The 57671-nt window shown below is 44.5% G+C and carries 55 protein-coding genes (1 of these 55 running past the window's edge); 18 read left to right on the forward strand and 37 right to left on the reverse strand.

Translation table 11 applies throughout. The features are described from left to right. Nucleotides 1–474: 474 nt before the first annotated feature. Both RTJ53_RS10205 and RTJ53_RS10210 read right to left on the reverse strand, forming a co-directional pair. Entirely contained in the window at nucleotides 475–1542 is a 1068-nt protein-coding gene (locus tag RTJ53_RS10205) for a porin (RefSeq protein ID WP_312276863.1), read from the reverse strand. A gap of 240 nt (nucleotides 1543–1782) precedes the next feature. Then, nucleotides 1783–3960: a malate synthase G gene (locus RTJ53_RS10210; protein ID WP_312276864.1), complete on the reverse strand. Its 2178-nt coding sequence runs from the start codon at nucleotides 3958–3960 to the stop codon at nucleotides 1783–1785. Between the two features lie 268 nt (nucleotides 3961–4228). On the opposite strand from RTJ53_RS10210, the gene RTJ53_RS10215 reads away from it, so the two are divergent. Continuing rightward, the gene (locus RTJ53_RS10215) at nucleotides 4229–4876 is read left to right on the forward strand and encodes a MiaE family protein (protein WP_409418159.1); all 648 of its coding nucleotides are present in this window, start codon (nucleotides 4229–4231) and stop codon (nucleotides 4874–4876) included. Between the two features lie 93 nt (nucleotides 4877–4969). Here the strand turns inward: RTJ53_RS10215 and RTJ53_RS10220 are convergent, their stop codons facing one another. The 5 genes from RTJ53_RS10220 to mtgA all read right to left on the reverse strand — a co-directional run bounded on the left by RTJ53_RS10220 (nucleotide 4970) and on the right by mtgA (nucleotide 9338). Continuing rightward, complete coding sequence (locus RTJ53_RS10220) at nucleotides 4970–5224, reverse strand: hypothetical protein (protein WP_312276865.1); 255 nt, start codon at nucleotides 5222–5224, stop codon at nucleotides 4970–4972. 63 nt (nucleotides 5225–5287) lie between these two features. After that, the gene (locus RTJ53_RS10225) at nucleotides 5288–5638 is read right to left on the reverse strand and encodes a hypothetical protein (protein WP_312276866.1); all 351 of its coding nucleotides are present in this window, start codon (nucleotides 5636–5638) and stop codon (nucleotides 5288–5290) included. A 128-nt stretch (nucleotides 5639–5766) separates the two neighbouring features. Beyond that, a complete protein-coding gene (locus tag RTJ53_RS10230; RefSeq protein ID WP_312276867.1) occupies nucleotides 5767–5958 on the reverse strand; it encodes a hypothetical protein in 192 nt (63 codons plus the stop codon). Nucleotides 5959–6311: 353 nt separating this feature from the next. Then, nucleotides 6312–8510, reverse strand: coding sequence for a polyphosphate kinase 1 (ppk1, locus tag RTJ53_RS10235; RefSeq protein ID WP_312276868.1), 2199 nt, complete (start codon nucleotides 8508–8510; stop codon nucleotides 6312–6314). A gap of 87 nt (nucleotides 8511–8597) precedes the next feature. Then, complete coding sequence (gene mtgA, locus RTJ53_RS10240; protein WP_409418160.1) at nucleotides 8598–9338, reverse strand: monofunctional biosynthetic peptidoglycan transglycosylase; 741 nt, start codon at nucleotides 9336–9338, stop codon at nucleotides 8598–8600. A 135-nt stretch (nucleotides 9339–9473) separates the two neighbouring features. Here mtgA and RTJ53_RS10245 point away from each other — a divergent pair, with 135 nt between their 5' ends. Both RTJ53_RS10245 and RTJ53_RS10250 read left to right on the forward strand, forming a co-directional pair. Further along, nucleotides 9474–9761 (forward strand): glutaredoxin family protein, encoded by a 288-nt coding sequence (locus RTJ53_RS10245; RefSeq protein ID WP_312276870.1) that lies wholly within the window; start codon nucleotides 9474–9476, stop codon nucleotides 9759–9761. Nucleotides 9762–9949: 188 nt separating this feature from the next. After that, on the forward strand, nucleotides 9950–11167 hold the full coding sequence (locus RTJ53_RS10250; RefSeq protein ID WP_312276871.1) for an alpha-hydroxy acid oxidase: 1218 nt from the start codon (nucleotides 9950–9952) through the stop codon (nucleotides 11165–11167). A 94-nt stretch (nucleotides 11168–11261) separates the two neighbouring features. On the opposite strand, the gene RTJ53_RS10255 is transcribed toward RTJ53_RS10250, so the two are convergent. The 3 genes from RTJ53_RS10255 to RTJ53_RS10265 form a co-directional block, all read right to left on the reverse strand. Beyond that, nucleotides 11262–11627 (reverse strand): hypothetical protein, encoded by a 366-nt coding sequence (locus tag RTJ53_RS10255; protein ID WP_312276872.1) that lies wholly within the window; start codon nucleotides 11625–11627, stop codon nucleotides 11262–11264. Nucleotides 11628–11729: 102 nt separating this feature from the next. Then, nucleotides 11730–12383 (reverse strand): methyltransferase domain-containing protein, encoded by a 654-nt coding sequence (locus RTJ53_RS10260; RefSeq protein WP_312276873.1) that lies wholly within the window; start codon nucleotides 12381–12383, stop codon nucleotides 11730–11732. Nucleotides 12384–12405: 22 nt separating this feature from the next. Then, the gene (locus RTJ53_RS10265) at nucleotides 12406–13185 is read right to left on the reverse strand and encodes a thioesterase family protein (RefSeq protein ID WP_409418161.1); all 780 of its coding nucleotides are present in this window, start codon (nucleotides 13183–13185) and stop codon (nucleotides 12406–12408) included. 393 nt (nucleotides 13186–13578) lie between these two features. On the opposite strand from RTJ53_RS10265, the gene polA reads away from it, so the two are divergent. The 3 genes from polA (at nucleotide 13579) to RTJ53_RS10280 (ending at nucleotide 17176) form a co-directional block, all read left to right on the forward strand. Further along, nucleotides 13579–16437 (forward strand): DNA polymerase I, encoded by a 2859-nt coding sequence (gene polA / locus RTJ53_RS10270; RefSeq protein ID WP_312276875.1) that lies wholly within the window; start codon nucleotides 13579–13581, stop codon nucleotides 16435–16437. Between the two features lie 83 nt (nucleotides 16438–16520). Beyond that, a complete protein-coding gene (locus RTJ53_RS10275; RefSeq protein ID WP_312276876.1) occupies nucleotides 16521–16778 on the forward strand; it encodes a hypothetical protein in 258 nt (85 codons plus the stop codon). Continuing rightward, on the forward strand, nucleotides 16775–17176 hold the full coding sequence (locus RTJ53_RS10280; RefSeq protein ID WP_312276877.1) for a type II toxin-antitoxin system VapC family toxin: 402 nt from the start codon (nucleotides 16775–16777) through the stop codon (nucleotides 17174–17176). Before RTJ53_RS10275 ends, RTJ53_RS10280 begins: the two co-directional genes overlap by 4 nt. Nucleotides 17177–17402: 226 nt before the next feature. On the opposite strand, the gene RTJ53_RS10285 is transcribed toward RTJ53_RS10280, so the two are convergent. The 9 genes from RTJ53_RS10285 to RTJ53_RS10325 all read right to left on the reverse strand — a co-directional run bounded on the left by RTJ53_RS10285 (nucleotide 17403) and on the right by RTJ53_RS10325 (nucleotide 26516). After that, a complete protein-coding gene (locus RTJ53_RS10285; RefSeq protein ID WP_312276878.1) occupies nucleotides 17403–18224 on the reverse strand; it encodes a transporter substrate-binding domain-containing protein in 822 nt (273 codons plus the stop codon). A gap of 274 nt (nucleotides 18225–18498) precedes the next feature. Further along, nucleotides 18499–18636 carry a hypothetical protein gene (locus tag RTJ53_RS10290; RefSeq protein ID WP_312276879.1) on the reverse strand — a complete coding sequence of 46 codons (138 nt, stop codon included), beginning with the start codon at nucleotides 18634–18636 and terminating at the stop codon, nucleotides 18499–18501. Then, nucleotides 18636–19319: a hypothetical protein gene (locus RTJ53_RS10295; protein ID WP_312276880.1), complete on the reverse strand. Its 684-nt coding sequence runs from the start codon at nucleotides 19317–19319 to the stop codon at nucleotides 18636–18638. The genes RTJ53_RS10290 and RTJ53_RS10295 overlap by 1 nt, the downstream gene beginning before the upstream one ends. 60 nt (nucleotides 19320–19379) lie before the next feature. Further along, on the reverse strand, nucleotides 19380–22325 hold the full coding sequence (locus tag RTJ53_RS10300; RefSeq protein WP_312276881.1) for a valine--tRNA ligase: 2946 nt from the start codon (nucleotides 22323–22325) through the stop codon (nucleotides 19380–19382). A 145-nt stretch (nucleotides 22326–22470) separates the two neighbouring features. After that, nucleotides 22471–23103: an HD domain-containing protein gene (locus tag RTJ53_RS10305; protein ID WP_312276882.1), complete on the reverse strand. Its 633-nt coding sequence runs from the start codon at nucleotides 23101–23103 to the stop codon at nucleotides 22471–22473. A 9-nt stretch (nucleotides 23104–23112) separates the two neighbouring features. After that, nucleotides 23113–23667 (reverse strand): 5-(carboxyamino)imidazole ribonucleotide mutase, encoded by a 555-nt coding sequence (gene purE / locus RTJ53_RS10310; protein ID WP_312276883.1) that lies wholly within the window; start codon nucleotides 23665–23667, stop codon nucleotides 23113–23115. A 120-nt stretch (nucleotides 23668–23787) separates the two neighbouring features. Then, on the reverse strand, nucleotides 23788–24702 hold the full coding sequence (locus tag RTJ53_RS10315) for a bestrophin family protein (RefSeq protein WP_312276884.1): 915 nt from the start codon (nucleotides 24700–24702) through the stop codon (nucleotides 23788–23790). A 105-nt stretch (nucleotides 24703–24807) separates the two neighbouring features. Further along, complete coding sequence (locus RTJ53_RS10320; RefSeq protein WP_312276885.1) at nucleotides 24808–25743, reverse strand: metallophosphoesterase; 936 nt, start codon at nucleotides 25741–25743, stop codon at nucleotides 24808–24810. Between the two features lie 143 nt (nucleotides 25744–25886). Next, nucleotides 25887–26516 carry a rhomboid family intramembrane serine protease gene (locus tag RTJ53_RS10325; protein ID WP_312276886.1) on the reverse strand — a complete coding sequence of 210 codons (630 nt, stop codon included), beginning with the start codon at nucleotides 26514–26516 and terminating at the stop codon, nucleotides 25887–25889. A 517-nt stretch (nucleotides 26517–27033) separates the two neighbouring features. On the opposite strand from RTJ53_RS10325, the gene RTJ53_RS10330 reads away from it, so the two are divergent. Next, nucleotides 27034–28248 carry an OmpA family protein gene (locus tag RTJ53_RS10330; RefSeq protein WP_312276887.1) on the forward strand — a complete coding sequence of 405 codons (1215 nt, stop codon included), beginning with the start codon at nucleotides 27034–27036 and terminating at the stop codon, nucleotides 28246–28248. Between the two features lie 75 nt (nucleotides 28249–28323). Here RTJ53_RS10330 and RTJ53_RS10335 read toward each other — a convergent pair whose 3' ends face one another. Then, complete coding sequence (locus RTJ53_RS10335; RefSeq protein ID WP_312276888.1) at nucleotides 28324–29571, reverse strand: FAD-dependent monooxygenase; 1248 nt, start codon at nucleotides 29569–29571, stop codon at nucleotides 28324–28326. After that, on the reverse strand, nucleotides 29568–30839 hold the full coding sequence (locus tag RTJ53_RS10340) for an FAD-dependent monooxygenase (RefSeq protein ID WP_312276889.1): 1272 nt from the start codon (nucleotides 30837–30839) through the stop codon (nucleotides 29568–29570). Before RTJ53_RS10340 ends, RTJ53_RS10335 begins: the two co-directional genes overlap by 4 nt. A 134-nt stretch (nucleotides 30840–30973) precedes the next feature. Between RTJ53_RS10340 and RTJ53_RS10345 the strand changes: the two genes are divergently transcribed. The 7 genes from RTJ53_RS10345 to argG all read left to right on the forward strand — a co-directional run bounded on the left by RTJ53_RS10345 (nucleotide 30974) and on the right by argG (nucleotide 39200). Next, a complete protein-coding gene (locus tag RTJ53_RS10345) occupies nucleotides 30974–31207 on the forward strand; it encodes a hypothetical protein (protein ID WP_159768778.1) in 234 nt (77 codons plus the stop codon). Nucleotides 31208–31464: 257 nt separating this feature from the next. Beyond that, nucleotides 31465–32658, forward strand: a complete 1194-nt coding sequence (gene carA / locus RTJ53_RS10350) for a glutamine-hydrolyzing carbamoyl-phosphate synthase small subunit (protein ID WP_312276890.1) — start codon at nucleotides 31465–31467, stop codon at nucleotides 32656–32658. Further along, nucleotides 32659–32871 carry a hypothetical protein gene (locus RTJ53_RS10355; RefSeq protein ID WP_312276891.1) on the forward strand — a complete coding sequence of 71 codons (213 nt, stop codon included), beginning with the start codon at nucleotides 32659–32661 and terminating at the stop codon, nucleotides 32869–32871. Nucleotides 32872–32982: 111 nt separating this feature from the next. After that, a complete protein-coding gene (gene carB / locus RTJ53_RS10360; protein ID WP_312276892.1) occupies nucleotides 32983–36228 on the forward strand; it encodes a carbamoyl-phosphate synthase large subunit in 3246 nt (1081 codons plus the stop codon). Between the two features lie 154 nt (nucleotides 36229–36382). Next, nucleotides 36383–36934: a phosphatase PAP2 family protein gene (locus RTJ53_RS10365; RefSeq protein ID WP_312276893.1), complete on the forward strand. Its 552-nt coding sequence runs from the start codon at nucleotides 36383–36385 to the stop codon at nucleotides 36932–36934. Between the two features lie 262 nt (nucleotides 36935–37196). Continuing rightward, on the forward strand, nucleotides 37197–37673 hold the full coding sequence (gene greA / locus RTJ53_RS10370) for a transcription elongation factor GreA (RefSeq protein WP_007116148.1): 477 nt from the start codon (nucleotides 37197–37199) through the stop codon (nucleotides 37671–37673). 162 nt (nucleotides 37674–37835) lie between these two features. After that, a complete protein-coding gene (argG, locus tag RTJ53_RS10375; protein ID WP_159374191.1) occupies nucleotides 37836–39200 on the forward strand; it encodes an argininosuccinate synthase in 1365 nt (454 codons plus the stop codon). A gap of 56 nt (nucleotides 39201–39256) precedes the next feature. Here argG and RTJ53_RS10380 read toward each other — a convergent pair whose 3' ends face one another. From RTJ53_RS10380 to RTJ53_RS10390, 3 genes are all read right to left on the reverse strand, one after another. Then, entirely contained in the window at nucleotides 39257–39796 is a 540-nt protein-coding gene (locus tag RTJ53_RS10380) for a YecA/YgfB family protein (RefSeq protein ID WP_159374190.1), read from the reverse strand. Between the two features lie 81 nt (nucleotides 39797–39877). Continuing rightward, on the reverse strand, nucleotides 39878–40114 hold the full coding sequence (locus RTJ53_RS10385; protein WP_060995306.1) for a PA3496 family putative envelope integrity protein: 237 nt from the start codon (nucleotides 40112–40114) through the stop codon (nucleotides 39878–39880). A 109-nt stretch (nucleotides 40115–40223) separates the two neighbouring features. Further along, nucleotides 40224–41609, reverse strand: a complete 1386-nt coding sequence (locus RTJ53_RS10390; protein WP_312276894.1) for a hypothetical protein — start codon at nucleotides 41607–41609, stop codon at nucleotides 40224–40226. 81 nt (nucleotides 41610–41690) lie between these two features. On the opposite strand from RTJ53_RS10390, the gene serB reads away from it, so the two are divergent. Next, the gene (gene serB / locus RTJ53_RS10395; RefSeq protein ID WP_309596761.1) at nucleotides 41691–42686 is read left to right on the forward strand and encodes a phosphoserine phosphatase SerB; all 996 of its coding nucleotides are present in this window, start codon (nucleotides 41691–41693) and stop codon (nucleotides 42684–42686) included. Between the two features lie 254 nt (nucleotides 42687–42940). On the opposite strand, the gene purC is transcribed toward serB, so the two are convergent. The 4 genes from purC to RTJ53_RS10415 all read right to left on the reverse strand — a co-directional run bounded on the left by purC (nucleotide 42941) and on the right by RTJ53_RS10415 (nucleotide 46367). After that, entirely contained in the window at nucleotides 42941–43669 is a 729-nt protein-coding gene (purC, locus tag RTJ53_RS10400) for a phosphoribosylaminoimidazolesuccinocarboxamide synthase (protein ID WP_309596760.1), read from the reverse strand. Between the two features lie 134 nt (nucleotides 43670–43803). Then, entirely contained in the window at nucleotides 43804–44103 is a 300-nt protein-coding gene (locus RTJ53_RS10405) for a hypothetical protein (RefSeq protein ID WP_051499973.1), read from the reverse strand. After that, a complete protein-coding gene (gene dapA, locus RTJ53_RS10410; RefSeq protein ID WP_036594521.1) occupies nucleotides 44100–44993 on the reverse strand; it encodes a 4-hydroxy-tetrahydrodipicolinate synthase in 894 nt (297 codons plus the stop codon). Before dapA ends, RTJ53_RS10405 begins: the two co-directional genes overlap by 4 nt. A gap of 225 nt (nucleotides 44994–45218) precedes the next feature. Then, the gene (locus RTJ53_RS10415; protein ID WP_312276895.1) at nucleotides 45219–46367 is read right to left on the reverse strand and encodes a metallophosphoesterase; all 1149 of its coding nucleotides are present in this window, start codon (nucleotides 46365–46367) and stop codon (nucleotides 45219–45221) included. A 503-nt stretch (nucleotides 46368–46870) separates the two neighbouring features. Between RTJ53_RS10415 and nadB the strand changes: the two genes are divergently transcribed. Then, nucleotides 46871–48568 (forward strand): L-aspartate oxidase, encoded by a 1698-nt coding sequence (gene nadB / locus RTJ53_RS10420; RefSeq protein ID WP_312276896.1) that lies wholly within the window; start codon nucleotides 46871–46873, stop codon nucleotides 48566–48568. A gap of 27 nt (nucleotides 48569–48595) precedes the next feature. Here the strand turns inward: nadB and RTJ53_RS10425 are convergent, their stop codons facing one another. The 5 genes from RTJ53_RS10425 to RTJ53_RS10445 form a co-directional block, all read right to left on the reverse strand. Further along, nucleotides 48596–49702 carry an RNA-guided endonuclease InsQ/TnpB family protein gene (locus tag RTJ53_RS10425; protein WP_312276897.1) on the reverse strand — a complete coding sequence of 369 codons (1107 nt, stop codon included), beginning with the start codon at nucleotides 49700–49702 and terminating at the stop codon, nucleotides 48596–48598. Between the two features lie 180 nt (nucleotides 49703–49882). Then, complete coding sequence (gene tmk / locus RTJ53_RS10430; protein ID WP_312276898.1) at nucleotides 49883–50524, reverse strand: dTMP kinase; 642 nt, start codon at nucleotides 50522–50524, stop codon at nucleotides 49883–49885. Nucleotides 50525–50536: 12 nt separating this feature from the next. Then, nucleotides 50537–51853 (reverse strand): endolytic transglycosylase MltG, encoded by a 1317-nt coding sequence (mltG, locus tag RTJ53_RS10435; protein WP_312276899.1) that lies wholly within the window; start codon nucleotides 51851–51853, stop codon nucleotides 50537–50539. Between the two features lie 86 nt (nucleotides 51854–51939). Further along, nucleotides 51940–52881 (reverse strand): aminotransferase class IV, encoded by a 942-nt coding sequence (locus tag RTJ53_RS10440; protein WP_159374147.1) that lies wholly within the window; start codon nucleotides 52879–52881, stop codon nucleotides 51940–51942. Nucleotides 52882–52941: 60 nt separating this feature from the next. Beyond that, nucleotides 52942–53733 carry a hypothetical protein gene (locus RTJ53_RS10445; protein WP_159374146.1) on the reverse strand — a complete coding sequence of 264 codons (792 nt, stop codon included), beginning with the start codon at nucleotides 53731–53733 and terminating at the stop codon, nucleotides 52942–52944. 226 nt (nucleotides 53734–53959) lie between these two features. On the opposite strand from RTJ53_RS10445, the gene aroE reads away from it, so the two are divergent. Further along, nucleotides 53960–54778: a shikimate dehydrogenase gene (aroE, locus tag RTJ53_RS10450; RefSeq protein ID WP_159374145.1), complete on the forward strand. Its 819-nt coding sequence runs from the start codon at nucleotides 53960–53962 to the stop codon at nucleotides 54776–54778. A 26-nt stretch (nucleotides 54779–54804) separates the two neighbouring features. Next, a complete protein-coding gene (locus RTJ53_RS10455; RefSeq protein WP_312276900.1) occupies nucleotides 54805–55341 on the forward strand; it encodes a hypothetical protein in 537 nt (178 codons plus the stop codon). A 73-nt stretch (nucleotides 55342–55414) separates the two neighbouring features. Here RTJ53_RS10455 and RTJ53_RS10460 read toward each other — a convergent pair whose 3' ends face one another. From RTJ53_RS10460 to folP, 4 genes are all read right to left on the reverse strand, one after another. Next, nucleotides 55415–56146, reverse strand: a complete 732-nt coding sequence (locus tag RTJ53_RS10460) for a YidB family protein (RefSeq protein ID WP_159374144.1) — start codon at nucleotides 56144–56146, stop codon at nucleotides 55415–55417. 166 nt (nucleotides 56147–56312) lie between these two features. Continuing rightward, nucleotides 56313–56834: a hypothetical protein gene (locus tag RTJ53_RS10465; protein ID WP_312276901.1), complete on the reverse strand. Its 522-nt coding sequence runs from the start codon at nucleotides 56832–56834 to the stop codon at nucleotides 56313–56315. Nucleotides 56835–56843: 9 nt separating this feature from the next. Beyond that, nucleotides 56844–57110, reverse strand: a complete 267-nt coding sequence (locus RTJ53_RS10470; RefSeq protein ID WP_007116167.1) for an FAD assembly factor SdhE — start codon at nucleotides 57108–57110, stop codon at nucleotides 56844–56846. Nucleotides 57111–57157: 47 nt separating this feature from the next. Continuing rightward, a protein-coding gene (gene folP, locus RTJ53_RS10475) for a dihydropteroate synthase (RefSeq protein WP_312276902.1) crosses the window boundary here: on the reverse strand, nucleotides 57158–57671 show its 3' portion. 368 nt of this gene lie beyond the right edge of the window; 514 of the gene's 882 nt are visible here — the last part of the coding sequence; the start codon falls outside the window, past its right edge; it ends in the stop codon at nucleotides 57158–57160.

A 57671-nucleotide genomic window follows, 5' to 3' on the forward strand; every position in this document is an offset into this window, starting at 1 on the left:
TTACCGTAAACTGTTGGAGCAGCATGGGCAGCAGAAACTGAAAGTGCAGCGACGGCTGTGGCTAAAAGTAATTTTTTCATAGGACATCTCTATCAGGAAAAACAAATTTTAGATAACTGGTAGCTTGTCAGCACCACTACCTCTCTGAATAACCAAAGCAAGAAAACTATTACTTTGATTACTATTAATAGCGTCAACTATTAATTGTATAAATCTAGCAATAAAGTTTGAATATATTTACAATTTCTTCTTACTAATTACTAAAAACATACTTCTAACTACTAGGATAACAATTTTGAAATATTTTGCAATATTTTGCAATAGTTTTTACAATTTTTATATCATTTGTGATTTATTTTTAATCAAATTGATAATTGTTGATTTTTGTCAAGATAATAGCGAACGTCATTTTTCCAATAAAAAAGCTAACTAAAGAATTAGTTAGCTTTTACAGCAATCTAAAAGTTAGATATATTAGAATTTATACTCTAAGCCACCACCAACGATTGTTTTATCTGAAACATTATCAGTATCGATTTGTGCAGCGTATAAGTGACCTTTGGTAGCTTTATTGATAGTGTATTCAGCACCTAATGCAACTTCAGTAGCGTCACGGTCTTTAACCCCTAAGCGATCAGTAGTATTAATATATTGTGCTTTTACCGCCCAAGGTGTCTCACCAACTTTATACTTAGCGCTTAGCAACCAAGATTTTTCATTTTCAGGAGATTTAAAAATATTAGCGTCTTGATACAGTGCACCAAGCGTCAAACCTTGCACCATATTCATTTTACCCATATCTAAAGCGCCAACTAAACGCCATGCATTATCGACAAATGCAGCATTCTTTAATGGTGATGCTTCTTTATATTGTCCAGTATTTTTATCATAGCCTGCTGCTAAATAAACACCGTTTTGGTCGTATGCTAGAGATGCTGAATAAGCGTTATCTTTTTCTTTTGCTTCGTCTGTAGTTGTAGCTGTAGTGCCTAGTTGAACACTTTTATTAGCATCGTTATCATTCTCTGATAAACCTACAGCAGCCATAAATGTGACTGGCATACCTACAAGTGTTGGTGATTTATAAGCGATAACATTGTTAGCGCGTTGCTCGCCAACCATTAAGTTACCTAAGCCAACATTGTCGTAGTCGTTGAATACGTCAACACTGCCCTTAGCCAATTTGTAAGGTGTATCATGACGACCAGCCAATACAGTACCTAAAGTGTTATGTGCCAACCCAAGATATGTATTACGTGAGTAAAATTGACCCTTTCCATTATTATCGGCATCAAGATCAATACCATATTCCAACTGGTAAACTAATTTAGTCGTATCAGTAAGATCATCTTCACCTTTAAAACCAATACGTGAATAGTTAGAAACCAATTTTGTGGTACTAGTATCTTTATTTGCAGCGGTTTTATCATCAACATCTGTATATTCGCCAGTTAATAAGACTTTACCATATACAGTTGGCGCAGCATGGGCAGCAGTGATTGAAGCTAAAGCGATGGCTGAAGCGATTGCGATTTTTTTCATAAGGATTTCTCCACAGTATCCTAGGTGAAACTACACAGATGCGTAGCAATTCTTTTGTATAGATAGATTTTGCCAACAATTTGTTACAAAACAATGAAACAGTTAACAGAATCTAAATTTAATTGTGAAATTAGAGTAATTCACTCTGAAACATTTTGCAATATTTTTATGCCATAAAAAAACCACCAGTTACAAATCTGATGGTTTTTTGAATAATCGACATGTTTTAATAGCTAAAATCTAGTTAGCTTTGAGATTAAGACGGGCTTGATGCAACAATGGCTCAGTATATCCGCTGGGTTGTACTGTACCTTTGAAGATAAGATCGCGAGCCGCATTGTATGCCCAAGTATTGTAGTCATTTGCCATTGGGATATAGGCTGGATCGTCTTTGCTTTGCTCATCGACCATTTTTGCCATACGCTTTAACACATCATCGACTTGCTCAGGCGTGACAATACCGTGCTCTAACCAGTTGGCAACGTGCTGGCTAGAAATACGCAAGGTAGCGCGGTCTTCCATCAAGGCAACGTCATCAATATCTAGTACCTTAGAACAGCCAACGCCTTGGTCAACCCAGCGCGCTACATATCCTAAAATACCTTGAATGTTGTTTTCAAGCTCAGCAGTTTTTTGCTCATCTGTCCAGTTGGTATCCGTAGCAAGTGGCACGGTCAAAATGTCATCTAGCTTGGCAGGCTCGCGGTCTTTGATATTATCTAACACGTCCATGACGTTGGTTTCATGGTAGTGCATGGCGTGAAGCGTTGCGCCTGTTGGTGATGGTACCCAGGCACAAGTCGCGCCTGACTTTGGATGATTGGACTTGGTGGCAACCATTTCTTTCATGTTGTCAGGTTTTGCCCACATGCCTTTACCGATTTGCGCTTTACCAGGCAAGCCCAATTTGACGCCCATGTCTACGTTCCAACGCTCATAGGCATTGAGCCAATCGGTATTTTTCATGTCGTTTTTACGGACAAATGGACCCGCCTTCATACTGGTGTGCATCTCATCACCGGTACGATCCATAAAGCCTGTGTTAATAAAGATAACGCGGTTTTTAGCAACGCGGATACATTCTTTTAGGTTAACGGTAGTACGGCGCTCTTCGTCCATGATACCGACTTTTAAGGTATTCTCAGGTAGGTCTAACGCTTTTTCTACCGCGGAGAATAAATCTACCGTAAATTGCACTTCTTCTGGACCGTGCATTTTTGGTTTTACGATATACATTGAACCTGTGCGTGAATTACTTAAGCTGTTTTTACCCAAAATATCTGGCAGGCTACACAGGGGTGTGATTAGCGCATCCATGATACCTTCATAAATTTCTTCTTGTTTGCCTTCAAAATCGACTAAAATCGCGGGGTTGGTCATCAAGTGACCGACGTTACGAATCAGCATTACTGAACGGCCGTGCAAGGTAACTTTACCACCATCTGGCGCGGTGTATTCACGGTCAGGGTTCATGGTACGGGTGGTTTGTTTGCCATTTTTTTCAAAGCTGTCTTTCAGGTCGCCTTTCATCAAGCCAAACCAGTTGCGATATACTTCTACTTTCTCTTCAGCGTCAACGGCAGCGACTGAGTCTTCACAGTCTTGAATGGTGGTAACCGCAGCTTCCATCAAGACATCTTTGATGCCTGCAGGGTCATCTTTACCCACATGGCTTGATGGGTCAATTTGGATTTCGACATGTAAGCCATTATTTTTCAGTAAAATACCTGTTGGGTTGGCAGCGTCACCCACAAAACCCACGAATTTTTCTGGCTGGGCTAATGAGGTGGTTTTATCGCCTTGGAGTATCACTAATTTACCGTCTTCAACCTTAAAACCAGTGACGTCAGCATATTTACCTTCAGCTAAGGCAAAGTTGCTATCCAAGAAGTTTTTGGCGTATTTTACAACTTCGCCGCCACGAACAGGGTTGTAGCCTTTACCTTTTTCTGCGCCATTGGTCTCATCAATGACATCAGTACCGTATAGCGCATCATACAAGCTGCCCCAACGCGCATTTGCTGCGTTTAGCGCATAACGGGCATTGCGTACAGGTACCACTAACTGTGGGCCTGCAATATGGGCGATTTCGTCATCCACGTTTTGGGTCTCAACCAAAAAGTCATCGCCTTCTGGGACGATGTAGTTGATGTCTTTTAAAAATTGGGTATAGGCGGCTTTGTCGATTTGACCGTTGCTAGCGGGATTTTTGTCATGCCAGTCATCGATTTGGGTTTGAATCTCGTCACGTTTTGCCAACAATGCTTTATTACGTGGTTGGAATGCTTTGACAATTTTTTCAAATTCTTGCCAATATTTTTCGTTGTCGATGCCCACGACTGGCGTAACTTCATTGGCAATGAAGTTATAAAGCTGTGTATCAATCGCTAGACTACCCTTCTGAACGCGTTCTGACATAGCATTTTTCCTTATGTTTTGACCTAAAATAGCAAAATATCACATTTGATTATACGAATATCATTTATAAAAATAAAGAAATAAAAACTATTTATTTTTTAAATAATCGTTATATATAAATTTTTGTGCTAAGGGTTTTATCGCTGATTTTTGGTAAAATGTCACTTTATTAACGTGTCAATAAGTGAGTAATCCCTTGTCAAATTCCGCTCTTATCAATACCCCACTACAAACGGACGGCAGTTTTGATGAATTAGCCGTCATCGACTTGGATAACGATAACTCTGTCTATCAGCCAAAGCCCATTGATATCACCCCTGTTTTGGCGTTTTTGGGTTGTACGACGTCGGATAAATGGCTAAAAGCTGCGATGGCAGATTTGCCGACTATCATCCAAGATCATGCCAATTGTGAAAAAAAAGCCGCAGGCACCGCGATGAATTTGATTTTTCGCTATATGTCGCATACCGAGCTGCAATTAAAGCTTGCTCAGCTGATTCGAGAAGAAATGCTCCATTATGAGCAAGTGATGGGATTGATGGCAGAGCGTGGACAAGCATGGCAACATATTGCTGCAGGTCGTTACGCTGCAGGTATGCTCAAACATAAACGCACTTATGAGCCGCAAGCGATGATAGACACTTTAATTATTGGTGCTTTCATCGAAGCCCGATCGTGTGAACGTTTTTGGGCACTGTCACAAGTAATTGAGGATGAGCGTTTAGCAAAATATTATCGCTATTTGCTAAAATCAGAAAGTCGTCATTTTGAAGATTATTTAGCATTGGCACAAAGTATCAGTGACGAGCCGATTGATGTGCGGGTGGCGTTTTTTCGTCAAGCAGAGTCGCATCTCATCAATGAACCCGATGATGAATTACGCTTTCATAGTGGGGTACCCAGTTGGATTGCGTGAGGTTTTTGTAGACTGATAACGATAAAAAAAGCTAACCATCAAATGGGGTGGATGGTTAGCTATTACAAGTTTAATTCTCAGACTTACTTGCTATTATTCACTACCAACGCTTGGAATAGAGCCATCAGGATTTATAGTGCGTTTTTGGGCATTTTCTGGGGTACTATAAAGATTTTGCTCGTTAATAGTGTCACTCTTTAGCACTTCATTACCAACCGCGTCCCCGCCAATGGTATGTTCATTGACATTATCATCGAACGCTTGTCCCGGTTGGTTACGACGATCAACAAACTCGGCAGACTTATCGCCTAAATTAACGTGTTTGGTTTGTGCTTCTGGTGAATTCATGGTCATTCCTTTTTGAGTATCAACCCAATAAAATGCTTAAAATTAACTGAATGATATCGAAAATTAGTGATCTCGGTCGATATCTACGCTACCGTCTGATAACGTATGAAGTGAATTTTCTGCATTGACATTGGCTTGGGCAGTTTGCTGTAACTTCTGCGCCTCTTCCTCAGAAATACGTGCCACATTTTTATCCGATAATTCGCCATTCGCCACGTCTTCCGCGGATTGGACTTTTACCGCCGCTTGTGGAGTATTATCAAAAATATCGGGCGTTTCCATTGAGGGTGACATGCCTGTAGTGATACCATCCCCTGATTGGTGGGTGACACTGTCTTCTACTATGACGGCTTGTGGGGTCACAGCAACACCCGTTTTTGGATCTACAATTTCTACATTATTTTGATTTTGCATTTTTTTATTCCTTTGATTAATTGTTATCGCTCAATAAGTTATTATTTTTGTAGGTTGAGCTGTATAAATTAGTCAATCAAAATTGAATGACTAAAAGCTTGGTATTCAAAAGTTTAACAATTAAAATTCTAGTGGTTGTCGGTACGCAATGATTCGTCAATAAAAGGGGTGTTTTCACTTTTTTCTAAGTCTTGTGGCTCACCTTTCACGCTATTTTGTTTATCCAAATTTTCTGATAATTGACTGGGATCTACATTTTCTGTCGCTTTTTGAATCTCGGTTTGGTTGCTTGGTTGATTTTGTGCTTGATTCTGTGACATGGTAATTTTCCTTATGTTTTTTATTAGTATCAATTCAAGTCAAAGATTTTAATCAAAGACTTTTAAATAGAACGCAATTAAATTTTTATGTAAAAAAATAGCCAATTCAATCGCTTTCATACTTTTGCTTTTATAAGTTCGATAGTAGCAAATAAAGCCAGTTTATGATAAGTGTTCGCGTAACAAGCTGTTATCACTATGTGATAAGTGTTTAGCTGTGTGAAATTTTGGCAGATTTATTACTATTCGGTAAATTTCGGAAATTGGGTTTACGTCAGCGCAGCGCTCAACAAAAAAACCGCCATCTTCTATAGATAGCGGTGCAATTAACTCAAAACCTGTGACTAGCAAAATTAGCTTTTTCGGGTGATTTTGGTCAATAAATAATCTTGCGCCGAAAACGCTGTTTCACCTTCACGAGGGCTAATCGCTCGCCATGTGCCGTTGGCATCAAGCTCCCATGCATTGACATTGTCTTTGAGGTAATTGTGCAAGTCTTCCATAATGCGTTTGAAGACGACGGGGTCTTCAATGGGAAAAGCCACTTCAACACGGCTAAATAAATTGCGATCCATCCAGTCTGCACTGGCGCAATATAAACGGTGGTTGCGTTTGCCATTAGCATTGGGATTTTGATGCCCATTGGCAAAATAATACACGCGGGTATGCTCCAAAAAACGCCCGACGATAGAGCGCACGGTGATGTTGTCGGATATGCCAGGTAATTGCGGACGAATACAGCACATCGAACGGATAATCAGATTGACTTTAACGCCTGCTTGCGATGCTTCATATAGCTTGTCAATCAATAGTTTTTCGGTCATTGCATTGACCTTGATGATGATATGCGCCTCTTTGCCTGCTTTGGCATGGGCAATTTCGTTGTCAATAAAGCCCATGAGCCTGTCATGTAAGGTGAAAGGTGCATGCAGTAGTTTTTGCACTTTGGCTGGCTTGCCCATGCCTGTGAGTTCGTTAAAGATTTTATGCACATCTTCGGTGATTGCTTCATTGGCGGTAAATAGACCGTAGTCAGTATACGCTTTGGCATTGCCCGCATGGTAGTTGCCCGTGCCGACATGCACATAGCGGCGGATTTTATCTTCCTCACGGCGCACAATCATCATCAGCTTGGCGTGGGTCTTGTAGCCGACGATGCCATACACCACCACTGCCCCAGCCTGCTGCAGAAAGTTTGCTACTTCAATGTTGGATTTTTCATCAAAGCGCGCACGCAGCTCAATCACCGCAGTGACTTCTTTGCCTTTACGCGCAGCTTTGGCCAGCGCTTGGACAATTTCAGAATTCGTCCCCGAGCGATAAAGGGTTTGTTTGATGGCTAATACATGCGGGTCATTGGCGGCTTGGCGCAAAATGTTGACCACAGGTGAAAACGAATGAAACGGGTGATGCACCAATACGTCTTGCTTACGAATGGCATGGAACACATTTTCATTTTTATCCAAGCTATCACGGCGAAACGCTTTGGGAATGGCATGATTAAACGGCTGATAACGCAAATTTGGGATTTTAAAATCAAACAACAAACGGGTCAAATTGACAGGACCATTGACACGGTATAGCTGCTCTGGGCTTAAACCAAACTCTTCAAGCAGATAATCCACCATCGGCTGTGGGCAATAGGTGGTCACTTCTAAGCGCACTTTGGCACCAAATCGCCGGTTCTCTAACTCACCTTCCAACGCTTTCGCCAAGTCTTCGACATCATCGGATAAATCTAAATCGGCGTTACGGGTCAAACGAAATTGGTGGCAGCCAGTGACCGTCATGCCAGGGAATAAGTCTTCGATATGCCCGTGAATCACTGCGGTGAGCATGATGTGATGTTCTTTACCGCCTGTCAGTTCATTGGGTAAACGAATAACCCGCGGTAAGCTTCGAGGTGCAGGGACAATCGCCATGTTAATATCGCGACCAAAGCCATCTTTACCCTCCAAGCCCACCATAAAATTCAAGCTTTTATTCACCAATCTAGGAAAAGGATGGGCAGGGTCAATACTAATCGGCGTCAGCACGGGTGCGACTTGCTCGGCAAAGTATTTTTTTACCCATGCGGCTTGCTCTTGGGTCAATTCATCACGTTTTAGGTAGCGAATATCTTGCTCCGCCAGTGCAGGCAAAATTTCATCGTTTAAAATACGGTATTGCTCATCCACCGCATGATGGGCGATTTCAGAGATATATGACAAAACCTTACTGGGGCGCATACCATCGATACTGCTCACCACATCGCCCATTTGTACTTTTTGCATCAAGCCTGCGACACGGATTTCAAAGAATTCATCTAAATTGGATGAAAAAATGATCAAGAAAAACAGTCGTTCAAGCAGTGGGTGGCGGGGATTGGTGGCTTGGGCGAGTACCCGCTGATGAAACTGTAACAGTGACAATTCACGATTAAAATACAGCTCGCTATCGTCTTGTTGATATTCAAACACGTTTGGGTAGCAAATGCTGTTAAATCCTAGTATCGGATTAATTTCTGATACATGCTCTTCGCTAAGTTTATCTTGTTTGGCAGTGTTTGCCATAGCACAGTCCTTTTATGGTCAAGCATTTTTAACAGTGTAAAGTTAACAATGTAATGATAAGCGTGTAATGATACATGAGTTTCTTGACTATTCCGTGTCCGGCAAATCTGCCGCACCCATGCGCCGTAAAATAATTTGGGTTTTGTTAAGCAGGCGGCGGTCGTTACGGTTGTCTTCAAAATATTTGGGATTAGGTAGCATGGCAATCAAAGATGCGGCTTGTCGTTTGGTCAAATGCGCTGCCGACTTATGGTAGTAGTGCTGAGCGGCTGCTTCAATGCCATAAATGCCTTTGCCAAACTCTGCGACATTGAGATAAGCAAGCAAAATCCGCTCTTTGGTCCACAGATTTTCAATCATCAAGGTAATTAACGCTTCTTCGCCTTTGCGAAAATACGAGCGGTTGGGGTATAAAAATAAATTCTTGGCAAGCTGTTGGCTAATGGTTGAGCCGCCCGCGCTGATAGCTCCCGCTTTTTCATTTTTCTTAATCGCATTCTCAATGCCTTGCACATCAAAGCCAGCATGATTGACAAAGTTGGCATCTTCGCTGGCAATCGCCGCGCGTTTTACATTCACCGAAATTTGATTATCATCCACCCAGGTCTGACTGACAGGGGCAAAATTGCCCAAGCGATACAGTATCATGAACATACTGTTGTTGATAGGCTGGGTTTTCCAGACAACCAATAAGGCTGCAACTATTACATGAAACGCAACAAAACAGGCAATCACTATGAGCAAAATACGCTTAAACCAGCCGCCAAACCCGATACCGCGGTTGGTGGGTGGTAAAGCTGTGTTGACAGGTTTGGGCTTTAACGACATTTTGGTATCAGTGTTTTTGGTAGTTGGTTTGGATTTAGGCACGATGTATTCCTAGCGGCGGGGGCAAAAGCAGCGATGGCTTAATCTAAAAATATAACGTATTATGGCATTTTTGGCTATATGCTAAGGCAGAATATGTCCGACTTCGACGCGCAAAACATGACAAATCCGCACGATCACATTATGGTCGACCCAACTACTTGGCAATTATATGGCACACTGGGCTGTCATCTGTGTGAAATCGCTGAAAGCTTATTGCTGCAAGCACAAGCCGTTGCCGATATACGATGGCAGTCGATTGATATTGCCGAGTTACCAGAACAAGAGATGCTGGAATTTGCTGATAAAATACCTGTGCTAGTTACCGCTACCAAAACGTTATATTATCCTTTTTCCATCATGGATATTATGGCGTTAAGCTGAAAAGCCAATATAGATTATTGGCATAATATTAAAAATTTAATTCATTATGTCTTGGCAGATTTTTTTTATAATCAACTCCCTAACGCTTATTGCCAATTGTTCGCATCGCAACCTAATAAATCGCAACCTAATAACCCTTGTGCTTATTACTTCAATAGCATAGCTAGCCCCTTTGCAAAGGACACATCATGAAAGACTTATCCAAAATGACGCATATCGAAGACTTACGCCGCGTGGCAGAGCGTAAAGTGCCGCGTATGTTTTATGATTATGTAGACTCTGGGTCGTGGACGCAGACGACCTATTACAACAATGAAACCGATTTTGACCGTATCAAATTACGCCAAAAAGTGCTCCGCAACATGGATGGACGTAGCCTAGCCACCACTATGATTGGTCAACCTGTCACCATGCCGGTGGCCATTGCGCCCACAGGATTTACCGGAATGATGTGGGCAGATGGCGAGATTCATGCGGCGCGGGCAGCAGAAAAATTTGGTACTCCCTTTTCGCTATCCACCATGAGTATCTGCTCGATTGAAGATGTCGCCACCCATACTACGGCACCTTTTTGGTTTCAATTGTATGTGATGCGCGACCGTGAATTTATGAAAAATCTCATCGCCCGTGCCAAAGCAGCCCATTGCTCGGCATTGATTTTGACCGCAGATTTACAAGTGCTAGGACAACGACACAAAGACATTAAAAATGGATTGTCTGCCCCACCCAAGCCTACTATCACCAACCTACTAAACCTCATGACCAAGCCTGAATGGTGCTTGCATATGCTCGGCACCAGACGTCATACCTTTGGCAACATCGTCGGACATGTCAAAGGCGTGGAAAACATGTCATCGCTGGGTGCTTGGACGTCGCAGCAGTTTGACCCGACATTAAGCTGGGATGATGTGGCATGGATCAAAGACTTATGGGGTGGCAAGCTTATTATCAAAGGCATCCTTGACCCTGATGATGCTGTCATGGCGGTACGCAGTGGCGCCGATGCCATAGTGGTGTCAAATCACGGCGGACGTCAGCTTGATGGCGCGGCATCGAGTATCTCAATGCTGGCAGATATCGTACAAGCCGTACAAGCAGAAAGTGGCACCCATGCCACTAGCTGCGAGATTTTCTTAGACAGTGGCGTGCGCTCAGGTCAAGATGCACTCAAAGCCATTGCCCTTGGCGCAAAAGCCACCATGATTGGTCGGGCATTTTTGTATGGCTTGGGGGCGTATGGCGAGGACGGTGTGCGCCGCGCGCTTGAAATTATCTACAACGAGATGGACATCAGTATGGCATTTGGTGGCTATACCAATATCCAACAGGTGAGCAAAGATATCCTCATTAAAGGCACGTATGAAGATTTGCTGACTCGTCCCTTCATTGTGCGAGAACGTAGTTAATCGACCGTAGCAAAAAAAGGACGGATGTGAAGTGTTTACGCACTTTACCCGTCCTTTTGCTAACCTCTTTTAACAGCTTTTTTTAAAGCTGATTTTAAAGCTTAGGTAATTGTTTTTGAAGCAGGCTTGCATCCATTTCCCGCTCTTCAAAATCCTGCGCTTCTCTCCAGCCTGCTTCATCGCCAAAGTACAAGCGATTAAATTGTTCATCACGATAAAACCGCATTGGCTGACCATTGTCGCCCTGAATCACAAAATTCTGTACAACTTCGTGAAATTTAGCACGGATATTGGCTTCATTGTGGTCGCTCGCGAGCGTCGGGGTGATGATATAAGCCAAATCGCTGTAAAGCTCGGGACTTAACTGTTTAAACACCGCCTTGTTCTCAAGTAACTTGTGGACGATATGCTTCATATCCTCCAAACCAATCGTGCCTTCATGAAGTTTAAGAAACATCATTTTGATTGCCTCAATGTGTATCAGTGTGTATCGCCAAAAAAATGTTATTGTAACGATTAGTGGTTTAGCAATTAGTGGTTTAACGATTAGTAGTATAAACCCTTAGAGGACACGTGCGTTTTCTACCTTCTTTTGGCTGAGGATAAAAAATAATTCGCTACCCTGTCTGGGCTTAATTGAATTATAGCAAGGCGCCAGTGTATCAATGGTGAAAAACTGCTGAAATAATGTTTCATATTCTTGCTTGTCGCCACCAAACGGTGGACTGCTTTCAAAATGCTTATCTAGCAACAAGCCCACCAATTTACCTGTGGGTTTGAGAAGCTTTTGCATTTGCTTGGCATAATCGCTGCGTCTACTGGGGTCAATCGCGCAAAAAAACGTCTGCTCAATAATATAATCAAACTGATACTGCGCAGGGTCTAAGCCAAAAAAATCCGCTTGTAGCAGGTGCGCTTTGGGAAAACTGGGATAGCGCTTGGCAAAATTATCCAAAGGGAGCCTAGCAAAATCCACCACATAAACATGGCTAAAACCTTGTTCATGAAGATAGCCTGCTTCGTAGGCGTTGCCCGCACCTGGAATTAAAATCTGCACCGATTTACTCACGCCGTTGTCGAGTAAATGCTCGATATAGGCTTGTAGGGGTGGCGAAACTTGACCGATATCCCACCCAGTATAGCCATCATCATAGCGTTTTTGCCAAAATTCGGCATCGTTGACCGAGTGTTCAGTTAGCGTGTTGTTATCTTCCATGATTGCTGCTCCTGATAGTTTTTTAGGCTTTTCGAATGGTTAAAATTTGCTCGCTACGACCAAACGCGCCGTGTGCGTCATGCAGCACGCTACTGGTCAGACCCACGCCATCGCCCCCAAATTGTTGCACGGTCTCAAGTCCCAACCAACGCCCAACGGGCATACGGTGCAGATGGATTTGCAAATCTAAATTGGGAAAAAACCATTCAATGGTATTGGGTTGGTGAATACGCGGTACCACGCCATTGGCGGTATCGACCATGCCCATCAAATGCACAAAGTCGGATGTGGGCTGTACTTGACCGTTTTCTTCGACCATGTCGATATCGGTATTGATCCACACGATGCCGTCGCCTTGGCGGTTGTCGGGATCGGCTTTGAGATAAATACTGTCAATATAGCCACCGCCCCAATGCTTCATACCGTCCCAGTTCGGGTAGCTTTCTGGATGACCGATTCGCTCATCTTCAAGCCCAGCAATCTCTGATGTATCGCTGGTTTGCATCCGCCACGCGCGGGCAACGATACAGGTTTTGCCATTGGCTGCCATGGTAGTTTCGATCAGTTCGATAGTGCGGCCCGGGCGGATGATGTGGGTGGTCACGCTAAAATCGCCAAAATGAATCAGCCCAAAAATATCTAGACTAATGCGCCCGATACGCATGTCACTGCGCGGTTTGAATTGTTCAAGCTCGTAAGCCAACAGTCCTGTCGCTGCCGCCATGTGCTGTTCATTGTCATTCCATGCGCCTTGGCAGTGGATATTGCAGCGGTAGTTTGATGTGGTGATATCATCGGTCATGGTGCGGTCAAGCAGTGTGTAATAGGTATTGCCCATAAAGTTCCCTTTTATGACTAGAAATTGGTTATACATAGAAATTGGTTGTGCCTAAAAATTGGTAAAGCACCTAAAATTGCTAAAAAATTGTAGCACATTGGCTATCGACTATTGGTGGAATTTTTGCAAAGTTGCCGCCATGGCGACTAGCCAAACTTGGCACTTGCTTAGCATAAACCCGATTTGCATCCGCCAAAATCTATCTACCTTCTGCCAATGAATGAGTTTGAAATGCTTAACGATTAGCCGCAAAAAGCCAGTATAATACGCGGATAATATAAAATTTTTCTGTATTTTGACACTGTCTTATATTTTGATACTGTCCTATATTTTAACAACATAAAGATAAGTAATCCTATGACTGCAACTGCCCTACTTGATACTGATCACATCAACACCGACAAGCCGCCGTTTATCTTGGTGGACGGCTCGTATTATATGTTCCGCAATTTTCACGCCTTGCCTGTCACCATGCAAACCACCCAAGGCTTGCACACCAACTCCATCCGCGGCACGCTCAACGCCCTCAAAAAACTGATGGAAAAATACCGCCCGACACACATGGCGGTGGCGTTTGACACCAAAGCGCCCACCTTTCGCCACAAGCTTTCCCCCACTTATAAAGGCGACCGCCCAGAAATGCCCGCCGAACTTGCCGAGCAAATCCCTTACATTCACAAGATGATACAAGCGATGGGCATACCGCTACTCGCTATTGAAGGTGTAGAAGCTGATGACATCATCGGCACACTCGCCCACCGTGCTTGCCTAGAAAGTCATCATGTCATCATCTCCACAGGCGACAAAGATATGTGCCAACTGGTCAATCCTTGCGTCATCGTGGAAAACAGCTTTGATGACAAACGCTATGACATCGCAGGGGTCAAAGACAAATTTGGCGTCGAGCCGCGTCAAATCATCGACTATCTCACCCTCATGGGCGACGCGTCTGATGGTATCAAAGGTGTCGCAGGCATCGGCGCAAAAACCGCGCAAAAACTGCTTGAGCAATACGACAGCATTGACAATATCCTTGCCAATGTCGACCAGTTAAAAGGCAAGCAACAACAAACCTTTTTGCAAAGCACCGACAGCATTGCGCTGGATAAACGCTTGGCGACCATTATCACCGACCTTGATATCGTGCCTGATTGGGAGACTTTGCGGCTACCGACAGACCCAAGTTTTAACATAGAAGAAAAACGCGCAATTTTTACCGAACTGGAATTTAAAAGTGAAATAGCGTCGCTCAATCATCCGTTTCACCCGTCCAATAACGGCAATTTTAAAGCCGCTGAGTCTGCTCAAAATGCTGTCCACAACCCAATGGTCGAAGCGATTAAAACTAGCCAAGATAGCAAAAATACTCCCAACAAGCAGTGGCATACTGTCACCAGCCAAGCCGATTTTGATAAATTAATCCAACGCCTTGGCGCATCAAAGCATTTTGTCATTGATACCGAAACCACCGATGTGAATTGGCAACATGCCGAGCTTGTCGGCTTGTCATTTGCGCTGCAATCGCATGAAGCTTATTATGTGCCTGTTGCCCACGTTGATGAGATGGGCAATCGGATTGAACAACTTGCCCGCGAGGCTGTTTTAGCCCAGTTAAAACCGATTTTGCAAAATCCACAAATCGGCAAAATCGGTCAGCATTTAAAATACGACGCGCATATTTTGGCAAATTATGATATCGACTTAATCAACGAGCCAAGCAACTGGGCGATGGACACCATGCTTGCCAGCTATGTGATTAATGCTGTTGCCACCCGTCACGGTATGGACGATTTGGCGCGCCACTATCTACACACCCAAACCATCACCTTTGAAGATGTGGCAGGCAAAGGCGCCAAGCAAATCACCTTTGACAAAGTCCCTTTAACCGTGGCAAGTGACTACGCCTGCGAAGACGCCGATATCACCTATCAGCTATTTGAACTGTTTAGCGAAAAACTCAGAGCCGAACCGAACAATGCCAAGCTACTCCATGAACTAGAAATCCCCGTTGCCCAAATCCTGTGCCAAATGGAGCATGATGGGATTTTGCTCAATAAAGCGTTTTTAGGGGAACTATCCGCGCGCTTTGATGAAAAAATCCAAGCACTTGAAACAGTCGCCTTTGCGCAAGCGGGCGAAACCTTTAACCTTGCCAGTCCAAAGCAGTTGGGTGAAGTGCTGTTTGACCGCTTAGGCATTACAGGCGGTAAAAAAACCAAAACCGGGCAATACTCCACCAGTGAAGCGGTGCTTGCCACCATCGACCATCCGCTAATTGAAACTGTGCTTGAGCATCGCAGTCTGTCCAAGCTTAAAAGCACCTACACAGACGCGTTGGCAAACGTGGCAGACAGCAACGACCGTGTGCATACCAGTTATCATCAAGCGTTGACAACCACAGGACGGTTGTCATCGACTGAGCCGAATTTGCAAAATATCCCGATTCGTACCGATACTGGGCGGTTGATTCGTGGCGCGTTTATTGCCCCCAAAGGTCGCAAAGTGCTATCGGCGGACTATTCGCAAATCGAGCTTCGGCTGATGGCGCACTTTGCCAATGACCCTGTGCTCATCCGCGCGTTTCAGGAGGGGCATGACATTCACCGCGCCACCGCCGCTGAGATTTTGGGTAAGGCGTTCGATGATGTGACAAGCGAAGAGCGCCGCCAAGCCAAAGCAGTGAATTTTGGGCTACTCTATGGCATGAGTGAATTTGGGCTTGCCAAGCAGTTGGGCTTCACTCGCCAGCAAGCGCAAGACTATATCAAGCTGTACTTCGCCCGCTACCCGACAGTACGTGCCTATATGCAAGCCACGCGAAAAGCTGCCCATGAGTACGGCTATATCACCACGATTTTGGGTCGTAAGCTGTTCACTCCCGATATGCAGCACCCCAACCGCGGTGTGCGCCAAGCGGCAGAACGCGCGGCGATTAATGCGCCACTACAAGGCAGTGCTGCCGATATCATCAAACTTGCTATGATTGCGGTGAATGAGGTATTGCCCACAGAGCACGCTAAAATGCTACTACAGGTGCATGATGAGCTGGTGTTTGAAGCCGATGAGGATAAAGCCGAGGCGATTGCTGAGTTGATAAAGAACGCCATGCAAAATGTGCTATCTAAGACAGCCAAAGAGAAAGGCTGGGATGTGGATTTTGCGGTGCCGCTTGTGGTTGAAGTGGGCATTGGTGATAATTGGGATGAGGCGCATTAAGCTTTATTAGTAGTTGAGTAAACCGATTGGATCAATCCGAATTTGTCAGTTATACTTTGAGAAAAGCGAATAAGGAGAGAAACATGGCGCAAATTGTTTTAACCCTTGATGATGAGGTACTTGAACAAGTGCTGCATCAAGCCAAAGCGGAAAACTTGTCATCTACTAGTTGGCTTGATAAGTTAATCAAGCAACGTGTTGGTATGCTTAATCAGCCTAATAAAGTTAAGAATCAATGGTCGTCTGACGTGCATGAGTTGGCAGGAGCGTGGCAGGATTTTCCAACTTTGGAAGACATCCGTCACTCAATGAGCCAAGACGTGCCTAGAGAGCCGTTATGAAGTATTTACTGGACACCAACACTCTTATCTATTATTTCAAAGGCTTAGGCAACGTCAAGGAGCGATTATTGGCTTGTCAGCCAAGTGAGATTGTTTTGTCGAGTGTGGTTTATTATGAGTTGCAAGTTGGGATTTTAAAATCCACCAGTCCGCAAAAACGTATTGCCCAACTTGCTATTCTTAAAAACCAAGTAAGTTGGGTTGATTTTAATGAAAAATCTGCCGAAGCGACTGCCCAAATTCGAGTTGAGTTAGAGCGTATGGGCAAGCCGATTGGTTCTTATGATGTGCAGATTGCGGGGATGGCAATGGCTAATGATTTGATTTTGGTAACTCATAATATGGGTGAGTTTGGTAGGGTGAGTGGCTTAGGCTTAAAATTGGAAGATTGGTTTTAAAACAATAAGGTTGAAGATATTAGCAATTTGATAAAAAGCGCTATGCAAAATGTGCTATCTAAGACAGCCAAAGATAAAGGCTGGGATGTGGATTTTGCGGTGCCGCTCGTCGTTGAAGTCGGCGTTGGTGATAATTGGGATGAGGCGCATTGATTTTTGCCAAATATGTAACAGTTAAAACAAAACCCACAGATTTTGTGGGTTTTTTAGCATTTTAAAAATTTAATTAATCTTTTGGTATCCATTTATTGATGGTTGTATCGAGATTGCCCGATAATTTTTCTAGATTGAGATACTGGTCAACATAGGCTTTGAAGCGAAAATCATTATTTGGGATAAGCCAACCGTTTAAGGCTGATTTTAATGGTTTATCGGGATTAACGGCGCAGAGTACGCCTTTGTATTCATGTTGTTTGACTCTCGCTTCTGCCGCTTCTGTCACGAATACGTCAGCACGTTTTTGCGCGACTTCATCAAAGATAACGAGATTGTCTTTTTGCATTGTTAAATTGGCATTACTCAACGCTGTTTTTGCAAAGTTTTCATTACTACCGCCTGGATTGGCAACGATACGCACGTTAGGACGGTTGATTTGGTCGATGGTTTGATATTTTTTAACATCGGGACAGCGTACTAGGGGCGTTTTACCATTGACGAAATAAGGCTCAGTAAATAATGCCTGCTGTTGGCGTGGTAGTGAGATAGAAATACCACCAACGGCAATATCGCATTTATCCGCGTTAAAATCACTTAATAAATTCGACCAGCTGGTCTTTACCATCACCACATCTGCGCCAAGACTTTTCGCCAAGCCATTCACCAAGTCATTATCAATCCCTTCGAATTTACCGTTATTATCATAGCTAAATGGCTTGTAATCGCCTGGTGAGCAGACGCGTAGTTTTTTGGTTGTCATGACTTGGGATAGTGTGTCTTTGACGCCGACGGGTGCTACTGAATTTAGGGCTGTATCAGCATAACTTGTAGTGCTAAGTGATAGCGATACCATTGATAAGGTCGATAAGAATATATAGGCTGTTTTTTTCATTGCTATTCCTTTAACTAGTGGTTTAAGCATTTATAATTTAAAGGATTATAGCTGACTTAAATAAATATTCTTATAAAAAGAAATTTATACCAATAAACTTTTGGTGATAAAAATAAAACCCACAGATTTTGTGGATTTTTTATTAGGTTACAAATTATCTACTAAAACTTAAACGCTGCTTTACTCTATTTCGACGATTCAACGCTTCTGCTCGATATACCGAAAAGGTACGCAAAGCTAAACGTTTTGGCTTTTTGGCGGTCGGAGTTGAACGTTAAAATGCCGAAAGTTCATTAATTGATTGAGCAAAAGCAGATTGTTCTGACTGTTGAAGTCGTTTTTCTAACTCATCTGCTGGTGTCGATTTAATCTCTTGAACAACGGCATTTAAGATTTTTTGACTTACCATCATTATCTTTGTTCATATTCATAGATGTAAAAAGCGTCATCATCACCACTTAGACAAAAGCCTTCAATATTTTTTCTATCCAATTCATCAATACCATTTTGTAAATCTGTATAGTAAGTAAATAATGTCAAATGTTTATAAAAAGGTGCTCCAGTATAAGTTTGTACTCCTAACGCCATTTCTCTAATAGTTCTAATTTCTTGGTATCTCTTGAGACATTTCAGAAAATCTTGATTTAACGTAGCATTTCTATTTATGAGTGTATTATCTGAGAAGAAATCATAGTAAGGTATATTTATAGATTCATCAAAAGGTAATACAGTGATTGAATAGATACTTACTTTATCTTGAGTAGTAACTTTTAAATATGCATTTTCTAGCTTATACAAATCTGATTTATAAATTTTTTCGCCGCTATTGAATTGATTTTCTTCTTCAAAAATTGAATGGTCTTCATATGTCTTGTCAGGTTCGCCAAGTATTTCTTTAACTTTATTAAAATTACGTTCAGGACTAAAAGTATCAACTAATTCATTTGTCAGTAATCTTTTTGAGTTTGGATTAGCTAAGGACTTTTTAATATTTTCAGCTTTCTTTTCTTTCCTGTAATCCAAAAATCTTTCAATAAATAAAACTAAAGCACCGCCAACTAAGCCAGAGACTATACTATTCATTAATTCCGACATATTTATTGCCCCAAAAAAAATAAGATTTTGATTTCTCAAAATCTTATTTTAACCCAGTTATCAAATCGCCTTTAATTGCTCAATTTGCTTATTCATTTCAGCAAGTTGCGTATCCATTTCCGCCAATTTCGCTTTCTCGCTTTCCACCACATTGGCAGGGGCTTTACTCACAAATGCTTCATTGGACAATTTACTACGCAGACTTTCAGCCTGTTTGGTAAGTTTTTCTTGCGCTTTGGCAAGGCGATTAAGCTCCGCCGTCAGGTCAATCAAGCCTTTCATCGGCACTAGCACTTTTAACTGCCCGACCATACTCGATGACGATAACGGTAACTCTTTATCAGCGCCGTCCCCCGCATTGACAATAGTCAGCGTATCGACTTTGGCAAGCGATTTAAACTGATTTTCAATACGGCTAAGACGCGCGGTTTCCTCATCGCTGATGTTATCAAGTAGCACAGGCAGACGCACCGCATTGCCAAGCTTCATCTCACCACGGATGTTACGAATCGCCCCAATCAGCGCTTGTAGCCACGTCATGTCATGCTCGGTTTGTAGGCTGATTAGGCTATCATCCGCTGTTGGGAAGGCAGCCGTCATGATACTGTCAGTCGCTTTTTTATCGATGATAGGGGCAATGGTCTGCCAAATGCTCTCGGTGATATACGGCATAATCGGATGGGTAAAGCGCATGGCGACTTCAAGGCAGTTGAGCAACACATAGCGGATTTGGGCTTTACGCTCGGCACTCACCGATTCATCGTTTAAGCTCGATTTGGCAAGCTCGACATACCAGTCGCAGTATTCATTCCAGATAAACTCATAGATATCTTGGCTCACCAAGTCAAAACGGTACTGGCTCATGTGCTCATGGATGGCTTTCACCGTGGAGTTTAGACGGCTCATAATCCACTGCTCTGGCAATTCCCACAACTCGGTATTGGCGGTTTTGTCGATGTTGAGGGCGTTTCCTTCCTTATCGACACAGTTCATCAGCACAAAACGGGTGGCGTTCCAAATTTTATTACAAAAATTGCGATTGCCTTCAATGCGTTTGAGGTCAAAATTGATATCACGTCCCGTACTGGCAAGCGACGTGAAAGTAAAGCGCAGCGCGTCCGTGCCAAACGCAGGGATGCCGTCGGCAAATTCTTTGCGCGTGGCTTTTTCGATTTTTTGCGCGTCTTTGGGGTTCATAAGACCTGTGGTGCGTTTGGCGACTAGGGTTTCTAAATCAATGCCGTCAATCAGGTCAATCGGGTCAAGTACGTTGCCTTTGGATTTGGACATTTTTTGCCCTTGTCCATCACGCACCAAGCCATGCACATACACCGTCTTAAACGGCACTTGCGGGTTGCCATCTTTGTCTTTGATAAAGTATAGGGTCATCATCATCATACGAGCGACCCAGAAGAAAATGATGTCAAAACCTGTGACCAATACGCTGGTTGGGTGAAAGGTTTTGAGCGCTTGGCTGTAGTCGTCAAAGTTTAGCTCACCTGTCCAATCAAGGGTGCTAAACGTCCACAATGCCGAGCTAAACCAAGTATCTAGTACGTCACTATCTTGGCGCAGCGCTAAGCTATCAGAAAGTTGATATTTTTGGCGGACTTCCGCTTCATCACGCCCGACATAGATATTGCCCTCGTCATCGTACCACGCAGGGATACGGTGTCCCCACCAAAGCTGACGGCTGATACACCAGTCTTGGATATCGCGCATCCACGCCATATACATATTTTTGTACTGAGCAGGGACAAACTCGGTGCGACCGTCTTCCACCGCCTCAATGGCAGGTTTTGCCAGTTTTTCGATGGACACATACCATTGGTCAGTGAGCCACGGCTCAACGATGGTGTTACTGCGGTCGCCTTTGGGCACTTTTAAATCATGCGGTTTGATTTCTTCAAGCCAGCCTTCAGCCTCGCTTTGCTCAACCATTTTTTTACGCGCAGCAAACCGCTCAAGTCCTGCATACTCACTAGGTGTGGTCTCAAGCTGTGGCTCTTTGGTTTGCAAATCAGTGAAAATCTGCATCTCTGGCAAGATATGCGCTGAATTATCAAAGATATTAATCATCGGCAAATTGTGGCGCTTGCCTGTTTCGTAGTCATTAAAGTCATGGGCAGGGGTGATTTTGACACAGCCTGTGCCAAATTCCATGTCCACCGCTTTGTCATCGCCCACAATCGGCACAATGCGACCGGTAATCGGTAGCGTCACGGTTTGTCCGATAAGATGCTGGTAGCGTGCGTCTTCTGGGTTCACGGCAACGGCGGTATCACCGAGCAAGGTCTCTGGGCGGGTGGTGGCAACGACTAGATAATTTTTACCGTCTTGGGTTTTGGCATTTTTATCGGTCAAATAATAGCGAAAATGCCACAGTGAGCCTTTCTCGTCATGATTTTCTACTTCAAGGTCGGATAACGCAGTTTGTAGCTTAGTATCCCAGTTGACTAGACGTTTACCGCGATAAATCAGCCCATCTTCGTACAGACGCACGAACACTTCTTTGACGGCATTGGACAAGCCATCATCCATGGTAAAACGCTCACGGCTCCAGTCCACCGAGCTACCTAGACGGCGGATTTGGCGGGTGATGTTGCCACCGCTCTCGGCTTTCCACTCCCAAATCTTTTCAAGGAATTTTTCACGACCCAAATCATGGCGTTTGATGCCTTGGGCGTTCAATTGACGCTCAACGACCATTTGCGTGGCAATCCCTGCGTGGTCAGTGCCTGGTTGCCAGAGGGTATTTTCGCCCAGCATTCGGTGATAGCGGGTGAGCGTGTCCATGATGGCATTGTTAAAGCCATGCCCCATGTGCAGCGAGCCTGTGACATTGGGCGGTGGCAGGGCAATAGAAAACGATTGTTGTTTATCATAGCTTGGCTGAAAGTAGCCTTTGTCTTCCCACATTTGGTACATGCCGTTTTCGATGTCGCTTGGGTTGTAAGCGTTTTCTAAAGACGTTAAGGCTTGGGCGATTTGATGTTGCGTGCTCATAGATGGTCAACTTTTACAATAAAAAAGAAAGGAATGTGAAAAAGGTAATTAACGGATTTTACCGTAACTAGGCAGTTTTATAAATGTTTGGTGATAAAAAAAGGCTTAACCCAACTGATTAAGCCTTGCTTCAAAATGGTAAAAATTAAAATATCATTAACGTCTTGATTTCGCTCTTAATATTCTGCCTTGCTTGCTGCTCATACTGTGTAGAAAATCGTTCGGTAAAATACAGCCGCTTTCTATCCAAAAACCTTTTTAAGGCTTTTTTACGAGAAAAATTATACAAGAACTTGGCAACGTGTTGATATTCAAGGCGAATTTGTTGGCAATAGGCTTGATAAACCAAGTCAGTCTGCCCCAAAATACGCAAATCCATATCCAAAAAATACGCCATATCGCTGTCGTTCGTGTCGGCAAGTTCGTGTTTTTCGGTGGCGATAATCAATTCAACAACTCGATTTTGCAAGTCTATTGGCAAAAAACCGCCCAATTCGGCGATAAAATACGCCGCGCTTTGGCGTTCGTTGCTCATGGCTGGTTTGCCTTGGGTTTGATAGATGACATCATGGTAAAAAATCGCCAATAGCACGCTTTCAGGTTGCTTTAGCTGATCTTTTATCCCGTCAAACTGTTCTAATAACGCCTGAATATGGTGAAGCGTGTGATAATGGCGGTGAGGCTGCTGGTAGTGAGTGACTATGTTTTGCCAGCAGTCAGCAATAGTTTGATGATCAATTTCATAGACTTGTAACAGCTTAGCAAATGCGGTTTTCATCGCTCATTATCACATCACCCCAGGTATTGGATTATCCAAAATCGTTTGGGTTTGTTTGGCGCGAAAATCACTGATTTTTTGCGCGAGGGTGCTATCACCAATCGCCAAAATTTGCGCTGCCAGCAGCCCTGCATTTGCCGCACCCGCTGCACCGATGGCAAGCGTACCCACCGCCACCCCTTTGGGCATTTGCACGATGGATAGCAAACTATCCCAACCGCTTAAGATGGAAGACTTGACAGGCACTCCAAGCACAGGCAAATCCGTCTGAGACGCACACATCCCGGGCAGATGCGCCGCGCCGCCTGCCCCTGCGATAATCACAGACAGTCCGCGAGCTTTGGCAGTCTTGGCATAGTCAAACAATCTATCAGGGGTGCGATGTGCCGATACCACTTCACACTCAAATGGCACCCCAAAATCCGCTAGCACTTGTGCGGCGTTTTGCATGGTTTCCCAGTCAGATTGACTACCCATGATAATACCAACTTTGGCTTGACCTTGTGGCGATGGGATGGGTGGTGGTAGTTGGTTTGTCTGGGCGTTTGGCTGACTTGCTGACATGGAAAATTCCTTTTGCCAAAAAATTGACGGACTTAAAATAAAAAAACGTGCATGAAATGCACGGTTAAAACTTAATATAGCATGATTTTTTACCCTTGAAAATCAAAATCTATGCGGTAACTATATCACCACATTGGCGGGTACTCGCGGCTTTTGCTCAGGGGCAAATTGTTGCTGACTAAGCATGGCTAGCTGCGTCTCAATCGTATCGCACATCATCCCTAGGGGCAATTCGTTTTCCCCCGTACCAAACGGCTCGCTGATTTCATCGACGATTTCATTGAGTGCCATAAAGGTGTAGCCGACAAAGCTGACTACAAATGGCGTTACCCAGCCAATCGCATTGCCCAGTCCAAACGGCAGCATAAAGCAATACAGATACACAGTGCGATGCAGCAGCACAAAATAGGCATACGGAATCGGTGTGTTATTAATGCGTTCACAGCCCGCTTGGATATGGGCAATCTCCCCCAAGGTGGTATCCAAGCTTTGCCACTGCCAAACATCGATTTTTTGCTCGGCTTGCCAGTTGGCGAGCATCTGCCCCATGATTTGGGTCAAGCGTAAGGCAATAAAGTCTTGCCCAACCACGGCTTGCTGTTCTTCAACCGTTAATAGCCGCTGCAGGTTTGCTGTATTATCTTCACCCCTTAGCTGCTGGCGAAGACTATGGACAAAAGCGATTTGATGACGGATAAAGGCTTGTTTTTCCGCCATACTGACATTGGGCAGTGTCAGCACTTGACGAGCGATGTTGCGACTTAGCCAAACCAGTGTGCCCCACAGCTTGCGCCCTTCCCAAAACCGATCATACGCTGCGTTATTACAAAACCCGTGGAAAATCGCAAGTGAGATACCGAGTATCGCAAACACCGAAGGATTGAGCGGTACAGGCTCGGTAGCGATGTGGGTTTGATAAAAGTAAATAAGAAAGGAAAAAATAAACAACAAAACTTGTGGCACAATCAGCCGTTTAAAATACGAGCCTTGCAGCACAAATAGCATCTTTAGCGGCTCAATCGGACGTCGAATCATACCTAACTCATCTTAATCGTTTGCTCACTGGCTATCATTTTTAGCCGTAAGCTTTATACAAATGTTTTAATTTATGTTACACCCAGTTTACCGTTTAGCTTTGGGTCAATGCTGATATTGAATAAAATTCGCTGAGCTCAAAGCCGGATGATCGGTGTCAAATTGATAAGCTGTCAAAAACCCATCTTTGGCAGCAGAATAATCCACACAAACCACTTGATGACTAAGCAGCTCAGGCGTGCCATTGAGCCAATAATGCCCGACAAAAATAGGTTTGTCATGGTCAAGCCCAAACACAATCTCAGCGGTCAGCGTGTCTTTAGGGATATGAATCAAATCCTCTTGACTGGCGCGCGCGATCTGGTGAATCGGCTGAAACGACAAACTCGGTTGCCACCACTGTACCCGTACATTTTTACGTTGATGACCTTCTTTATCCACTAGATGAATGCCTTCAGGTAGCGGTGCTTCCACACCTTTAAGCACTCTTTCCAGTGCCTCAAAAGGTGGTGTGCCTTCCTCACTGGTTTTTTGCAGCGCAACGGGCGTCAAGCGATTGTCTGTCGTTAACAGCGGTTTTAAAATCGCCATCGCGTCACTGTCCCAACAAGCATGCACAAAACACGCATCATCCAACGCTAACCACAGTGGTAATTCATAAAACCGCTTGAGCCAAAACTGGTGCAACTCACTACCAAACCCTACTTCATCAAGGAAGGCTTGATGCTGCGAGGTATGTCTATCATCATGTTGTCGTAAATATTGGCTTGCATCACGGGCATCGGGTGTGGCGTAAGCTAATGCATTATACTCGTGATTACCCATGACCGCGAGCGCTTGCCCGTGGTCAATCATCGCAAATACAATAGATAAGGTTTGCAGCTGTTGACTGCCCCGATCAATCAAGTCGCCGATAAAAATCGCTTGGTGATTGGGGGGTGCTTGAAAACACTGACCATCATGGTGATAGCCCAACTGCGTCAGTAGCCCAATGAGTTTATCTGCCTGACCATGCACATCACCAATCACATCATAAATCATACTTTTCCCCTTTTTACTGCTTTCTTACGGCTTTACCGATAATTAGCCAAGCGACTGCTAACTAGGTAACTTGTAACTGGGCAAGCTGTAATCAGGCAAGCGGTGCCACGCAATTTTTAGTCCCTATTTTTAGCCATTCAATGTTAGCCACCAAAGCCTAAAAATCTTGGGTGCATTAATTGGTTAAAAAAATGCGCCACAATAGCTGGCTCAATGGCAATCGTGGCTAACATACCAAAAATACCACCCACCAAATGTGCCGAATGATTGATACTGCCGCGACCTTGCCCATCCGCCCACACACTATATGCCACATAAGCCACCGCGAACACAATCGCAGGTACAGGAATCACAAACAGCAACAATGTCGACCAAGGATTCATCAAGATATAGCTAAAAATTACTGCTGAAACAGCGCCCGATGCGCCTAGACTGCTATACCGAGGATTGTTCTTTTGTTTTAGATAGGTTGGCATAATTGCCACCACCAAAGCGGCAAGATAAAACAGCACAAACCCTAGACTACCGAGTTTGGACATGAACAATCCCTGCACCGCTTGTCCAAACGAATACAAAGTAAACATATTAAAAAATAAGTGCATGCCATCGGCATGGATAAAACCATGGGTAACAAAGCGATCGACTTGTCCACGCTGCACCGCAGGCGGATAAAAAATCAACCTTTGCATCAGTTGGGGCGATTGCCAAGCTAATAAACTGACAACCACCGTAATGATAATGATAAATAAAGTATGGTTAGAAAAGAGTGACATAGCACCTCAAAATAGCAATAAATAATGATAAGTATGATTATGATAAAGATAGCGTATTATCTCAATAAGCCAAATGTGAATTTATTGATATAGATGATACCTAAAGCTGTCTTGCAGTATAACGCTAACCTTGTAGTATGAAGCTAATGACAAACCCTTCAACTTTGAGCAACACACCCTTACCCAAGTTTACCCAAAATGGGGACGATTTGAATTTTTAACACAATATTTACGCAATAGTTACCTTAACATAACTGAAGGCGACCCCATTTTGCTTTAATTTATTAGTTATATTTGAGTAATACTGCAAAAGACTTAACAAAATCCCCTGTCTTGCGGCAGTTTTTCTTAGTATTGTTAAGCGTAAATTAATTAGCAATGCAATAACAAACCCAACAACCATAAATAATAATTTTTGAAAATATATAATAGAATTATTGGCTAGTGTGCTGGATATAAAAATAATACATTGGTTTTATGGTGGTTGATAACCCTTCATTTTGTTGAGGATTGAATTATGAATATCATTGAACATTTAACCCGTACAGTAACACCCGTTCTTTTAAATAATGCAAATGACGAAAACCGCTCATCTTTATTAGAAAAATTATACGCTATTATGGTTGCCCGTCTTGCTGACGGTAACGTCTCTAACAGCTTTGCTAATGCAACCATCGCTGATGATGACCACGGCTTTTTTGACCGTGTACTACCAGATACTACCCACCGCACAGAGCTAGTGCAACAGCTCTCACGTCATTACAGTGTACCAGAGCAAGAAACTAGTTCGTTGGTAAGCCGTGCCGCGCCGCTGGTACTGCGTGAATTACGCTCACTTGCAGGTACAACACCACTCAATACTTTCTTGTCAAATAATATTGCGTCTGTGGCTTCTGTAATTCCTGCTTGGGCATATGCATTTATCCCAGCGGGCATTTTAACTATGTTGAATTTGGCGCCTGTGCATGCAGCGACCACGCCTACTGTCCAAACCACTACTCGTACAGAGGAGCATCTAGTTGCTACGCCTAAAGCTGAAGAAGGCGGCTTGATGAAAATGTTACTGCCAATTATTGGCCTGTTGATTTTAGGCGCACTCGCTTGGGCATTGTTAAAATCATGTAACAAAACTGAACCAGTCGCGACGCCAGTTGTGGCTTCTACCACTGCTTCAACAACGACAACCACTACTACGACTGAAGTCTCTGCGGCAAGTGCAACAGATAGCATGGCAATGCCTGTAGCATCAACCACTGACATGGCGGTAGCAAGTATGCCAATGGCATCTGGCACCACGATGACCACAACTGAAACCACGGCAACAACTATCTCTAGCACTGAACCTTCAGTGGTATTTGAAAATGGTCGCCTAAGCTTCTACTTTGCTACGGGTAAAGCACAAGTTGCTGGTAATGCCACAGAAAAAGCCAATGATATCCTTGAAGCCGCTAAACAAGGCAAAAAAATCGGTATCAGTGGTTATACCGACAGCACAGGTAATGCTGCTGCCAATGAGAAGCTAGCAAAAGAGCGTGCCCAAGCGGTTAGATCATTCTTAGTAGCTAATGGTGTGCCACAATTACAACTTGAATTGATCAAACCTCAAGACACGACAGGTGCTGCGGGTAAAGACCAAGAAGGTCGCCGTGTCGATGCATACATTATTGATGACAACGCAATTCCTGCAACCGGTACCACAACCGTTACAACCGTTGCAAGCCCAGCGAAATAAATCACCTTTCACGGTTGATTCATCGTTAAAAATCCTCGATAGCTTATCGAGGATTTTTTTTGCTGTTAAAAACTTTTAGATGCCACTGGCTTTTTGGGTAAAAAATTTCATCAAGGGTGTGATTTTGCTAACTGCGCTGACGCCTTCACTGCGTAGCTGCTGAATCGGACGCAACTGTGTGCCAAAAATCCAATTAATCCCTGAAAAGCTGTGCATCATCATCGCGTTATTAGCGTAGCGTTGACGCTCATAACGCTGTAAGGTGGCAAAACTTGCCCATAGCTTGTTACCTGACCGCTGATAATCTTTTTGCAAAATATCGCTCAATGCGATGATATCCAGCATACCCAAGTTTAAGCCTTGTCCCGCCAAAGGATGCACCCCATGCGCGGCATCGCCAATCAACGCCAAGTTAGCTTTGACATAATTTTTGGCATGTTGGGCACCCAGTGGGAAACTGGCGATTGACTCAATCTCAGTGATATCCCCTAAGGCATAGCCACTGGCAAAGGCGAGTTCTTTGGCGAGCTCTTTTGGCGTCAGCGTGAGTAAATCAAGTGCCGCATTGGTCGGCAATGTCCATACCACCGATTGCCAATGTTGCGGATTTGCCTGATCGTCAGCCGTCACATCTGCCAACGGTAATAGTGCCAAAGGCCCTGTCGGCAAAAACACTTGTCGGGCTGTCGCCTTGTGTGGCTGCTCGGTTTTGATGGCGCAGCAGATTGCCGTTTGCTGATACGCCAAGGTATCTAACCCAATCCCTGCCGCTTGGCGTACCATAGAGCCGCGCCCGTCAGCCCCGATTAATAGCTTACCTTGATGCGTGGTGCCATTATCTAAGCTAACTTGATACCCCAAATCTTCACCTTGCCACGCAATATCAGTGACCTTATGCCCTGCAATATGACGCAAATAGGATTGACCCTGATGGACAAGCCGCTCATCGTCAAAACCGTCATACAGCGCTTTTTCGATGATAAAGGGCTCAACCATACTACCCAATAATTGCGGTGTTTGAGCATCACCAAAATTTAGCTCGCCCACGCCATTGGTTTGCCATACCTGCATTTGGGTATAGTCGGCTTTGCGTTTGCTTTGTTCGATACGCTGCCATGCATCGACCTCTTTGAGTAGGTTGATACTGGCAACACTTAGCGCATACACGCGGGCGTCACGCTCGGTGAGTTTCTTGTCCCAGTCGGCTGCTAAAAGTTTTGGGCGAGCATCGATTAAGGTGACAGGGTGGCGCGCTTGGGCAAGCTTTAACGCCAATGTCGCGCCAACAACACCACCGCCGATGATTAATGTAGTGTTTTTCATGATTTCAGCCCCATCGCAAAGGTAGCCACAGCTGGCTTTATAAATGGTACTTTATCAAAGGCAATGAGTCCGACGTTACGCGCGATTTTGAGCAGTGGATTTTGATGCATAAAGCCATACACCACCGTATCGCAGAAAATTTCTACCCGTTTTTGGTCGACTTTACGGCGTTTGGCGTAAGTTTGTAGCATACTACTATCGCCAAGATCTTCGCCGCGCATCACTTGCTGTGCCAGCATTTTGGCGAGCGTATCAGCATCGCGCATACATAGGTTAAAGCCTTGTCCTGCCACAGGGTGCAAGGTGTGGGCAGCATTGCCCATGATGACGCAGCGACCTTTGACTTGACTATCTGCCAATATTTTGACCAGTGGATACGCGCCGCGTTTGCCCGCTTTGACAAACCTGCCTGCTAAGCTGCCAAAGGCTTGTTGAATGGTGTCAAGAAAGTATTGGTCGTCATCCAAATAGCGCTGTTCTTCGCCTTTTGGGCACACCCACACCACAGAGCGGCGGTAGCCTTGCTGGGCTTGTCGTCCGTCCCCTTGACCGATATCAAACGCATCCACCAAAGGCAACACGGCAACTGCGCCCATTTTATTAAAGCGTTCAATCGCTTGATGATGGTGGGGTTTGTCTGTCATGACCACGCCCACGACACCGACTTGGTGATAATCGTGTGCAGTTGCGCCAATGCCCAGTAGTTGCCGGCTTGGCGAATGCTGACCATCACAAGCTACCAATAAATCAGCCGTTAAGGTTTGGCGAGCTTGGTGGTCTTGGTCAAAGCGAATGGTGACATCGGTTGCCGTCTGTTGTATATCGGTCAAAGTGGCACCGTCTAGCAGGGTTATCAGCGGATTGTTTTGCACGGCGAGCAGTAATTTTTTGCCAAGCCATGCGTTTTCCATCACTTGTCCAAAACTTTCCACCCCTTCGGCTTCTTTGTTGAGGGTGGCTTTACCAAAACTACCTTCTTCACTGATGTTAACTTCATCAATGCGGCAGGCATGGCTTTGCAAGTCATCCCATAGCGCTTTGCCATTAAAGGTCATACTACGATAAATTTGTACCGTACGGCGTGACAGCGCAATGTTACGGCTGTCAAATTGCTCGCGGTCTAAGTCATCATCAGGGCTGATGGTCGGATAGTTGGCTTTTTCTAGTAACGTACTTGAGATGCCTTTGTCGGCAAGCAGTAAAGCAAAGGATAAACCCACATTGCCGCCGCCGATAATCACCACAGTTTGGGGGGTAAGAATATTCATGCTTGTTCTCTTTTTTAAAGGGCGGTTAAAGCGCACCTTATCAGAATTTTTTACCAGTTTAGCACAAATCCTTACGCGCTTTGTGGCGGCATTTGGGTAAAATCCATAAAGCAAATGTTGAAGGAATAAGCAAAATGTCGGTACTGCATTGGTTGTTGCTGTTTTTGCTTAGCAGTATATTTTATGGTTGGGTGCTGCTGGGAAATGGTGCAAAATGGCTAGAAGGTTGGCAATCTTGGTGGCTAATTGGCTGGTTTTCGCTAGATTGGACCGCCGAGCAAATCCGCTTGTATGTACTGATCATTTGGATTGTTGAAACGATTTGGTTTGTGGTCGGTTTGTTTCAACCCAGTTTACGTAGTTTTTAGACTGTATTTCGAAAAAAATTTTGGCTACCTTTTTTTGTGAAGTTCTGTTAAAATAGGCAAAATCAAACCTTAGCGAGTTGGCATGATAAAGTTAATGGCACAGACTGGTAACGCATTAAAACCAGTTAGCTATTTTCTTTAAAATCAATGTCTTCTCGCTTTTTTGTGGGCGATACTTTTTACGGTATGTGCATTGAGTGGGCATCGTATACCGTCGCACACTTAGGTAGAACACAGGATACGAGCGGAGGCACTAGGTGAACACGAATTACGCAAAAGCAATTTTGGCATTGGCAGATGGTACGGTTTTTTATGGTCGCAGCATCGGTGCTAGCGGACATACCGTTGGTGAAGTCGTGTTTAATACTGCGATGACAGGTTACCAAGAAATCTTGACCGACCCAAGCTACGCCCAGCAAATCGTCACTTTGACCTATCCGCATATCGGTAACACTGGCACTAACGATGAAGACACAGAGTCAGGTCGCATTCATAAAGTGTGGGCAAATGGATTGATTATCCGTGATTTGACCATGGCAACCAGTAACTTTCGCTCAAGCCAATCACTAAGCGAGTATCTGATTAACCATAACACCGTTGCCATCGCTGATATCGACACCCGTAAACTCACTCGCCTACTACGTGAAAAAGGCGCACAAAACGGTTGTATTATGACCGCCGATAGTGACGGTCAGCTCGATGAGGCCAAAGCAATCGAACTTGCCAAAAGCTTTGCCGGTATCAAAGGCATGGACTTGGCGAAAGTCTGCTGTGACCAAGCAGGTTTTACCTGGACGCAAGGCTCATGGCAATTGGTGAGTCCAGAAGTGAGCCCAACTTGTGGTCGCTTTAAAGAATTGGGTACTGACATCGAGCAAAAATTTAACATCGTGGCGTATGACTTTGGCGTCAAAACCAACATCTTGCGGATGCTCGTTGACCGCGGCTGTCATGTCACCGTTGTGCCAGCCCAAACGCCTATCGATGAGGTGCTCAAACATAACCCAGATGGTATTTTCTTATCCAATGGTCCTGGCGACCCTGAACCTTGTACTTACGCCATTGAGGCGATTAAACACATCATTACCCAAACCGATATTCCGCTGTTTGGGATTTGTCTAGGTCATCAGCTATTGGCACTGGCTAGCGGCGCACAAACCTTGAAGATGAAATTTGGTCACCATGGTGCCAACCATCCTGTGCAAGATATCGAGCAAGGTACGGTGATGATTACCTCACAAAACCACGGTTTTGCCGTGGATGAAAGTACGCTTCCTAGCAATATTAAAGTGACGCATCGTTCGTTATTTGATGGCTCAAATCAAGGCATTGAGCTGACCGATAAGCCTGCGTTTAGTTTTCAAGGACATCCAGAGGCAAGTCCAGGACCCCATGACTGTGCGCCACTATTTGATAAATTCGCAGCTATGATGGCAAAGGCGAAAGCGTAAATGCAACAATACCCTTTTCACCTGGTTAATGTCTTTGCTGAAAGCCATTTTGGTGGCAATATTAGCCAAAATCACTATCCGATAAGCAAAGCCATTCACCAAGGCGATGACATGGGCAGACCCAACCGCTTGACGCTCAACGTCGATAACGAGCAAAACATTTTTGTGGGTGGCAATGTCATCGAAGTGGGCAAAGGTGAGTTTTATTTATAATAAAAAGTGCGTTAATCGCGCTTTTTTTAAAATTAGGGTTTTAAAACATCAGTTAGTACTCAGTTTTTTATTTTAAATTTTATGTAATGCAGTTAAAAAGGGTGTAAAGCAATGCCAAAACGTACCGACATCAAATCCATTCTTATCATCGGCGCAGGTCCTATCGTCATCGGACAAGCCTGTGAATTTGACTATTCAGGCGCACAAGCCTGTAAAGCCTTGCGTGAAGAAGGCTACCGCGTCATTCTGGTTAACTCAAACCCCGCCACCATCATGACTGACCCTGTCATGGCAGACGCAACCTACATCGAGCCCATCACTTGGCAAACGGTAGAGCGCATCATTGATAAAGAACGCCCTGATGCTATCTTGCCAACCATGGGCGGACAAACCGCGCTCAACTGTGCGTTAGACTTGGACAAATATGGCGTACTGGAAAAATATGGCTGTGAGCTGATTGGTGCGACCAAAGACGCCATCGAAAAAGCCGAAGACCGCAATTTATTTGATAAAGCAATGAAAAAAATCGGCTTAGAGTGCCCACGCGCCGAAGTAGCCGAAACCATGGAACAAGCCTTCGCTATTCAAGCCAAAGTCGGCTTTCCCTGCATCATTCGCCCGTCGTTTACTATGGGGGGTTCGGGTGGCGGCATCGCTTACAACCGCGACGAATTTGTCGAGATTTGTGAGCGTGGTTTTGACTTATCGCCCACTCACCAACTATTGATTGATGAAAGCCTAATCGGTTGGAAAGAGTACGAGATGGAAGTTGTCCGTGACAAAAAAGACAACTGTATCATCGTCTGTTCGATTGAAAACTTTGACCCTATGGGTGTGCATACAGGCGACTCTATCACTGTAGCACCTGCTCAGACTTTGACGGATAAAGAATACCAAATCATGCGTAATGCGTCATTGGCGGTGCTGCGTGAGATTGGCGTCGAGACCGGTGGTTCAAACGTACAATTTGGTATTGACCCAAAAACAGGTCGTATGGTCGTCATCGAGATGAACCCACGTGTCAGCCGTTCATCTGCATTGGCATCTAAAGCCACGGGTTTCCCGATTGCCAAAATCGCAGCAAAACTTGCCGTCGGCTACACCCTCGATGAACTCAGCAATGACATTACAGGCGGCTTGACCCCAGCTAGCTTTGAGCCTGCCATTGACTATGTGGTGACTAAAGTACCGCGCTTTAACTTTGAAAAATTCCCCCAAGCTGACAGCACTTTATCTACCCAAATGAAATCGGTGGGCGAAGTGATGGCGATTGGTCGTAACTTCCAAGAGTCGATGCAAAAAGCGTTACGCGGTCTTGAGATTGGGGTGAATGGTTTTGATGAGTATCTTGATTTCAATCAAGACGAGGATACCATTTGCAGCACCTTAAAAGTTAAGTTAAAAACCCCTACACCTGACCGTATTTTCTATATTGCTGATGCCTTCCGTTTTGGCATGAGCGTGGATGAGGTTTTTGAGTTTACTCGTATTGACCCTTGGTTTTTAGTGCAAATTGAAGACATCGTCAAAACGGAAAAATTGGTGAAAGAAACTGGCTTTGGCGGTTTGACCCGCGACAACTTGCGTCAATTCAAACGTAAAGGGTTATCAGATTTACGCTTGGCAACGCTCTTGGGTATTTCACAAAAACAACTGCGTAAAAAACGTTGGGATTTGGGCGTGTATCCTGTGTACAAACGCGTGGATACTTGTGCCGCGGAGTTTTCGACTTCGACCGCTTATATGTATTCAAGCTATGATGACGAATGTGAAGCCAATCCAACCAACAACAAAAAAATCATGGTTATCGGTGGTGGTCCCAACCGCATTGGTCAAGGTATTGAATTTGACTATTGCTGTGTGCACGCCGCCTTGGCAATGCGTGAAGATGGTTATGAGACCATCATGGTCAACTGTAACCCTGAAACGGTTTCAACTGACTATGACACCTCTGACCGTCTATACTTTGAGCCTATTACGTTAGAAGATGTGCTTGAAATCGTGCGCATCGAAAAGCCCGAAGGCGTGATTGTGCAGTACGGTGGACAAACGCCATTAAAATTAGCGCGTGCACTGGAGGCCGCTGGCGTGCATATCATCGGTACCAGCCCAGATGCGATTGACCGTGCAGAAGACCGTGAACGTTTCCAACACATGATTCAGCAATTGGGCTTTACTCAGCCACCTAATGCCTTGGCGACCAGTACCGAAGACGGTATCGTGAAAGCGACGCAAGTGGGCTATCCCCTAGTTGTCCGTCCCTCTTACGTGTTGGGCGGTCGCGCGATGGAAATCGTCTACAACGAAAACGAACTGCGTCGTTATTTGCGTGAAGCCGTACAAGCGTCCAACGAAGCCCCTGTATTACTGGACCGCTTCTTGGATGATGCGATTGAAGTGGACGTGGATTGTATCTCTGACGGCACCAATGTGGTGATTGGCGGTATCATGCAGCACATCGAACAAGCGGGCGTGCATTCAGGCGATTCAGCGTGTTCAATCCCTCCGTATTCACTCAGCCAAGAGATTTGTGATGTGATGCGCGAACAAACCGTGGCGATGGCAAAAGAGCTGGGTGTGGTGGGCTTGATGAACGTCCAATACGCGGTCAAAGATGGTGTGGTTTATATTCTTGAAGTCAATCCGCGTGCCTCACGTACGGTGCCTTTCGTATCAAAATGCATCGGCACTTCACTTGCGCAAGTCGCTGCGCGTTGTATGGCTGGCACAACGCTTGTGGAACAAAACTTTACCACTGAGGTGATTCCAACATTTTTTGCGGTCAAAGAAGCGGTCTTCCCTTTTGCCAAATTCCCAGGCGTTGACCCCATTTTAAGCCCTGAGATGAAATCAACCGGTGAAGTCATGGGTGTGGGTCAGACCTTTGGTGAAGCTTACTATAAAGCCATCATTGGCAGTAATGATAGATTGCCCGGTTTGCCAGTGGAGAATGAAGTTAAAAAAGTCTTCTTATCAGTGCGTGAAAGCGACAAAGCCAATCTGGTACCAGTGGCAAAACAATTTGCCGACTATGGCTTTAAACTTGTGGCAACCTCAGGCACCCAAAAAATCTTGACCGAAGCCGGTATCGCCTGTGAGCGCATCAACAAAGTCACCGAGGGTCGCCCACATATCGTCGATGCCATCAAAAACGGTGAGATTGCGATTGTGGTCAATACCACTGAAGGCAAACAAGCGCATGAAGACTCGTTCTCGATTCGCCGCTCAGCCTTACAGCATAAAGTATTTAATGTGACCACCTTAAATGCTGCGGCAGCAGTTACCCAAGCGTATAAAGTGCAACTGCCATTTGATGTGTATAAGCTCCAAGCGCTACATACACAGACACATGAATAATCACCGCTAGTCTAAAATACTGATAGCCAGCGCTGTCAGTATTTTTTTATGGGTTAAGATAATCCTAAGGTTTAGGGTGTAGACTGGGTTTGCCCTAAGTACAGCCACGTTTATCAATGTTTTGACCATTAACCACAATCAGGGTGTGAATGCCATGGGACAACCTTCTAAGACCTTTAACGTCATACTGCTCGCTGCTATATTAGCGCCGACGACAACGGTATATGCCAAAAGCGATAGCGAAAAAGCGGGCGATATATTGCATATTGCTATCCCGGTAGCAGGCTTAGGCATGGCACTTGCCAAACATGACCAAGAAGGCGTGTATCAACTAGGTAAAACCATGGCAACCAATTTGGCGGCTACCTATGCGCTCAAGTACACCACCAATGACACCGCGTGGGGCGAACGTCCCAATGGCGAAGATTACTCATTTCCGTCAGGGCATGCTAGTGATTCTTGCGCGGGCGCGACTTTCATCGGTCAACGCTATGGCTGGCGCTATGGCTCGATGGCAATGATTCCTGCCGCCTATGTGGGCTGGTCACGTGTGGATGCCGACAAACACCATACGCGTGATGTGGTTGCTGGCTGCGCGCTGGGTGTCGTCAGTGGTTTGGTGATGACGCAACCGTTTGACAATGCCACTATTTTACCTTGGTATGAAAATAAAGCGGTGGGTGTTACCATCAGCTCAACTTGGTAATGTGAGGGTTCATGCAGTCAATTGAGTGAATGCTTTGCATCACAAGCCGTTATCAAGTAAAATACGGTTATTGTGGTGATTGACGCAGCACAGCAAATTTTTTACTAGAACCTTGTTAGGCAGTAGCCCTGTCTAGCATGGTTTTTTTCATCTATACAAAATAGATAGTGGTCAATCACGAGAGTTGATGACCATTTTTTGTGACTTGTTACTTTGGCAATCTTGCCGTTTGAATCCCTATTTGTGACAAAAGGAATCCCCTATGCAACGTTATCCAATGACGCCTCAAGGTCACGCGGCTTTAGAAGAAGAGCTCAAACAGCTCAAAACCGTTGACCGGCCACGTATTACCGCAGCGATTGCCGAAGCGCGCGAACATGGCGATTTAAAAGAAAATGCCGAGTATCATGCTGCCCGCGAGCAGCAAGGATTTTGTGAAGCCCGTATTCGCGATATTGAAGCCAAATTGGGCGGGGCTGAAGTCATTGATCCGCTCAAACTACCGCAAGAAGGTCGCGTAGTGTTTGGCGTCACAGTAGTGATTGAAAATCTCGACACGGAAGAGCAAAAACGCTATAAGATTGTGGGTGATGATGAAGCGGATTTTAAAGCCAACAAAATCTCGATTAACTCGCCCATCGCGCGCGGTCTGATTGGCAAATCAGAAGGCGATGAAGCCAAAATCCAAACCCCAAGCGGTGAGGTTGAGTACGAAATCGTCGAAGTCTTGTACCAATAACCGCCATTTAGCCGATAAAGCCAATCAAATGATTGGCTTTTTTATTGTGACAAATTATGGGTAATTGTCAAAAAATGGCGAAAAACACGTTGACAAAAATGTTACAATAATTCGATAGGTTGATTTTACAGATTATTTTTTGATGACTTGATAGGAAAGGTTATGAGCCACGATACCACAAACAATGCCACCAATAACGCCACCATTTTACAATCTGTCCCCGTCGGGCAAAAAGTCGGTATCGCGTTTTCAGGCGGACTTGATACCTCGGCTGCGCTACTTTGGATGAAGCAAAAAGGCGCGCTGCCATACGCTTATACCGCAAACTTAGGTCAACCTGACGAAGACGATTACAACGCCATTCCGAAAAAAGCCGACCAATACGGTGCGGTCAAAGCGCGTTTGATTGATTGCCGTTTGCAATTGGCGCTTGAAGGTATTGCCGCAATTCAATGTGGTGCGTTTCATGTCAGCACTGGTGGTATGCCCTACTTTAACACCACGCCACTGGGTCGTGCGGTCACAGGCACCATGCTAGTGACTGCCATGAAAGAAGATGATGTCAACATTTGGGGCGATGGCTCAACTTATAAAGGCAATGACATTGAGCGTTTTTACCGTTATGGGTTACTCACCAACCCTGCCCTTAAAATCTATAAACCGTGGCTTGACCAAACCTTCATTGATGAATTGGGGGGTCGTAGCGAGATGTCACAGTTCTTAATCGACAATGGCTTTGACTACAAAATGTCCAAAGAAAAAGCCTACTCAACCGACTCAAATATGCTCGGTGCGACGCATGAAGCCAAAGATTTGGAGTTTTTGGATGCCAGCATGCACATCGTTGAGCCGATTATGGGTGTGGCATTTTGGGATGAAAATGTCAAAATCGACAAAGAAACGGTGACCGTACGCTTTGAACAAGGCATGCCCGTGGCAATCAACGACGAAATCTTTGATAGCCCAGTGGATTTGATTTTAAAAGCCAACGAAATCGGCGGTCGTCATGGTCTTGGGATGAGTGACCAAATTGAGAACCGTATCATCGAAGCCAAATCACGGGGTATCTATGAAGCCCCTGCCATGGCGCTGTTACACATTGCCTATGAGCGTTTGGTCACTGGGATTCATAACGAAGACACCATCGAGCAGTACCGTATCAATGGCTTACGCCTAGGTCGCTTGTTGTACCAAGGTCGCTGGTTTGACTCACAAGCCTTGATGCTTCGTGAAACCGCCCAGCGCTGGGTCGCTAAAGCTATCACGGGTGAAGTCACCATCGAGCTACGCCGCGGTAATGACTATACCATCTTAAATACTAAATCTGACAATTTGACCTACCAACCAGAACGTCTATCAATGGAAAAAGTGGAAGATGCGGCGTTCACGCCAATGGATCGTATCGGTCAGCTTACCATGCGCAATCTAGATATTTCAGATACCCGGGCTAAATTGGCGTTATATAGCCAATCAGGTTTGTTATCCAATGCCCACGGCTCAGACGTACCACAACTAGAGCAAAAATAATGCGGTAAATAAAAAGGGCGTATTGAATACGCCCTTGGTTTGTTACGACCCATCATTTAGTCATTGGTATGAAATAACAAAAACAACTCAACGATGTTTTTTTCTATGGCTTGTGCCATCTGACTCATGGTTTCTGGGTCTTTGAGTAGCTCTTGCATATCCGGTTGGTCTTCATCAATGCCACTAAACAAAATCATCGGTAACGTCAGCATTGCCACATCTTCTTCGCTGTCGTCATCATCAAGCCAATCATCTTCTTCGTCATCGCTGGCATACATGGCATCAACAAAACCCACCGACCATTCGCTGATTTCTGAGTTTTCAATATCGAGATAATCAGTTTCGTCGACATCAAAAGGTAGCTCAATTTCACGCTCATCTTGCAGCATGGCTTGCAGCTCATCACGCCACTGTACAATGGCTGATAACACCTCTGGCTTGACTTGTTTTTCATGCCCTTCAAAAAGATAGGTTTGCCAATTGTCTAAAGGTTTGCCGACAATAGAGGCGGTTAAAAAGCCGTGTGTAGCGATGCTCGATAGCCCAAATTCATTATCATCACTGTCTAAAAAATCGATTAAATCATCAAAATCCATGGTGGTTATCCTAGTATGCTATCAAAAAAGCGGATTGAAAAAAGAAAGGTTAATACCTAGTGTATTAACCTTTTGCTTGACTTACAACTCATCATCGTCAAAATCGTCGTCATCGTCTAAGTCATCAAGATCGTCATCAAAACTGTCTTTAAGTGAGCGCTCTAGACGCTTTTCTTCCAATAAATTATCAATCAAACGACGTTTTTCAAGACTACTTGCCCGACTTCGACCCGATGCGTCGTCATCCACGAGTCGCGCGTCATCGTCATCATCAAAACTGTCATCTTCAAAGCTATCATCAATATCTGGATCAGCCATTTATTGCTCCTTTCGCTGGTCGATTCGATAAATTTGCAATTTCATAAAGCCTTATAATGGGTTTTGTCAGTCAAGTCAAGTGGCGAAAGAAAAAATAGCCATGATTCGTTTATTTTTCTGTGGCGGTCAAAATTTCATCGCGTTTGGCAATGAGTTCGGTCATCAAGGTTTCTGATAAACCGTTGTACCAAACCATCTCACGCTCTGTGATAGTGGTCGGATGTTGCAGGTTTTTAAACTGCACTTTGCCATCTAACGTTTTAAGTAAATCCAGTGGATACAGGAGCAATAAACCATCTTCTTTGGCGTGGTTTGCCATCAGTTTTTGTACGTCATCGAATTGATGACTGATACTGGTACCGATGGTTAATGGCAAAGCAAAACGCGATAGCTCACGGTGTTTTTCGTATACCACTTGGTTGAGGATAATCAACAATTTTGACAATAACACCGCTGCCAGTGGCAATTGCTCGGCTTTACCTGCTAGATGAACGACCGCGCCGTTGGCATTAAAATGCGAGTTGTCTTTGATATACACGTCTTTGATATAGCGATTTAACACATTGTTTGACGAGTTAAATAAACTGTTTGATGCGCGCATCAATAGCTGATTACACAATTGAAAATACGGTTTTGCAACTTCAGGTGCCACCCGTTTTAGCAGATGATACTGGTCGTAAAAATGAATTTGTAATTCGATTTCGGGTTGTTTTTGGCTGTCTACTGTCGCTTCTTGAGCCAGATTGTCAGTCATGTTGGTCGCTGTGGGCTGGGTTTGGGGAATGTCTTTAGCAGATTTTGATTTTTCTCGATTTAAAAAATCATTGATGGTTTTGCCAGTGGCGGCAGGTTGCGCGGCCGCGCTGCTATCTTCTGCTTGATTGTATAAGGCGTCATGGTCATCCAACTGCAATTCACCATCGGCTGTCAATACCCTGTTGCTGGGTGCTAAGCCGCCACGGGCAAGCGCGATATGCTGCTGCACTTTTTCACCCAATTGCGCAAGCTGTTCCTGCGTTGGGCGCGCCATATAGCCATAAATCAACCATAAAAACCCATGCAAAATTGCTGACCCTAATACAAACAACCACTGACTACTGACAATCTCACCTTTGGATACCGCTTTCATGGTGATGGTGGCGTGACCGAGGACTTGGTTGTTTTGGATAATGGGTTTGTCAATCACCTGCCCCACTTCGTTTTGCGCTTGTCCCGTTTGCACCAGCGGCTGATTGTTTTGGTCACTGATGACAAGCTTGGCAACTTCCTGATCAACTTGGTAGCGGTTTGCCAAGACGCTCAGGCTAATTCTATCTTGGCTCGTGATGCCCACCATGGCTTCTTTGGCTAACTGTTCAACAATTTTTTCACCCTTTTGGGTACGCTGCTCGTATTGGGATTTTTCACTACTAAAAGTCAGCATCAAAAAATGTAAACAAAAACTAATAAGTAGCACAATAGCGAATTTGCCTTGACGGGGGGCTAGATGATTCATGGGTAGATTAAACTTTCTTTAGGAGCGATTAAATGCTACATTATCATGTTTATTTTTTTGGCATACAAGGGGTAAACTACCATGACGACGAATTTTTTGTATCAACTTAATCAGCATTTTCCCCATAGTTACGCGATTACCCTAAGCGCTGCCAAGTTTGAATTGGGGCTATTGAGCCAAATTAGCCAAACCCTTGCAAGCCTTCATCCTGCCATTCGCCTCTTACATCAAGACACCTTAGTCAATGAGCTTGATTGGCAAGCCAATGACACACTCGCCCAAGCTGAGCAAACCAGCCCTGTGACGACGATTCGCTGGATTTTGACGCTGGAATCAGATAGCGATATCCAAGACTTACCGCACCGTGTCAAACAAATCGCCGCCAACAACCTCTATCATGTAGATGTCAATGTCATGCCCCTTGCGACATTGGTGCGCCCGCATAAACTGGCGTTGTTTGATATGGATTCGACCTTGATTGAGCAAGAAGTAATTGTGGAATTGGCAAAAAAAGCCGGGATTGGTGAGCAAGTCGATACGATCACCGAATCTGCGATGCGCGGCGAAATTGATTTTGCCGAAAGCTTTACTCGCCGTGTGGCTTTGCTTAAAGGGTTATCAAGTGAGGTGCTCGAAGATATTATTGCCAATCACGTTACCTTTAGCCCAGGGGCAAAACGCTTGATTAGCGCACTGAAAAATCATGGTTACTATGTGGTATTGGTCTCAGGCGGCTTTAACTATTTTGCCGAATACGTAAAGAGCAGCTTAGGGATGGATGAGAGTTATGCCAATGACCTAGATATCGTCGATAATCTAGTGACAGGTGAAATCACCTCAGCGATTGTAGATGGCAAGCGTAAAGCCGAAATTTTGCAAGCCGTAGCACAGCGTCTAGGCATTAAGCTGTCAGAGACTGTTGCTGTCGGCGATGGCGCTAATGACTTGCCAATGCTAGGGCTAGCCGATATCGGTATTGCCTATCGCGCCAAACCGATTGTGCGCGACCAAGCGAATTATGCGGTAACCGTCGCAGGACTCGATGGGGTGATGACTGTCTTGGGATTGAGCGATTGATAGACCCAGTCAAACAACACCCATGACTAGGCGTCATAAAATTAACTCAAGTAAGTGAGTCTTTGCGATCACTTATTTTGATAACCTTACTTGTGGATAATTTTTATCGCTAAAAACCTAAATTTAAGCCCAAAAACACAAAACTGGAGCAAGCCCCAGTTTTAGATGTTTATCTATTTCACATGCCATCCAAATTTAATTGGACTTAATTAGATTCGCTGTAGCGATTAGCTAGCTTAATGAATGATTCCGATTTATCGACCTGGCTCATCAACCAAAGACACACCAATACGTTGGGCAACTTCTTCATAACCTTCGACCACATCACCTAGGCTTTGACGGAAACGGTCTTTATCCAGTTTTTTCTTGGTTTGTTTGTCCCAGACGCGGCAACCGTCGGGCGAGAACTCATCGCCCAGTACGATACGGTCTTTGAATACCCCAAATTCTAGTTTAAAATCCACCAACATCAAACCCCCGTCATCAAACATTTTTGATAACACGTCATTGACTTTAAAGGTTAAGGCTTTCATTTCATCCAGTTGTGCTTGCGTTGCCCAGCCGAGTGATACCGCTAACGAATCATTCACCATGGGGTCGCCCAGACCGTCATCTTTATAGAACAATTCAAAGGTAGGTGGCGTCAACGCTTGACCTTCTTGTAAGCCTAAGCGACGTACTAGGCTGCCTGCCGCATAATTACGTACCACACACTCGACGGGAATCATTGTTAGGCGTTTGACTAGCACTTCTTCATCCGATAATTGCTGTTCAAAATGGGTTTCGATGCCGGCTTCGCTGAGTTTTTGCATGATAAAGGCATTAAAGCGGTTATTGACTTTGCCTTTACGCGCTAACTGTTCGATACGCTCGCCGTTGAATGCAGAGGTATCATCACGAAATTCTAAAATCAGGTAATCTGGATTGTCAGTTTCGAAGACGGATTTTGCTTTGCCTTTATAAAGTAAATCGAGTTTTTGCATGGTAATTCCCAAATGGCTGTTTAAGATTGGCTAAGGTTGGCTTAGGGTAGCTAATTTATGACAGTTGCATTGATTGGCTGATACGCGGTTAGCAACACAAGCTGCCAACTATCATGAATGCTGTCAGCCACTCTTTATTTTACGGTACTAATCGGACGCGGTAGCTCAAAACGCTTACTGCCTTCTTTTGTGATTTTTAACGTATTTTCGCCTGATTGCGGCACGGCATAAACTGGCGTAAAAGGCAGCGTTTGTGCATCTGCCGGTAATTGGATGGGTTCAAGTTTTTTGGTTTTGGTATAGTCCAAAGAATTGTCGCCAACTTTACGTTTAAAAGTAGTACAGCCTGTCATAGCAATGCTAGCAGAGGCAATGATAGCTAGGGCTAGTTGGGCGTTGAATCGATTGTGGTTAGCGCTGCGTGTTTTTTTCATAGTAAACCTGCTTTGGCAAGTGCTTCATCCATCACTTGTTGGTGTTCTGGGGTAAGCCAAGTTAATGGTAAACGGATACCTTGCTCGATATGACCCATTTTGTATAAGGCATATTTTGCAGGAATGGGACTTGACTCGATAAATAAATCTTGGTGTAAATGGGCTATTTTTTGGTTTAATGCTTCGGCTTGGTCGAAATCACCTTTGAGTGCCAAGCCAAAAATTTGGCTCATGATTTTTGGCGCGACATTGGCGGTCACTGAAATATTGCCTTTTGCCCCATGACGCATCAGCGCAAGCGCGCTTTCATCATCTCCTGACAATACGCTCATACGACCTTTTACTGCTTCAATCAGTTTGGCACCACGCGCCACGTCACCGGTCGCATCTTTAATTGCGATGATATTTTCGATGTCCGCTAAGCGCTCGACAGTGGCTTGCTGCATATCAACAACAGTGCGCCCGGGTACGTTGTATAGCACTTGGGGAATGTCCACGGCTTCAGCAATGGCTTTATAGTGTAAGTATAGCCCTTCTTGGGTCGGTTTGTTGTAGTAGGGCACAACCAACAGCGCGGCATCCGCCCCCGCTTGTTTGGCGTGCTGGGTCAGCTCAATGGCTTCAACGGTATTGTTAGCGCCTGTACCCGCGATGACGGGAATACGACCACCCACTTGCTTCATGGTAAATTCAATAACGTCCACATGCTCTTGCATCGATAAGGTTGCGGATTCACCCGTCGTACCAACCGATACCAGTACGTCCGTACCTTGCTCGATTTGCCAATCAATGAGATTTGCCAATGATTGCCAATCGACGTCACCATTGCTATGCATAGGTGTAATAAGCGCGACCATAGAGCCTTGTAGTTTATCTAAAATGGGGGTCATAACAATACCTTGGACAAAACCTTAAGTAGAATATGTAACAGCTGCGACAATTTTTTGAAAATTTTTGTCTAGTGTAGCATACATTTGGGGCGAAGTTTAAGCGCTTTGATAGCAAACGCAAGTTTCTCCACCGCCATAGCCAATAAGGTTATAGAGCCCACTCAACTAGATAATAAGGCAGCAACTGGTTTATAGTCGCTGGCTTACAGTGGCGAATAATATGGGTTAAGCATCAGCCGTTTGAACCTGGATGGTTAGCACATCAATGGTAGGGGGGCAATTAAACCGAAACGGCAACCCTGTCATGCCAATCCCAGTATTCACCCATACTTGGTAGCGTTTGCTGGGTTTGTCATCCTCATTGAATGCTTTGGGATGATTGTCGGATTGTTTGGCTGTATCTGGTCTGCGTAACCCCGCCGCCAGTTTATTACCTGTCAATGCTCTCACCATCAGCGGTGTCAGTATAGGTATATTGACCTGCCCACCATGCGTTTGCCCCGCAATCACCAAAGTATCGTTGTTGGCGTCACTTAAGGTTCGCGGATTGGCTTCTAACTGCTTGATATCATGGGTAGCAATCACTAAAGGCTGCCCCGCGCTGCGCTGCTGTTCAATCACGCGCGGTAAATCCATTGTACTGCCATTATGAATGCCGATGATGTTAATCCCGGCAATACGCAAGCCTTGCTCAGGCAATAATTGAATACCAAAAGTTGGCAAGATGTTCATTAATTGCATATTGCTAGCAGGTTCGCTATTTTGCGCATCATTGACAACTTGCTGGGTATCGGCATCACTAAGGACGGTATAGCAAGGCTTGTTCAGGGTTTTAAATGGGCTTAGATGGGCATCCAAAGTTGTCGCTTGATATAACCAGTCGCCCAAAATCAGCACCGCATCAACATCCAAGCGATTAAGGCATTTCACCAAACGCGCTAACTGATGGGGGTTAGAAAATATACCCACATGGATATCACTCAGCACCGCAATTTTTGCAGCTTGTGGTGTGATATATTTTGATGATGACGCAGCCAGTGAAATATCGGTCGCAGGCTGATAGGTCGCAGATGCGGTCAAATTAATTGAAAAACGCGAAACGCGCAGCCGATTGGGTTCAACCCAGCTCATATAGATATACAACAAGGATAACGCGATAAGCAGCCAGTAAATGATTTGGTTGTCATACAGCAGTTGCACGTTTGCCCACAGCAACAACCAAACAAACCAATAGCGCGCGTAGAAACTGACCAGTTGTAGTAGAATCTGCAGATTATCCGTCCGGGCTTTGAGTTGCACGGTTTTTAGGCACGACCATAGGATTACCAAAACGGCAATGAGCGCTCCAAGATGACCTAGCCAACTGCCAATCATGCTACCACCCATATCAAGCGTTACCTAAATTTACTGAATAATCAATAATTTGGGTAACAAATACGTATAAAAAAAGCGCCCATTATAAATGGCAATCATGGATATGACAATTTAAACTGTCATCATATCGCAAAAAATGGATGAACAGCTAGGCGAATTTTTTGTATTTAACTCATCCAAAAATGCCTAACTTTGCATTTTAGATTCTTTGTCTGTCAGCGATGGCAAAATAAAGACGAGCGCATTTGCCTACGTCGTACCCTGTTTAGCCTTACCCATTGGCGATTTGGATGGGCTTGCTACTTAAACAACCCATAGAAAAAATCCGCCATCATTTATAAAAGCTGATATGATAGTTTTATTTTCACATAGCTTTTTAAACCTAGCTTTTTAATCATAGCTTTTAAAATAGCCTTTTAAATACAGCACGCTGACCCAATTTGCTCAGCGCTTGCTTAGATTTTTTGGCTCTTTAACTCATTAATTTGAAGGACGTCAGCGTTATGACAGCAAGCGTTAATGTGTCAAACTCCCCTATCAAAGAAACTCTCCAGCCGCAAGCACAGGCTAACCATCGCCACGCGTTTGATGTGGTGATTGTCGGCAGTGGCGGTGCAGGTTTATCGTTAGCTTTATCCTTACCAAGCCATCTATCGATTGCGGTTTTGGCAAAAGACAAGCTCACTGAAGCCAGCACTTTTTATGCCCAAGGCGGCGTGGCGGCGGTACTATCGGATGATGATTCGGTTGATGAGCATGTCGATGATACCTTGATTGCAGGGGCAGGTCTTTGTCATGAAGATGCGGTACGTTTTACAGTGGAGCATAGCCGAGAAGCGGTGGAGTTTTTGCTCAAACAAGGTGTCAAATTTACCTTGGATGAAAACGAAACCTTGCACCTGACGCGTGAAGGCGGTCATAGCAAACGTCGTATCATCCATGCGGCAGATGCCACTGGGGTGGCCATTTCTACCTCGTTAGTCAAACGTGTCAAACAATGTCCGAATGTCAAACTGTTTGAGTATGTCGCTGCCATTGATGTCATCACCACCCATAAACTTAGCAAACACAACTACAGTCCGATTACCGAGCCCAATCGTGCCGTGGGGCTATATGCGCTTGATTTGAATACCAATCAAGTCATCACCTTTACCGCACCCTTTATCGCCTTAGCCTGCGGCGGGGCATCAAAAGCGTATTTGTATACATCCAACCCCGATATTGCTACAGGGGATGGTATCGCGATGGCATGGCGGGCAGGTTGCCGCGTTGCGAATTTGGAATTCAATCAGTTTCATCCTACTTGTCTCTATCATCCAGAAGCGCGCTCGTTTTTAATCACCGAAGCCATGCGCGGTGAAGGTGCCTACCTGCGCTTGCCAGCAACCAAAGAACACCCAGAAGGTGAGCGCTTTATGCTTCGTTTCGATGAACGGGGTGAGCTGGCACCGCGTGATATCGTGGCTCGCGCCATCGACTTTGAGATGAAGCGACTAGGAATACGTCATGTTTGGTTAGATATTACGCATCAAGAACCAGCCTTTATTAAAGGTCATTTCCCTATGCTATATGAGCGGCTACTAGAGCTCGGCATTGACATGACCCAAGATAAAATCCCCGTGGTACCCGCCGCTCACTACACGTGTGGTGGGGTGATGGTCAATGAAAATGCCCAAACCGACGTGCTTAATCTATATGCCATGGGCGAAACGTCCTTTACCGGTCTGCATGGTGCCAATCGCATGGCGAGTAACTCGCTGTTAGAATGTTTTGTGTACGGGATGAGTGCAGCGCGGCATATTGCCGCTGCATTTGCAGAAAATCGCGTTCCCCCCATTCCTACTATCCCTGACTGGGACAGCCAAGATGTGACCGACCCTGACGAAGAAGTCATCGTGCTACAAAACTGGGATGAGCTGCGCCAAAGCATGTGGCACTACGTTGGTATTGTGCGCTCAGACAAACGCCTGCATCGCGCACTCAACCGCATTTTGTTGTTAAAACAAGAAGTCAATGATTACTACGCCAACTTTGTGGTCAGTAAAAATCTGATTGAATTGCGTAATTTGCTGCTAGTCTCTGAGCTGATTGTCCGCTCGGCGCTACTTCGCCACGAATCGCGTGGACTGCATTACAACAAAGACTTTCCACAAACTTTGCCAGTGGCGGCAGACGTGATTTTAACCCCATCTATGCCATAGTATGGGTTAATTGACTTCCTCCCCTTGCTAAAGCAAGGGGATTCCTTCTACAAGACGGTCAAGCCCGACCGCAAGAATGTTCCGACTGGCATTGATATCTCTATCATGCCATGTGCCACACGAAGCACATATCCATTCTCTTATTCCAAGCGATTTTCTACCTTTCGGACTATTGGCGGTGATGTCACCGCAACACGAACATCGCTGGGTCGTGTATCTCTCATTCACGATTTCAAAACGGCAACCTGCGTTCTCGCATTTGTAGGTCAGTTGTCGTTTGAGTTCAAACCAACCTGCATCGTAAACCGATTTGGCTAGTTTGCCTTTTTTACTGTTAAATTGATTACTCTGAATATCACCTACCACGATTAGGGCATTGTCTCTGACTAATTGGGTGGTGAATTTGTGTATCAGGTCTTGCCTTGTGTCTTTGATTTTGGCATGGATAGCCTTGATACGTTTTTTGTTGTTTGAGCGTTGGGCTATAGCTAATGCTTTGGCATATTTTAGCGTTTGCTTAATGGTTAGCTTGTCACCGTTTGAGGCGGTAGCACTGTCTTTAAGTCCTAAGTCAATACCTACACTACCTGTTCCGCATGATTGTTTGGGATAGTCTTTGACTGTGATACAGGCATACCAACGGTTACGGCTGTCTTGGACGATTTCTAGTGTGTTAATTTGATATAGGCTAAGGTTGTAGCTGTCCCATAGGTCAATGACTAGTTTTTGTCCTTTGGCTAAACTAAGCTGTAAGGTGGATTTTAAGCCTTTTTTACTTGTTTGGTGGGTAGCAATGTGTTTGATGGCGGATTGTTTAAAGGGTAGCCAGCCTAATGATTTACGTTTTGAATTTGGGTTGTTGGTTCGCCATGATAATTTAGCTTTTTTGAATTGTTTTCTAGCTTTGGCATGGGTTTCATTGATTGCCTGAATAGTCTGACTGTGTAAGCCAAGTAGTTCACCGCTACCTTTGGTGTAGTCGTTTAGGTCATAAGCACTAAAGAATTTACCAGTCTTTTTTAGGTGTTTGTAACTCAAGTCATTGACATAATTCCATACGAAATTGACCGCACCGCTTAGGCGGTTGAGTTTATCAGTATGTTTGTCTCGTATGCGTAGCTTGAGTGTTTTCATGCAAATTATTTTAGCAAAATTTATGCAAGCGTTATAGTGTATGAGTTGCCTTATATCCACCGCCTAAAGTCGGTGGTTTTACGGCAATGGCTGATAAAAAAGGGGGATGTTTATCATCCCCTTTTTTCACAATGATGTTAAAAGCTTTATGGTACTAAGTAATGACACTAAATAACAACATTAAATACCCAGCTGCGTTAGCACTTTTGCCAATACTTCATCAGGTGTACCCTGCGCATCAATGCGTTTGACGCGCTGCGGTTCTTGCTGTGCTTGATAAGCAAATCCTTGATGCACCCGCTCAAAAAACGCTAGCTGATTTTGCTCAAAGCGGTCTAGTTTGCCGCGATTTTTGGCACGGCTCATCCCTTCTGTGACCGGTAAATCTAGCCAAATGGTCATATCTGGCATTTTTGCCACAAACTGATGAATCAGTAATTCAATTTTGCTAAGTTCTGCCCTATCGCCCTGTTTGCGCCCAAACCCTTGATAGGCAATAGTGGAATCGCTAAAGCGGTCACACAGCACCCATTTACCCTGAGCGAGCGCGGGCAAAATCACTTGCGCCACATGATCGGCACGCGCCGCAAACATCAATAAAAGTTCACTGTCCTCTGTCATGGTCGTTGCTGGGTCAAGTAACATGGCGCGTAACTGCTCAGCAAGCGGACTGCCGCCCGGTTCACGGGTTTGGATAAAGTTGATGCCTTGCGCGGTCAAATGCGCTGCCACATTGGCAATCAAGGTGGACTTACCCACCCCTTCGGTACCTTCAAATGAGATAAATTGTTCGCTAATAGGGGCTTTCGCAGCTGTTTGCATGGGTATCGTTTTTTACTGACCTGATTGGCTGTTTTGGCTGGCGCGTTTTTCACGCATCACCCGCAAATAGTCTTGCACTGCTTGGTTATGGTCTTCTAAATTACTGGTAAATTTATGACCGCCATTGCCCGTTGCCACAAAATATAGCGAATCGGTTTGATTTGGGTTAAGTGCCGCTTTAATCGATGCAGTACTTGGTAAGGCAATCGGTGTTGGTGGTAAGCCGTCAATTTGGTAGGTGTTGTAAGCGGTTTTTTCTTCAAGGTCAGATTTGCGAATATTGCCATCGTAACGATCGCCCATGCCATAAATCACGGTAGGGTCGGTTTGTAGGCGCATATTTCTCTTTAGACGATTGACGAACACGCCTGCCACTTCACCCCGCTCGCTTTCGACACTGGTTTCTTTTTCAATAATTGATGCCATAATCAGCGCTTCATACGGTGTCTTGTACGGCAGATTGGCTTGGCGATTGTTCCAGTTTTCCATCAATGCTGTGTGTTGACGGTTAAATAAATGCGTTAGCACTTTTTTGTCACTACTGCCTTCATTAAAGTAATAGGTATCCGGTGAGAACCAACCTTCAAGGTTGCCATTTGGGTGATAGTCAGCAGGGATATTGAGCCCAAGTTTATCAACGTCAACTTTGCCGCCCTGAATAACTTCTTTTTTAATCCCTTTATTGTCCATCAAATGTTGATATAAATCTTTGGCTGTTTTACCTTCAATGATTTGCACTTTAATAAAAGCGACTTTCTCACCTTGTTGTAGCATGGCTAAATAATTGGCAAAACTTGGATTCTCAGGCAGTTGATAGACCCCTGGATGAAGCGGTTTATCCACCGTCATTTTGATATATAGTTTGGCAAGTGGCGCGACGAACAGTTTTTTCTTTTTATCCCAGTCGTCTACCAGCGCATAGTAGGTTTGACCTTTATTGATGGTCACCATCTGCTTTGGTTGGGTGATAGTGCCATATAGGGTGTTGTACCAAGCAAATAACAACCAGCCCAGCACCAATACAATAAACCCAAGCAGCCCCAATAGACGGTATTTATTTTTTTTGTTTCTACCGGTGATGTTGTCATTGAATTCTCGCGTTGAACGATTAATCAGACAAGCATCATTGCCATTGACGTTTTTGCTATGCGGGTCTTCGTCATCCTTATCCGTGATATCCTCGCCATCGATACCCTTATCTTTGCTATGATTGTCCTGCAATTGGGAATCTGGAATATCTGCGGCGTGAGGGGCGTCACTGGGCTGAGTAGGATGATGCTCAGAACCACCTGGGGTACTAGACAGGTTGTTATTAGATGGGTCGTTCATAGAGAAGGCTTATATTGACTCAATAAGCGAGAATTTAACAATTAATGACAAAAATAGCAATTTTTTTTAGTTACTAGCAACAGGATTTAAGTTAATTTTTGCGCATAGATTGGGGTCAAATCAAGCGCCTTTGGGTGTCCATCGGGTAGTATCAATGCCTGAATGGGCAAAATCCCGCGTACGGCATTGCAAAAAAACAAGCTTGTGATATTGGCTAACTCCTCGCTGGCTAAATATCGCTCCTCATGCGCCCTATCGGACTTGGCAAACTTAGCCAATAACACCTGCCGCATTACCCCTTTGACCCCTGAGCGGTTGATGGGCGGTGTGTACCACACATTTTCATGATTGAGCTGATAAAACACATTGCAAAAGGTACCTTCTACCCAATGCCCCATCACATCTTGTACCAACCCATCAATCATTTGCGCATCTTGAGTTTGATGCTGCCACAGCTCGTGACTTGCCATCACTTTATCTTGGGCATTTAGTAGCTTAAGCCCTACCAAGGGTTTTGGTAAACAAGCAATTTGCTGAGTGAGACAAATCGCGCTAGCGGCAGGTTGGATGATGACTTGATTGGCTTGCTGTGCTAATGGCTTATCCGTGGGCATAAGCTTAATAAAAGCGTCAAATTGACAGTTACAAAATCCATAGCCTTTGATAGGTTGGTTTTTTCGGCAGACTATTAGCTTGAGCATACCGTGATTGAGGGTTTTAGCGAAACTGCCTAACTGGCTATTAAAGTATGCGCGGATAGTATGATTGGGGGATTCTAAATTGACTGAGTCTAAATTGACTGAGTCCAAATTGGCTGCCTCTAAATCAGCGTTGGTTAAATTAAGTTGTAACGCATGGACACTCTCGTCGATTCTATCTAAATGGTAACTCAGCCAATTGATTTGTCCTGCCACCACCGCCATGGTGGTAAAGAAGCCATCGCCATACGCTATGACCCGTGAATCAATATCGATAGCGGTGATTGGCGTTTGCTTGGCATACTGAGCGTCAGAGAATGAATACCACATGGTTATTTGGCTACTTGATTAAATTGATAGTTAACTGTATGACAGTGAAAGCCGCAGCAATCAGCCGCTTTTTTTAGCGGTTTTGGCGATGACAGTGGGTTTTCTGACCACCAAATCACAATGATAATTGTCGCAGCGTGCTAATTCTACCAAAATTCCGTGGTAGCTGGCATTTTTAATCGGCTGTCCTTGCACCATGTGGGCAACAATGTCTGAGCCGTCTTGCCCAAACCAATTTTGGGTCAGCTGAAACGCTGTTTTGGCATGCTGGATGCTGGTGTTTTTAACGCTGGCATTGTCATGGGCACTGGCATAATACCACTGTAACTCGATATACATAGGTGAATCAAGCAAATCAAAATACGGCTCACCGGTTTTGGCAAAACTATATTTACTTGCCACATTGCTTCGATAGTCCAAATTTTGCGTATCAATGGTGATGGGTTGACCTAACAGTAACGTCATGGCTTCGGTATCGTGGATACTGACTTTGTTTGCCAGCGTTTGTTGCTGCCAATCATTGATGGGATAGACCACAGGCGTTGGCTGCGAGTTAGGGTTGATAGACGGATTGGCGGCTGTGGTCGATGCGGTAGTGCTAGCGGTCACACTGGCATTGCGTTGTGAGGCGATTTGTTTGACCTTATCACAGCCAGTTAAGGTGAGTGCTAAGATAACCCACCCCCAGCCAAGATTGTTTGGCCAAGTGGGTTTATTTTGGCTAGCGCCTTTTTGGGTAACGTCTTTTTGGGTAGTACCTTTTTGGGTCGCGCCTTTTTGGGTAACGTTTATCGGATGTTCTGAGCGGTTTTGACGCGGTAAAAAAAGCGGTTTGCGGGCAATTAGCTTCATTGTGTAGTATATAACGGGTTGGTGTGAATAGCGCATTGTAACAAGGCATTGGTGGCGGTTAACAGTACGCTTTTGTTGTTATTTTTAGCCAAATCGATGAAATGCTGCGCTTTACACCCACCCAATCAAAACCTAGCCAATCAAAACCCAGCATTGATATAGTAGCCACAGTTATTGTAAAGTGAGGGGGATTGCTAATTTTGCTCATCGTATTATAGGTTTTCTCATGTCATCAGTTCCTGATTCAAATGTCCGTTATCATTGCATGGTAATCGGCAATCCGATTGCCCATAGCAAATCGCCTGATTTGCACCAAGCCTTTGCCCAACAAACGGGCATCACCTTGTCTTACCAACGCCAATATTGTCCCAACGATGTCGACAGCTTTACCGCGGTCATCGAAGCATTTTTTGCAGGTGGTGGCACAGGGGCAAATGTGACCGTACCTTTTAAAGAGATGGCATTTGCGCTGTGCCAGCAGCGCGGTCAACTATCTGAATACGCGCGCTTGGCAGGTGCAGTCAATACCCTTGCCATCAAAGCCGGCAAACTGTATGGCGACAATACCGATGGTCGCGGTTTGGTGGCAGATTTATTGTCGCAAGGCGTCAGGTTAAAAGACGCAAACGTGGCTATTTTGGGGGCAGGTGGGGCGACTCGTGGCGCGATTTTGCCGTTGCTAGATGCGCAAGTAAAATCGCTGCATATTGCCAATCGCACAGTAGAAAAAGCAAAGAATTTAACCCGATTATTTGATACCGATAAGCTCACCTTTTCAAGTTTGACGGATTTGCCCAACGATATTGAGGTGATTATCAATGCAACGTCGATAGGTCTAAGCGGTGACACATTGCCGTTTGCCAAGGATATGACGGTCGATTTTGCCTATGACATGATGTATGGCAAACCCTCGGCGTTTTTGGACTTTTTTAAGGCGAAAAATGCCAAAACCTCGGACGGCTTGGGAATGCTGGTCAATCAAGGGGCATTAAGTTTTGCACTTTGGACGGGTAAACAAGTCGATTTGACGGATTTTAAATTTTGATTAATATTGGTAAAAATAGCAAAGACTTGACTGAAATTTTAACAACGATTAAAACCGCCAAAAATCGTGATGATTTACCTATCATCAAAATTACGTTAAAACGCTCTTTTATCACGTTTAATGTTATCATCCTTACTGTGATGATAGTCATCTTTTCGCTGATGTTTGCTGTGGCAATTTTTATTCCAGACACAGAGACTATATTTTTTATATCATTAATTTTCCTTATATTTTTACTTATTTTTGGTATCTATCGAGAAATAAAAGAACAACGATTAACGCTTTTTTACCGTAATGCACATGACCCATTTTATTGTGAGTTAAACCCAGTTAGCCTAATAATCGTATCTGGCAATCACAAACAAACATTAAAATGGCTGGAAATTAAATTCGTGAATAGATGTATAACTAATCGTTCCACACCAGCACATATCGCTATCCATTCTCATCATAATATTTATCTTTATCATAACCAATTACCTATCAATTATCGTAAGTTATTTTGGGTATTTCATGATTATTGGCTAAGAGCAAATCATCGCCCTATCATCAAGATTTTATAATCGTAAATAAACCGCCAGTTCAATTGAAATGGCGGTTCGTAGTCATGCTATTTAAATTCACTTTTAATCGCTCTTAGCGCTTAAATTGTGAAAGTTGCGATAAAATTTCACTAATTTCGTCATTGGCTTCAGGTTCGGTTCGGGTGTCGCCATTTGGCGTTAAGCTATCAAATAACTGTGGCAAAAGCTCCGCCATACCTTGACGTACTTCACTTTGATCCACGCCCGTTTGTGCTGCAACTTGCGCCAACTCATCATTATCAAATAGCTGATTGATATCATTGGGATCCAGCGGTTGGTTTGATTGGTCCGCACTCATCCAGGAATTGGCTTGATGACCAAATCCCATATTTTGGATTTTATTAAAAGCGCCTGATAGACCGCCATTTCGCTGGATAAACATCAACGCGATTGGCAATAAAGCCGCCATTAACATACCTTTACCACCAAAGCCACTTTGACTTTGTGGAAATTGGTTCATACCCACGTTATTGCCCATGCCACTACCTAGACCACCGCCCATGCCACTACCTAGCACGCTACCTAGCACTTGTCCTAGCACGCCACCCTGAGACATTTGCGACATGCCTTGATTTTGGTTCATTGCCATACCGATGATATCATCCAACCCAAAACCATTTGACTGCATTTGTGGCTGCTGCACCCCGCCGCCTAAAACATTACTAAAAATATTCCCTAGGCCGCCCATATCCGCTTGGCTTTGACCGCCCATTTTGCTTTGGCTCATTTTGCTTTGAATGGCACTTTGCGCCACTTGTGTTACTAGACTTGTTAATAAACCCATGGTCATTCCCTTTTATTTATCTTTTTCAATGATTGTTGTATATCACCAATAATACCGCGCTGACGCATGCCAACTGCACTTAAGTTCAAGCTAAAATGCGCAGTCGCCTCAACACTTGGTTGATTTAATTGTAGCAATATTGAATATAACTTATATACCATTTTTGTTATTGCCCTACTGTGTTCGCTAGCACCTTAAATTGCCGCCATGTATCGCGATCCACTTGGTCTTGCCAAATGGTTACGCTGATTTTAATTGGCGCTGATTCTATCAACTCAAACGTTAAAATCACTAGGCATCCCATATCAGCGATGCCTAGCAAATTTGCCTGCCACACCGCTTGTTTACTCTGTCTAGGTACTTTAATAACCCCACGCACCCACTGGATTTGCCAAGTTAAAAAATCAAAGTTGTCATAGGGTGAGGTTTGATTGCTAGTTTGCGGTTTGGCGTGTAACGATGAAATAGCCAATAAGTGACAACTAGAGATTTGCCCGAACCAAAGACTGGCTATCGCGACCATACCTAGCAAAAGTTTGTAGGTAAGCGCCAAAGGCACAAGGGTTAAAATGCCAACAACCACCCATAAACAAGCCACCCAAACCAATTTTTTATTCACACTGGGGTTGAGCGTGGCATCAATGTCAATAAATGAGACGTTATGACGCGATAAGTAGCGCTCGTTCATCTCAGTCCATTAAGAAGATGCTTTTAATGATTTGAGCTTGGCTATCAAATCAGCAAATTCTGGCTTGGTCGGCTGATTGTGTAAAAACCAGTCAAGCAAATCAGGATCTTCTTCTTTCACCAATTCTGCAAAAATTTGCTGTTCTTGTGAGTCGGCTTGTAGATAGTGCGCTCTCACATAAGGGTCAAAATAATAATCAAGTTCTTTTAGACCGCGTCTGGCACGATAGATAACTTTGCGCTGCTCTAATGTAGGTTCTGGCTGGTTGTCACTCATGATAAATCCTTGTCGTTGCGCGTTAAATTCATGTAATTTTTAAATTTTTATGAAGCTTTTGCCTCTTGGGTCGCTTGCCACATCGCAAGCCCTGCTTTAGTCGCTGCTACGTTATGGGTGCGCAATATACAAGCCCCTTGCTGCACAGCAAATAGCCCTGCAACCATACTAGCAACATCTCTATCGGTAGGGTCATGGGGTAGATTGGCTGACTTGAGGACTTCCCCAACAAAGCGTTTACGAGATAATGCCACCATGACAGGTAAGTTAAACCTATGCAACCGATAAAATTCATTCAGCCATGCCAGATTTTGCTGGGCGTTTTTGGCAAAGCCAAACCCTGGGTCAATGATAAGATTGTCACGTCTGACCCCACCCGCCATAACCTCATCAATGCGCTGCTGTAACTCGCTAATAACATCGGTATATAAGTCTTGATAATCATCTAGCTGATTCATGGTCGTTGGCTCACCGCGCATATGCATGAGCATGACAGGGATATCAAGTTTGGCAGCGGTAGCAATGGCATCGGGGCGCGTCAAGGCTCGTACATCATTCCAA

It is taken from the genome of Moraxella sp. CTOTU46711 (assembly GCF_031975715.1).
In the GTDB taxonomy this organism is placed as follows: domain Bacteria; phylum Pseudomonadota; class Gammaproteobacteria; order Pseudomonadales; family Moraxellaceae; genus Faucicola.

Coding starts and splice junctions, on each gene's coding strand:
- RTJ53_RS10205 (WP_312276863.1), bottom strand. CDS start 1,542: ATGAAAAAAATCGCAATCGCTTCAGCCATCGCTTTAGCTTCAATCACT.
- RTJ53_RS10210 (WP_312276864.1), bottom strand. CDS start 3,960: ATGTCAGAACGCGTTCAGAAGGGTAGTCTAGCGATTGATACACAGCTT.
- RTJ53_RS10220 (WP_312276865.1), bottom strand. CDS start 5,224: ATGAATTCACCAGAAGCACAAACCAAACACGTTAATTTAGGCGATAAG.
- RTJ53_RS10225 (WP_312276866.1), bottom strand. CDS start 5,638: ATGCAAAATCAAAATAATGTAGAAATTGTAGATCCAAAAACGGGTGTT.
- RTJ53_RS10230 (WP_312276867.1), bottom strand. CDS start 5,958: ATGTCACAGAATCAAGCACAAAATCAACCAAGCAACCAAACCGAGATT.
- ppk1 (WP_312276868.1), bottom strand. CDS start 8,510: ATGGCAAACACTGCCAAACAAGATAAACTTAGCGAAGAGCATGTATCA.
- mtgA (WP_409418160.1), bottom strand. CDS start 9,338: ATGTCGTTAAAGCCCAAACCTGTCAACACAGCTTTACCACCCACCAAC.
- RTJ53_RS10245 (WP_312276870.1), top strand. CDS start 9,474: ATGTCCGACTTCGACGCGCAAAACATGACAAATCCGCACGATCACATT.
- RTJ53_RS10250 (WP_312276871.1), top strand. CDS start 9,950: ATGAAAGACTTATCCAAAATGACGCATATCGAAGACTTACGCCGCGTG.
- RTJ53_RS10255 (WP_312276872.1), bottom strand. CDS start 11,627: ATGATGTTTCTTAAACTTCATGAAGGCACGATTGGTTTGGAGGATATG.
- RTJ53_RS10260 (WP_312276873.1), bottom strand. CDS start 12,383: ATGGAAGATAACAACACGCTAACTGAACACTCGGTCAACGATGCCGAA.
- RTJ53_RS10265 (WP_409418161.1), bottom strand. CDS start 13,185: ATGACCGATGATATCACCACATCAAACTACCGCTGCAATATCCACTGC.
- polA (WP_312276875.1), top strand. CDS start 13,579: ATGACTGCAACTGCCCTACTTGATACTGATCACATCAACACCGACAAG.
- RTJ53_RS10275 (WP_312276876.1), top strand. CDS start 16,521: ATGGCGCAAATTGTTTTAACCCTTGATGATGAGGTACTTGAACAAGTG.
- RTJ53_RS10280 (WP_312276877.1), top strand. CDS start 16,775: ATGAAGTATTTACTGGACACCAACACTCTTATCTATTATTTCAAAGGC.
- RTJ53_RS10285 (WP_312276878.1), bottom strand. CDS start 18,224: ATGAAAAAAACAGCCTATATATTCTTATCGACCTTATCAATGGTATCG.
- RTJ53_RS10290 (WP_312276879.1), bottom strand. CDS start 18,636: ATGATGGTAAGTCAAAAAATCTTAAATGCCGTTGTTCAAGAGATTAAA.
- RTJ53_RS10295 (WP_312276880.1), bottom strand. CDS start 19,319: ATGTCGGAATTAATGAATAGTATAGTCTCTGGCTTAGTTGGCGGTGCT.
- RTJ53_RS10300 (WP_312276881.1), bottom strand. CDS start 22,325: ATGAGCACGCAACATCAAATCGCCCAAGCCTTAACGTCTTTAGAAAAC.
- RTJ53_RS10305 (WP_312276882.1), bottom strand. CDS start 23,103: ATGAAAACCGCATTTGCTAAGCTGTTACAAGTCTATGAAATTGATCAT.
- purE (WP_312276883.1), bottom strand. CDS start 23,667: ATGTCAGCAAGTCAGCCAAACGCCCAGACAAACCAACTACCACCACCC.
- RTJ53_RS10315 (WP_312276884.1), bottom strand. CDS start 24,702: ATGATTCGACGTCCGATTGAGCCGCTAAAGATGCTATTTGTGCTGCAA.
- RTJ53_RS10320 (WP_312276885.1), bottom strand. CDS start 25,743: ATGATTTATGATGTGATTGGTGATGTGCATGGTCAGGCAGATAAACTC.
- RTJ53_RS10325 (WP_312276886.1), bottom strand. CDS start 26,516: ATGTCACTCTTTTCTAACCATACTTTATTTATCATTATCATTACGGTG.
- RTJ53_RS10330 (WP_312276887.1), top strand. CDS start 27,034: ATGAATATCATTGAACATTTAACCCGTACAGTAACACCCGTTCTTTTA.
- RTJ53_RS10335 (WP_312276888.1), bottom strand. CDS start 29,571: ATGAAAAACACTACATTAATCATCGGCGGTGGTGTTGTTGGCGCGACA.
- RTJ53_RS10340 (WP_312276889.1), bottom strand. CDS start 30,839: ATGAATATTCTTACCCCCCAAACTGTGGTGATTATCGGCGGCGGCAAT.
- RTJ53_RS10345 (WP_159768778.1), top strand. CDS start 30,974: ATGTCGGTACTGCATTGGTTGTTGCTGTTTTTGCTTAGCAGTATATTT.
- RTJ53_RS10355 (WP_312276891.1), top strand. CDS start 32,659: ATGCAACAATACCCTTTTCACCTGGTTAATGTCTTTGCTGAAAGCCAT.
- carB (WP_312276892.1), top strand. CDS start 32,983: ATGCCAAAACGTACCGACATCAAATCCATTCTTATCATCGGCGCAGGT.
- RTJ53_RS10365 (WP_312276893.1), top strand. CDS start 36,383: ATGGGACAACCTTCTAAGACCTTTAACGTCATACTGCTCGCTGCTATA.
- greA (WP_007116148.1), top strand. CDS start 37,197: ATGCAACGTTATCCAATGACGCCTCAAGGTCACGCGGCTTTAGAAGAA.
- argG (WP_159374191.1), top strand. CDS start 37,836: ATGAGCCACGATACCACAAACAATGCCACCAATAACGCCACCATTTTA.
- RTJ53_RS10380 (WP_159374190.1), bottom strand. CDS start 39,796: ATGGATTTTGATGATTTAATCGATTTTTTAGACAGTGATGATAATGAA.
- RTJ53_RS10385 (WP_060995306.1), bottom strand. CDS start 40,114: ATGGCTGATCCAGATATTGATGATAGCTTTGAAGATGACAGTTTTGAT.
- RTJ53_RS10390 (WP_312276894.1), bottom strand. CDS start 41,609: ATGAATCATCTAGCCCCCCGTCAAGGCAAATTCGCTATTGTGCTACTT.
- serB (WP_309596761.1), top strand. CDS start 41,691: ATGACGACGAATTTTTTGTATCAACTTAATCAGCATTTTCCCCATAGT.
- purC (WP_309596760.1), bottom strand. CDS start 43,669: ATGCAAAAACTCGATTTACTTTATAAAGGCAAAGCAAAATCCGTCTTC.
- RTJ53_RS10405 (WP_051499973.1), bottom strand. CDS start 44,103: ATGAAAAAAACACGCAGCGCTAACCACAATCGATTCAACGCCCAACTA.
- dapA (WP_036594521.1), bottom strand. CDS start 44,993: ATGACCCCCATTTTAGATAAACTACAAGGCTCTATGGTCGCGCTTATT.
- RTJ53_RS10415 (WP_312276895.1), bottom strand. CDS start 46,367: ATGATTGGCAGTTGGCTAGGTCATCTTGGAGCGCTCATTGCCGTTTTG.
- nadB (WP_312276896.1), top strand. CDS start 46,871: ATGACAGCAAGCGTTAATGTGTCAAACTCCCCTATCAAAGAAACTCTC.
- RTJ53_RS10425 (WP_312276897.1), bottom strand. CDS start 49,702: ATGAAAACACTCAAGCTACGCATACGAGACAAACATACTGATAAACTC.
- tmk (WP_312276898.1), bottom strand. CDS start 50,524: ATGCAAACAGCTGCGAAAGCCCCTATTAGCGAACAATTTATCTCATTT.
- mltG (WP_312276899.1), bottom strand. CDS start 51,853: ATGAACGACCCATCTAATAACAACCTGTCTAGTACCCCAGGTGGTTCT.
- RTJ53_RS10440 (WP_159374147.1), bottom strand. CDS start 52,881: ATGTGGTATTCATTCTCTGACGCTCAGTATGCCAAGCAAACGCCAATC.
- RTJ53_RS10445 (WP_159374146.1), bottom strand. CDS start 53,733: ATGAAGCTAATTGCCCGCAAACCGCTTTTTTTACCGCGTCAAAACCGC.
- aroE (WP_159374145.1), top strand. CDS start 53,960: ATGTCATCAGTTCCTGATTCAAATGTCCGTTATCATTGCATGGTAATC.
- RTJ53_RS10460 (WP_159374144.1), bottom strand. CDS start 56,146: ATGGGTTTATTAACAAGTCTAGTAACACAAGTGGCGCAAAGTGCCATT.
- RTJ53_RS10465 (WP_312276901.1), bottom strand. CDS start 56,834: ATGAACGAGCGCTACTTATCGCGTCATAACGTCTCATTTATTGACATT.
- RTJ53_RS10470 (WP_007116167.1), bottom strand. CDS start 57,110: ATGAGTGACAACCAGCCAGAACCTACATTAGAGCAGCGCAAAGTTATC.